Source organism: Caballeronia sordidicola (assembly GCF_002220365.1).
Lineage (GTDB): Bacteria > Pseudomonadota > Gammaproteobacteria > Burkholderiales > Burkholderiaceae > Caballeronia > Caballeronia sordidicola_C.
The window spans coordinates 1-57,671 of the sequence record NZ_MTHB01000023.1 but is presented as its reverse complement, the minus strand read 5'-3'; the positions used below and the strand labels follow the sequence as shown (position 1 = coordinate 57,671).

At 59.9% G+C, this 57,671-nt stretch carries 47 protein-coding genes (1 of these 47 running past the window's edge); 24 read left to right on the top strand and 23 right to left on the bottom strand.

The genetic code is table 11. The features are described from left to right. Positions 1-600, top strand: partial view of an ABC transporter ATP-binding protein gene (locus BSU04_RS02665; RefSeq protein ID WP_089159134.1) — the 3' portion only. 105 nt of this gene lie to the left of the window's left edge; 600 of the gene's 705 nt are visible here — the last part of the coding sequence; its start codon lies off the left edge, out of view; it ends in the stop codon at positions 598-600. A 39-nt stretch (positions 601-639) separates the two neighbouring features. On the opposite strand, the gene iolB is transcribed toward BSU04_RS02665, so the two are convergent. The 7 genes from iolB to BSU04_RS02630 all read right to left on the bottom strand — a co-directional run bounded on the left by iolB (position 640) and on the right by BSU04_RS02630 (position 9,571). Continuing rightward, complete coding sequence (iolB, locus tag BSU04_RS02660) at positions 640-1,449, bottom strand: 5-deoxy-glucuronate isomerase (protein ID WP_089159133.1); 810 nt, start codon at positions 1,447-1,449, stop codon at positions 640-642. Further along, positions 1,446-2,351 carry a myo-inosose-2 dehydratase gene (iolE, locus tag BSU04_RS02655; protein WP_089159132.1) on the bottom strand — a complete coding sequence of 302 codons (906 nt, stop codon included), beginning with the start codon at positions 2,349-2,351 and terminating at the stop codon, positions 1,446-1,448. Before iolE ends, iolB begins: the two co-directional genes overlap by 4 nt. Before the next feature lie 3 nt (positions 2,352-2,354). Further along, positions 2,355-4,217, bottom strand: a complete 1,863-nt coding sequence (iolD, locus tag BSU04_RS02650) for a 3D-(3,5/4)-trihydroxycyclohexane-1,2-dione acylhydrolase (decyclizing) (protein WP_256982041.1) — start codon at positions 4,215-4,217, stop codon at positions 2,355-2,357. Then, a complete protein-coding gene (locus tag BSU04_RS02645) occupies positions 4,214-6,208 on the bottom strand; it encodes a bifunctional 5-dehydro-2-deoxygluconokinase/5-dehydro-2-deoxyphosphogluconate aldolase (protein ID WP_089159130.1) in 1,995 nt (664 codons plus the stop codon). Before BSU04_RS02645 ends, iolD begins: the two co-directional genes overlap by 4 nt. A 52-nt stretch (positions 6,209-6,260) precedes the next feature. Beyond that, on the bottom strand, positions 6,261-7,079 hold the full coding sequence (locus tag BSU04_RS02640) for an ATP-binding cassette domain-containing protein (RefSeq protein WP_089159129.1): 819 nt from the start codon (positions 7,077-7,079) through the stop codon (positions 6,261-6,263). A gap of 57 nt (positions 7,080-7,136) precedes the next feature. Beyond that, positions 7,137-8,318, bottom strand: coding sequence for an ABC transporter permease (locus tag BSU04_RS02635; RefSeq protein ID WP_089159128.1), 1,182 nt, complete (start codon positions 8,316-8,318; stop codon positions 7,137-7,139). Between the two features lie 200 nt (positions 8,319-8,518). Further along, a complete protein-coding gene (locus BSU04_RS02630) occupies positions 8,519-9,571 on the bottom strand; it encodes a sugar ABC transporter substrate-binding protein (protein ID WP_089159127.1) in 1,053 nt (350 codons plus the stop codon). Positions 9,572-9,783: 212 nt separating this feature from the next. Between BSU04_RS02630 and BSU04_RS02625 the strand changes: the two genes are divergently transcribed. The 4 genes from BSU04_RS02625 to BSU04_RS02610 all read left to right on the top strand — a co-directional run bounded on the left by BSU04_RS02625 (position 9,784) and on the right by BSU04_RS02610 (position 12,978). Further along, positions 9,784-10,680: a MurR/RpiR family transcriptional regulator gene (locus tag BSU04_RS02625; RefSeq protein WP_089159126.1), complete on the top strand. Its 897-nt coding sequence runs from the start codon at positions 9,784-9,786 to the stop codon at positions 10,678-10,680. After that, positions 10,670-11,668 (top strand): inositol 2-dehydrogenase, encoded by a 999-nt coding sequence (iolG, locus tag BSU04_RS02620; protein ID WP_089159125.1) that lies wholly within the window; start codon positions 10,670-10,672, stop codon positions 11,666-11,668. The genes BSU04_RS02625 and iolG overlap by 11 nt, the downstream gene beginning before the upstream one ends. Next, positions 11,665-12,684 (top strand): Gfo/Idh/MocA family oxidoreductase, encoded by a 1,020-nt coding sequence (locus BSU04_RS02615; protein WP_089159124.1) that lies wholly within the window; start codon positions 11,665-11,667, stop codon positions 12,682-12,684. The genes iolG and BSU04_RS02615 overlap by 4 nt, the downstream gene beginning before the upstream one ends. A 66-nt stretch (positions 12,685-12,750) precedes the next feature. Then, a complete protein-coding gene (locus BSU04_RS02610; RefSeq protein WP_062084604.1) occupies positions 12,751-12,978 on the top strand; it encodes a sulfurtransferase TusA family protein in 228 nt (75 codons plus the stop codon). A gap of 125 nt (positions 12,979-13,103) precedes the next feature. Here BSU04_RS02610 and galU read toward each other — a convergent pair whose 3' ends face one another. Together galU and BSU04_RS02600 are read right to left on the bottom strand one after the other, a co-directional pair. Continuing rightward, the gene (gene galU / locus BSU04_RS02605; protein ID WP_089159123.1) at positions 13,104-13,985 is read right to left on the bottom strand and encodes a UTP--glucose-1-phosphate uridylyltransferase GalU; all 882 of its coding nucleotides are present in this window, start codon (positions 13,983-13,985) and stop codon (positions 13,104-13,106) included. 213 nt (positions 13,986-14,198) lie between these two features. Beyond that, on the bottom strand, positions 14,199-17,081 hold the full coding sequence (locus BSU04_RS02600) for a valine--tRNA ligase (RefSeq protein ID WP_089159122.1): 2,883 nt from the start codon (positions 17,079-17,081) through the stop codon (positions 14,199-14,201). 224 nt (positions 17,082-17,305) lie between these two features. Between BSU04_RS02600 and BSU04_RS02595 the strand changes: the two genes are divergently transcribed. The 5 genes from BSU04_RS02595 to BSU04_RS02575 all read left to right on the top strand — a co-directional run bounded on the left by BSU04_RS02595 (position 17,306) and on the right by BSU04_RS02575 (position 23,528). Continuing rightward, positions 17,306-19,666, top strand: coding sequence for a UvrD-helicase domain-containing protein (locus BSU04_RS02595; protein WP_089159121.1), 2,361 nt, complete (start codon positions 17,306-17,308; stop codon positions 19,664-19,666). Next, positions 19,663-20,454, top strand: coding sequence for a 5'-methylthioadenosine/adenosylhomocysteine nucleosidase (locus BSU04_RS02590; protein ID WP_089159120.1), 792 nt, complete (start codon positions 19,663-19,665; stop codon positions 20,452-20,454). The genes BSU04_RS02595 and BSU04_RS02590 overlap by 4 nt, the downstream gene beginning before the upstream one ends. A 258-nt stretch (positions 20,455-20,712) precedes the next feature. Further along, on the top strand, positions 20,713-20,928 hold the full coding sequence (locus BSU04_RS02585) for a hypothetical protein (protein WP_089159119.1): 216 nt from the start codon (positions 20,713-20,715) through the stop codon (positions 20,926-20,928). After that, complete coding sequence (locus BSU04_RS02580) at positions 20,925-21,440, top strand: hypothetical protein (RefSeq protein ID WP_256982039.1); 516 nt, start codon at positions 20,925-20,927, stop codon at positions 21,438-21,440. Before BSU04_RS02585 ends, BSU04_RS02580 begins: the two co-directional genes overlap by 4 nt. A gap of 192 nt (positions 21,441-21,632) precedes the next feature. Next, the gene (locus tag BSU04_RS02575) at positions 21,633-23,528 is read left to right on the top strand and encodes a propionate--CoA ligase (RefSeq protein WP_089159118.1); all 1,896 of its coding nucleotides are present in this window, start codon (positions 21,633-21,635) and stop codon (positions 23,526-23,528) included. Between the two features lie 11 nt (positions 23,529-23,539). Here BSU04_RS02575 and BSU04_RS02570 read toward each other — a convergent pair whose 3' ends face one another. The 3 genes from BSU04_RS02570 to BSU04_RS02560 all read right to left on the bottom strand — a co-directional run bounded on the left by BSU04_RS02570 (position 23,540) and on the right by BSU04_RS02560 (position 25,733). Further along, a complete protein-coding gene (locus BSU04_RS02570) occupies positions 23,540-24,064 on the bottom strand; it encodes a helix-turn-helix transcriptional regulator (protein ID WP_089159117.1) in 525 nt (174 codons plus the stop codon). Next, a complete protein-coding gene (locus tag BSU04_RS02565) occupies positions 24,043-24,348 on the bottom strand; it encodes a hypothetical protein (RefSeq protein ID WP_256982038.1) in 306 nt (101 codons plus the stop codon). Before BSU04_RS02565 ends, BSU04_RS02570 begins: the two co-directional genes overlap by 22 nt. 140 nt (positions 24,349-24,488) lie before the next feature. Beyond that, complete coding sequence (locus tag BSU04_RS02560; RefSeq protein WP_089159116.1) at positions 24,489-25,733, bottom strand: MFS transporter; 1,245 nt, start codon at positions 25,731-25,733, stop codon at positions 24,489-24,491. A gap of 320 nt (positions 25,734-26,053) precedes the next feature. On the opposite strand from BSU04_RS02560, the gene BSU04_RS02555 reads away from it, so the two are divergent. Then, a complete protein-coding gene (locus BSU04_RS02555) occupies positions 26,054-27,709 on the top strand; it encodes a methyl-accepting chemotaxis protein (RefSeq protein ID WP_089159115.1) in 1,656 nt (551 codons plus the stop codon). Positions 27,710-27,908: 199 nt separating this feature from the next. Beyond that, entirely contained in the window at positions 27,909-28,358 is a 450-nt protein-coding gene (locus BSU04_RS02550) for a hypothetical protein (RefSeq protein WP_089159114.1), read from the top strand. 94 nt (positions 28,359-28,452) lie between these two features. On the opposite strand, the gene BSU04_RS02545 is transcribed toward BSU04_RS02550, so the two are convergent. Together BSU04_RS02545 and BSU04_RS02540 are read right to left on the bottom strand one after the other, a co-directional pair. After that, a complete protein-coding gene (locus BSU04_RS02545; RefSeq protein ID WP_089159113.1) occupies positions 28,453-29,928 on the bottom strand; it encodes an HDOD domain-containing protein in 1,476 nt (491 codons plus the stop codon). 218 nt (positions 29,929-30,146) lie between these two features. Further along, positions 30,147-32,156, bottom strand: a complete 2,010-nt coding sequence (locus BSU04_RS02540) for a putative bifunctional diguanylate cyclase/phosphodiesterase (RefSeq protein WP_089159112.1) — start codon at positions 32,154-32,156, stop codon at positions 30,147-30,149. Positions 32,157-32,777: 621 nt separating this feature from the next. On the opposite strand from BSU04_RS02540, the gene BSU04_RS02535 reads away from it, so the two are divergent. The 3 genes from BSU04_RS02535 (at position 32,778) to BSU04_RS02525 (ending at position 35,270) form a co-directional block, all read left to right on the top strand. Next, the gene (locus tag BSU04_RS02535) at positions 32,778-34,127 is read left to right on the top strand and encodes an EAL and HDOD domain-containing protein (protein ID WP_089159111.1); all 1,350 of its coding nucleotides are present in this window, start codon (positions 32,778-32,780) and stop codon (positions 34,125-34,127) included. Between the two features lie 74 nt (positions 34,128-34,201). Next, positions 34,202-34,765 carry a peroxiredoxin gene (locus BSU04_RS02530; protein WP_089159110.1) on the top strand — a complete coding sequence of 188 codons (564 nt, stop codon included), beginning with the start codon at positions 34,202-34,204 and terminating at the stop codon, positions 34,763-34,765. A gap of 28 nt (positions 34,766-34,793) precedes the next feature. Further along, complete coding sequence (locus BSU04_RS02525) at positions 34,794-35,270, top strand: hypothetical protein (RefSeq protein ID WP_089159109.1); 477 nt, start codon at positions 34,794-34,796, stop codon at positions 35,268-35,270. A 500-nt stretch (positions 35,271-35,770) separates the two neighbouring features. Here the strand turns inward: BSU04_RS02525 and BSU04_RS02520 are convergent, their stop codons facing one another. After that, positions 35,771-36,235: a phospholipase gene (locus BSU04_RS02520; protein ID WP_089159108.1), complete on the bottom strand. Its 465-nt coding sequence runs from the start codon at positions 36,233-36,235 to the stop codon at positions 35,771-35,773. A 525-nt stretch (positions 36,236-36,760) separates the two neighbouring features. On the opposite strand from BSU04_RS02520, the gene BSU04_RS48700 reads away from it, so the two are divergent. Together BSU04_RS48700 and BSU04_RS02510 are read left to right on the top strand one after the other, a co-directional pair. Continuing rightward, positions 36,761-36,982, top strand: a complete 222-nt coding sequence (locus BSU04_RS48700) for a hypothetical protein (protein WP_089159107.1) — start codon at positions 36,761-36,763, stop codon at positions 36,980-36,982. Beyond that, positions 36,919-37,053, top strand: a complete 135-nt coding sequence (locus BSU04_RS02510) for a transposase (RefSeq protein WP_089159232.1) — start codon at positions 36,919-36,921, stop codon at positions 37,051-37,053. The genes BSU04_RS48700 and BSU04_RS02510 overlap by 64 nt, the downstream gene beginning before the upstream one ends. 192 nt (positions 37,054-37,245) lie before the next feature. Here BSU04_RS02510 and cydB read toward each other — a convergent pair whose 3' ends face one another. After that, positions 37,246-38,253: a cytochrome d ubiquinol oxidase subunit II gene (cydB, locus tag BSU04_RS02505; protein WP_179258179.1), complete on the bottom strand. Its 1,008-nt coding sequence runs from the start codon at positions 38,251-38,253 to the stop codon at positions 37,246-37,248. After that, a complete protein-coding gene (locus BSU04_RS02500; RefSeq protein WP_089159105.1) occupies positions 38,250-39,737 on the bottom strand; it encodes a cytochrome ubiquinol oxidase subunit I in 1,488 nt (495 codons plus the stop codon). The genes cydB and BSU04_RS02500 overlap by 4 nt, the downstream gene beginning before the upstream one ends. Positions 39,738-40,218: 481 nt before the next feature. Between BSU04_RS02500 and sugE the strand changes: the two genes are divergently transcribed. The 6 genes from sugE (at position 40,219) to BSU04_RS02470 (ending at position 48,182) form a co-directional block, all read left to right on the top strand. After that, the gene (sugE, locus tag BSU04_RS02495; RefSeq protein ID WP_089159104.1) at positions 40,219-40,539 is read left to right on the top strand and encodes a quaternary ammonium compound efflux SMR transporter SugE; all 321 of its coding nucleotides are present in this window, start codon (positions 40,219-40,221) and stop codon (positions 40,537-40,539) included. A 449-nt stretch (positions 40,540-40,988) separates the two neighbouring features. Next, positions 40,989-41,627 carry a DUF4126 domain-containing protein gene (locus tag BSU04_RS02490; RefSeq protein ID WP_089159103.1) on the top strand — a complete coding sequence of 213 codons (639 nt, stop codon included), beginning with the start codon at positions 40,989-40,991 and terminating at the stop codon, positions 41,625-41,627. Positions 41,628-41,725: 98 nt separating this feature from the next. Further along, positions 41,726-44,239 (top strand): ABC transporter permease, encoded by a 2,514-nt coding sequence (locus BSU04_RS02485; protein WP_089159231.1) that lies wholly within the window; start codon positions 41,726-41,728, stop codon positions 44,237-44,239. A 114-nt stretch (positions 44,240-44,353) separates the two neighbouring features. Then, positions 44,354-44,758, top strand: a complete 405-nt coding sequence (locus tag BSU04_RS02480) for a group II truncated hemoglobin (RefSeq protein WP_089159102.1) — start codon at positions 44,354-44,356, stop codon at positions 44,756-44,758. A gap of 832 nt (positions 44,759-45,590) precedes the next feature. After that, positions 45,591-47,240 carry a GMC family oxidoreductase gene (locus BSU04_RS02475; protein ID WP_089159101.1) on the top strand — a complete coding sequence of 550 codons (1,650 nt, stop codon included), beginning with the start codon at positions 45,591-45,593 and terminating at the stop codon, positions 47,238-47,240. 57 nt (positions 47,241-47,297) lie between these two features. Next, positions 47,298-48,182 (top strand): sugar phosphate isomerase/epimerase family protein, encoded by an 885-nt coding sequence (locus BSU04_RS02470; protein WP_218827220.1) that lies wholly within the window; start codon positions 47,298-47,300, stop codon positions 48,180-48,182. Between the two features lie 117 nt (positions 48,183-48,299). On the opposite strand, the gene BSU04_RS02465 is transcribed toward BSU04_RS02470, so the two are convergent. Then, complete coding sequence (locus tag BSU04_RS02465; RefSeq protein ID WP_089159100.1) at positions 48,300-49,166, bottom strand: sugar phosphate isomerase/epimerase family protein; 867 nt, start codon at positions 49,164-49,166, stop codon at positions 48,300-48,302. Positions 49,167-49,764: 598 nt separating this feature from the next. Here BSU04_RS02465 and BSU04_RS02460 point away from each other — a divergent pair. Continuing rightward, positions 49,765-50,040: a hypothetical protein gene (locus BSU04_RS02460; RefSeq protein ID WP_089159099.1), complete on the top strand. Its 276-nt coding sequence runs from the start codon at positions 49,765-49,767 to the stop codon at positions 50,038-50,040. Between the two features lie 4 nt (positions 50,041-50,044). On the opposite strand, the gene BSU04_RS02455 is transcribed toward BSU04_RS02460, so the two are convergent. From BSU04_RS02455 to BSU04_RS02435, 5 genes are all read right to left on the bottom strand, one after another. Then, complete coding sequence (locus BSU04_RS02455; RefSeq protein ID WP_256982035.1) at positions 50,045-50,830, bottom strand: XRE family transcriptional regulator; 786 nt, start codon at positions 50,828-50,830, stop codon at positions 50,045-50,047. Positions 50,831-51,022: 192 nt separating this feature from the next. Beyond that, positions 51,023-52,168 (bottom strand): Gfo/Idh/MocA family protein, encoded by a 1,146-nt coding sequence (locus BSU04_RS02450; RefSeq protein WP_089159097.1) that lies wholly within the window; start codon positions 52,166-52,168, stop codon positions 51,023-51,025. 383 nt (positions 52,169-52,551) lie between these two features. Next, positions 52,552-54,357: a thiamine pyrophosphate-binding protein gene (locus BSU04_RS02445; RefSeq protein ID WP_218827219.1), complete on the bottom strand. Its 1,806-nt coding sequence runs from the start codon at positions 54,355-54,357 to the stop codon at positions 52,552-52,554. Positions 54,358-54,503: 146 nt separating this feature from the next. Beyond that, positions 54,504-56,030 carry a GMC family oxidoreductase gene (locus BSU04_RS02440; RefSeq protein WP_089159096.1) on the bottom strand — a complete coding sequence of 509 codons (1,527 nt, stop codon included), beginning with the start codon at positions 56,028-56,030 and terminating at the stop codon, positions 54,504-54,506. 217 nt (positions 56,031-56,247) lie between these two features. After that, complete coding sequence (locus tag BSU04_RS02435) at positions 56,248-57,405, bottom strand: MFS transporter (RefSeq protein WP_144021104.1); 1,158 nt, start codon at positions 57,403-57,405, stop codon at positions 56,248-56,250. Positions 57,406-57,671 lie beyond the last annotated feature (266 nt).

Sequence of the window (57,671 nt, the reverse complement as noted above, 5' to 3'; positions counted from 1 at the left end):
GCGGGACGCAACGGTTCGGGACGTTCCACGCTCGCCAAAGCGCTGATGGGGCTGGTGCACGCGCAAGGGGTGGCGAACTTTCGCGGGGTATCGATGCTGGGGAAACGTCCTTATGCAATCGCGCGCACGGGCGTAGGTTACGTGCCCGAACAGCGCGATGTTTTCCCGACGCTAAGCGTGAGAGAAAACCTGCAACTCGGCATGAAGCGGGGTGGATCGCGGTTCACCATCAGCGATGCGGAGCAACTTTTCCCCGTGCTGCAAGAACGCGCGGCCGTCAAGGCGGGGAGGTTGTCGGGAGGCGAGCAGCAAATGTTGGCGCTTGCCCGCACGTTGATGGGCGATCCCTCGTTCGTGATCGTCGATGAACCGACGGAAGGACTCGCACCGCAGGTCGTGGTGCAAGTCTCCTCGTGCCTGAGAAACTTGCGGGAACGAGGCGTGGCGATTCTATTGATCGAACAACGCATGAGTATTGCGCGTGAGCTGGCCACGCGCGTCGCCGTGATGGGGCACGGCACGATCGTCTTCGACGACACGCCCGCCGCGCTTGCCGCGAACGAGCGCGTGATCAGCGAATGGCTTTCTGTGGGCGGTTAGGTGAGAAGGTAAGCTACAAGGCTAAGTCACAGAAACAACTCACGAAGCCTTGCTGTCCCTCTCCACGATCCATTCATGCTTCGGATCGTTTTTAAAGTGCCAGGTCCTTTTGTCACCCGCCATCACGTTCAGGTAGTAGTTGTCGTAGCCGTACGGCACCACGACAGGGTGATAACCGCGCGGCACCATGACGACGTCATGATCTTCAACGGCCATGGTTTCATCGAGATCGCGCTCATCGGTGTAGACGCGTTGAAAGGCAAATCCTTGCGGCGGATTCAGCCGATGATAATAAGTCTCTTCAAGCGAACTCTCCACCGGCACGTTGTCCCTGTCGTGCTTGTGCGGCGGATAGCTTGAAGCGTGACCGCCGGGCGTCCTTACCTCGACTACAAGCAAGCCTTCTGCAGGCTCGGTTTGCGGAAGAATATCGCAGACGTAGCGCGTATTCGCGCCTTTACCGCGGGTTGAACGTGTCATCTGCGATGGCTCGATCAATCGCGGCGGGTACTTGCCCGTAGCGGGCGCGCTCGCCACACCGACTTGCGCATCGCGATCTGCTCGTATAGTCGCCGCAAGCCTCGGCGGCAGATAAACCGCGTAGGGCGCGGTGTCCTCGAACACGCTGTCGCGCGAGCCGAGTTTCTCCCATTTATGTTCTCCGGCTTCTATGCTCACCGTCCCCGATAACACGACGATGCACACTTCACGCTGCGCCTCGTTCACATGCACGATGTCGCCGGTTTCCAGCCGATAGGCCGCGAAGCCCACGTGTTTCCATAAAGCAGTTTCGGGCGTGACGCGCGCGATGGTCTGGCCTTCGCGCGATGCCTTGACGAGCAGGCTCATGCTGCCTCCTGAAGGGTTTGATCGACCAGTGCGCGCAGTGTCTTGTAGCCTTTTTCAGCGTAAGCATAGCTGGTTGCGATAACGGGATCCTGCTCCGCCTCAACCACCAGCCAGCCTCGATAACCATGCTGCTTCAATCGGGTAATGATCGATGGGAAGTCCACCGTGCCGTCACCGGGAACGGTGAACGCGCCGTTGATCACCGCCTCCAGGAAGCTCCAGTTACGGTTGCGGGCAAGCTTGGTGATCTCCGGCCGCACATCCTTGCAATGCACATGGCAGACGCGCGCGATGTGCTTGTTGAGAACCGTCAATGGATCGCCGCCCGCGAACGTAATGTGACCGGCGTCGAAGAGCAGGCCGACGGCTTCATGGGTGAGGCTCATCAGGCGATCGACGTCTGCAGGCGTTTCCACATAAGCGCCCATGTGATGGTGATAGGCTACCCGAACGCCGCGGGACAGCGTGTATTCGGCAAAGGTGTTCAGGCGTGTTGCGTACTCGTTCCAGCGATCATCGGAGAAGAAGCGCGGTCGCTGATACAGCGGCCGCGGTGCCCCTTGGATAGAGTCCGAGACTTCGCCGTAGACCATGACCGTTGCGCCGTTTTTTGCAAGCAGGTCGAGATGCGGACCCACGGCCGCGATCTCGTCCTCGGCGCTGCGTTCGGCGAGCCGTCCGGAATACCAGCCGGAGACGAGCGCGAGGTCATATCCGGCAAGCAGCGTTTTTAACGCTTCCGGCTCGCGCGGGAATTTGTTGCCCAGTTCAAACCCTTCGTAGCCGATCTGCTTGCCTTCGGACAGGGCCACGCTCAGCGGTGTCTCACCGCCGAGCGAGGGCAGGTCGTCGTTCATCCACGACAGCGGATTGATGCCGATCCGTACATCGAACTTGCTCATCGCTTATTCCTTCGTGCGCTTCGAACGCGCGGTAATTTCATGTTCATAGTTTGCGCGCGCCGAGCGCACCGCTTCACGCGACGATACTTCAGGCACCGCGACTTCCCACCACCAGCCGCCTTCTTCTGTAGGCCGTGCGGGATCGGTGTCGATGCTGATCAGATACGAACGTGTGGATGCGCGTGCGCGTTGCATCGCGGCTTCGAGTTCATCAATATTAGCTACATGCTCAGCGCTCGCGCCGAGCGAGCGTGCATGCATCGCAAAGTCTATAGCGGGTGCGCCCTCCGGACCCTGGCGGCAATCGTCGATCAGGTTGTTGAATGGAGCGCCGCCGCATGCTTGCTGCAAGCGGTTGATACAGCCGTATCCGCGGTTATCGAGCAGCACCACGATCAGTTTGGCCCCGAGCATGACGGACGTCGCCAGCTCGCTGTTCATCATCAGATAGCTGCCATCGCCGACAATCACGATCACTTCGCTTGCCGGCCGCGCGAGCTTCGCACCGAGACCGCCCGCGATCTCGTAGCCCATGCACGAGTAGCCGTATTCGACGTGATAGCCGCCCGGTGTGCTCGTGCGCCATAGCTTTTGCAGGTCGGCGGGCAATGTTCCGGCTGCGCATACAACCACGTCATGCGCCGCCGATTGCGCGCTTGAGCGCTGGACCGAGCCAATCACATCGGCTTCGCGCGGCAACGTGTTGTCATCTTGAGGCGCGCTCGTTACCTGGTCGACGGTGGCACGCCAGCTATCGGCGAGTTCATGTGCGCGTGCGGTCCACGGTGGCGACGCGCGCCAGTCGCCGAGCGCTGCACTCAATGCGCCGAGGGCAAGACGTGCATCGGCTTCCACCGATAAAGCGCCTTGTTTCAAGGCATCGAATGCATTTGCATTAATGCCAATCAGCTTCGCCTGCGCGAACAGCGTATTCGATCCGGTTGTGAAATCCTGCAGCCGGGTACCGACGGCGAGTACGCAATCCGCGTCATGCGCGAGTTCGTTGGCCGCGTCCGATCCCGTTACGCCAATGCCGCCAAGATTCAGCGGATGATCCCACGCGAGCGCACTTTTTCCTGCTTGCGTTTCGGCTACGGGGATACCGTGACGCTCGGAGAAAGAACGCAATGCGTCGGTTGCGAGGCCGTAGAGAACGCCGCCGCCAGACACCAGCAGGGGCTTTTTAGCCGCGCGCAATGCAGCGGCGGCCTGTGCGATTTCTTCATCGATGGGAGAGGGTGTATGGAACGGAACCACACGCGGCTCGAAGAACGACGCGGGGTAGTCGTAGGCCATTGCCTGCACGTCCTGCGGCAGCGCGAGGGTCACCGGTCCGCACAATGCGGCGTCTGTGAGCACCCGCATTGCGCGCGGCAGCGCAGTCAGCAATTGCGCCGGATGCACAATGCGGTCGAAGTAACGCGAGACGGGTTTCAATGCATCGTTCGCGGAAATGCCGCCGTCGGTGAAATCTTCTACTTGCTGCAAGACCGGATCCGGAGCGCGTGACACGAACACATCGCCGGGTAGCAACAACACCGGCAACCGGTTCACATGCGCGAGCGCAGCGGCGGTCACCAGGTTGGTCGCGCCCGGGCCAATGGACGTGGTCACTGCCATCATGCGGCGTCGAAAGTGCGCTTTCGCATACGCAATAGCCGCGTGCGCCATCGCCTGCTCGTTATGCGCGCGATAGGTCGGCAGCGTCTCGCGATGCGCGTACAACGCTTCGCCAATGCCCGCCACGTTGCCATGCCCGAAGATCGCGAAGACACCACCGAACAACGGCTCACCATCCGGGGTTTGCTGCGCGGCGAGATAGCGGACCAGCGCTTGCGCGGTCGTTAATCGAAGCGTGCTGTTCATGCTGCCTGCTCCTGCGTAAGCGCTTGCGTGGCGTTCTTTGTCCGTGCTGCGCGCCATGCATCGATCAGCGTTTCGAATGTTCGACGAACCCGCGTGATGAGTTCGGCGTCGTCGATGGAACCCGCCAGCCAAGCGTGACTCGGCTCGTGAAAGATCGTCCTGCCGACGGTGAATCCACGACATGTCTTCGCCAACGCCGCCTGCTTAAAGCCTTCGGACAATTGATCGACAGCCGCCGATAAGCCCAGCAGCACTACACCCCGGCACGCCGGATCACGCTCGGCAATCAGCGCATCGACCGCTTGCCACTGCGCTGCGCTCATGGGTTCGAGCTTCCACCACTCGGGATAGATGCCAAGGTTGTAAAGGCGTTTCAGCGAGCGCAAAGCGGTATCTTCCTCGATCGGTGGACCGTTCTTCGGCACAATGATTTCGAGCAATAACTCGTGTCCGCTAGCCTGAACCGCGTCGTAGAGGGCGCGAATCTGCGCTTCCTGTTCCAGGCGAAGATCGTGCGGATGATCAGGATGATAGTGAACCAGGCATTTCGCGACATGCTCGCGCGGCCACTCGATCAGCGTCGTGCCGATCGACCGGCCATGATCGAAGATCAACGGCATCGAGCCGGGCAATTCCACCGGGCGGCCGATCCACCAGCCACGACCCGTTGCTGCGTTCAACGCATCCTGGCCGTAGCGGTCGTCGATCAGAACGCCGATGCGTCCCGTTAGGCCGCGCTCCTTTTCCGTCTGAGCCACGGCTTCCACGAACAAGGCCTTGAGGACTGCAATCCGAGCCTCATCCGCGCCGGTTTGCTGCGCGAGATCGAAGAACTGGTTGCGGTGATCGAAGGCAAAACCGAGCACTTCGTCCCACGTTTTACGAGCTGGCGTGACACGATGCAGACGCGCGAGCGTTGCATCGCGATCGGGCCTGCGCATGCGGGCAGGATCGGCACGCGCGGCATCGAGGAAATAGGTGAGTTCGGCGGGCGTCGGCATGGCGGGCGCGCAACCATGACGCGATACAACCAGCCCACCGCATGCATTCGCAGTGCGCGCACAGACTTCCAGCGATTCGTCTCTCAGCCACCCGGCGAGAAAGCCGGACGCAAAGGCATCGCCCGCGCCGAGCACATTCAGCACCTCCACTTCAACGCCGCGATAAACCGGCGCATCGTCGATGGAAACCGGCACGGCACCGTCGATAATCGAGCAGCCCATCGGTCCGCGCTTGACCACGAGCATCGCATCCGTCACGGCGCGAACGGCCGCGAGTGCGTCGATCATCGTGTCCTTGCCGCCTGCAATCCGGAACTCCTCTTCCGTGCCGATCACGAGATCCATCAACGGCAAGATGCTTTGCAGGTGAGCGGTCACCCCCTCGTTCGCGATGAACCGGGTCTCGCCATCGGCTTTGCCGGTCAGCCCCCAAAGTACTGGCCGGTAATCGATATCGAGCACCGTGCGGACCTGGTTGCGGCGCGCGTAATCGAGCGCACGGCGGCTCGTGCGGTTGACCTGATCGGTGGAGAAATGCGTGCCCGTAATCAGCAGTGCCTTCGATGAAGCGATGAACGCCTCGTCGAAGTCGTTTTCATCGACGGCCATGTCCGCGCAGTCATCGCGATAAAACACGAGCGGGAACGTATCGCGGTCTTCTATGCCCAGTAGGACCAGACCCGTCAGCCGAGCGTGATCGATCCGCACGTGGCTGGTATCGCAGCCTTCGCGTTCGAGCGTCTCGGTGAGAAAGCGGCCCATGTGGTCGTTGCCGACGCGCGAAAGCATCGCGGATTTGAGGCCGAGCCTCGCGCACCCGAACGCAATATTCGCCGACGAGCCGCCGAGATATTTCGCGAAGCTCGACACGTCCTCGAGCCGTGCGCCGACTTGTTGCGCGTAGAGATCGACCGCGAGCCGCCCGAGGCACACGATGTCGCGGGTTCGTCCGGTTGCGAAGCGCGATCCGGTTGGTGATTGCAATGCCATGTTCAATCCTGTTCTGTAGATGACGACGAATGCAGCGGTTGCGCGTGCTGGCTCAAGCTGGAGCGCCCTCGAGTTCGTTCATCATTTCCTGCATTTCGGCGCCGCCCGCCATCATGTCGAGTACTTCGTTCTTGGTGATCGTGTCTTTCGTGAACGTGCCCATCGACTTGCCGCGATTGAGCAGCGTGAACGAATCCCCGATGGGATACGCGTGGTGTACGTTGTGCGTAATGAAGATCACGGAGATGCCTTTCGCGCGCGCCGTGTGGATCAACTTCAGCACGTTGAAGCTCTGCTTCACGCCTAGCGCTGCAGTGGGTTCATCGAGGATCAGAACACGCGCGCCGAAGTGGATTGCCCGTGCAATGGCGAGACACTGCTTTTCACCGCCCGACATCGTGCCAATAGGCTGATGCGCGTCCCGCACGTTGATACCCATTTCGGAGAGCCGCGCGCGCGATGTTTCTGCCGCGAGGTCCAGGTCCATCACGTTGATAAAGCCGAAGCGCTTTTTCTGCGGCTCGCGTCCCATGAAGAAGTTACGTGCCACCGACAGCAGCGGTACGAGCGCGAGGTCCTGATAGACCGTTGCAATACCGAGATCGAGCGCCTCTTTCGGTGAGCCGAAGCGGACCGGTTTTCCATCGACGAGATACTCGCCGGAAGAGGGCGTATGGACGCCCGCCAGCGTCTTGATCAAGGTCGACTTGCCGGCGCCGTTGTCGCCAAGCAGGCAATGCACTTCGCCGCGTTTCAGGCGCAGCGTGACGCCGTTCAGCGCGATCACCTTGCCGAAAAACTTGCTGACGTTTTCCAGCGCGAGGATGGTGTCGTCGGGCGCGGGCGGTGCGCTCCGGATGGGATCGGACATGGTTTGTTCTCCTTGACCTTATTGAGCCTGTTTATCAAGCCCGTTCATTGAGCTTGTCTATTGAGCTTGAGACACGCGGCGGCGCACGTAGTGATTGAACAGTACGGCGATCAGCAGCATCATGCCGAGGAACACGCGGAACCAGTCAGAGGGCACGCTGGTGTAACCAATGCCGATCTGGACCACGCCGAAGATGAGCGCGCCGAAACATGCGCCGACCACCGAGCCGTAGCCGCCGGTCAGCAAGGTCCCGCCAATCACCGCGGCGATGATCGCCTCGAATTCCTTTTCGAGGCCCCGGTCTGCCGCGGCCGAACCGATGTCGCACACCTGCAGCACGGCAAACAGACACGCACAGAATGCGGTCAGCACAAAAAGCGAGATCTTCACGCGCCGCACCGGCACGCCGACATTCTTGGCCGCGACCGCGTCGCCGCCGGCCGCAAAAATCCAGTTGCCGAAACGGGTCTTCGCGAGGACGAACGCCCCAATGGCGGCGAGCACGACCCACCAGAGGATGACTTTCGGAATGCCCGGTACGAGCGGTTGGCCGTTGTCGAGCATCTTCAGGATTCCTATGTGCCCGAGCCACACGAATAGATCGCGGAGGGCGACACCATGGAAAAGAGTGTTGGCAAACCAGTCTTTCGCGGCAATGTCGCCTACGCCTGAAACGATCGTCCGGTCGGCGAACATGATCGACAGAGCGAGCGTCAGGCCGCGCAGGATAAACAGGAAGGCCAGCGTGACGATGAACGACGGCAGCCGCGTGCGCATGACGATATAGCCGTTCAGCGCGCCGAGCAGCATGCAGCCCGCGAAGGCGAAAATGATCGCGAGCCAGATCGGCCAGTGAAAATACACGGTGGGAATGGCGACCATCATCCCGGCGAAACCGATCATGGAGCCGATCGAGAGGTCGAACTCGCCCGCAATCATCAACAGGCAGGCGCCGACGGCGAGGATGCCCAGGTAAGCGGACACCTGCGACCAGTTCATGATGCCGTCGAGATTGAACATGCCCGAGCCGCCGGCGGCGATCCCGAACACGACGAAGACCAGTACGGCTCCGGAGATCGCTGCGAATTCCGGACGATTCAGGATGTGCCCGAAGCGGGATTCGCGGCGGATACGCTCGTCGGCGGAGGCCGCGGCGGTAACGGTAGATGAGGTGGATGTCGCGACGTCGTCAGACGGCTTGCGATGTCCAGAGAGAATAGGTTTTCCGGCTACGCCCATGATGTCTCCTTCGTCTTTCATTCGCGATGCGGCGTTGGTTCACGGGGCGAACATGCTGATGCGCGAGCGATACAGGTGAATGGTGCGGATGACGTGATGAAAAGCTGCAGTGCCTGCACATGCTTCGAAGATGGCGGCGCAGTGCTCAGGTCATGCTTGAGTTCATGCCTGGATTCAAGCTGGCCGCGCCGCCATCGGGTTTAGCGGTACTGTCCTGCGTACTTGAGGACCTTGTCGACGTTTTCCTTGGTGATAAAGCCCGGGCCTGAGCCGATATTGCGCGGCCCATAGGACGGAGCGAGCCCGTAGGTGGCAAGCCGCGCCTGGAACTTCGGATTCGCTTCGAGGGCCTGGCGAATCTTGACCGGATCGGTGGTGTGATCCTTCTTCACGATAGCCAGCACCGCGACCGGGATATAACCCTGCAAGTAGGGCTGCTGGTCGATGGCGAACTGGATCGTGCCATCCTGGATTGCCTTCGCGATGTCGGTGTCGAAGTCAAACGTCGCGAACCAGAGCTTGCCCGCCACGCCCATCTGCTTGAGCGCCTTGATGGTCGGGTCCGCCGACAGCGGGCCGAGGGCGAGCACGGCCTGGGTATCCGGGTGATTACGCAGATACGCGCTCACCTTGGATTGCACCGTGGTCGGATCCTGGCCTGCGTCCAGCGTGGACGACTTGAAATCGACGCCAAGCGCCTCGGCGAAACCGCGGCAACGTTCGAATGAAGCCGGATTGGTCGCGTAGTGGTTCACGCACAGGAACGACTTGATGCCAGCAGCTTTCGCCTTCTCGCCCGCCGCTTTACCGGCCGTATATTCAGGCTGGCCGACGTGCATGATCGCGCCGAGCTGCGCGCTTTGCTCCTCGGTGCCGGAGTTGATCGTGATGAGCGGAATGTGCTTCGCCGTGACCTTGGAGATTGAACCCTTCAGCACGTCGAAGTCGGCAATGGTGACGATCACGCCGTCATAGTTGCGTGCTGCTGCCTGTTCGATCAATCGCGCCATATCGGCAATATCGCCGTTCGGCGGATTGCGGTAATCCGTCTGGACATTGAAGTCTTCGTCCGCCTGTTTGATGGCGTTCTTGATCGTGTTCCACCACGAGTCCGAGTCCGGCGCGTGGCTGATCAAAACGAAATGGCCGTCGGGAGCAGCGTGCGCTGCCTGACTGCTCAGTGCTGCTGCGCCGCACAACGCAGCGGCAGCCGCGAGCGCGCGCAGGGCGCCTCGGCGATTGCAAAGTCTCATTGTCTCCACCTATCACGGTTGTTGTTCTGAATGAGCATCCGGCGTCTTGCGTTCAGCGCGTAACGCCCCTTGCTCAGGACCAAGATTAGGACAAGTTTCGTCGCTCTGCAATAGGAAGTTTAACTATTCGAACTTTGGAAAAATAATTCCATTTGTTCGATCAGGTATCTATAATCGGCTGCATCGAATACAGAACACACCACGAGCACGACATGCAGGAAGACACGCAAGACCCCCAGGAGACGACGGAGGTCCCCACAGTTGACGAACTGATGCAGCGGATCGCCGAGGCCTACGACGCATTGCCGCGCCAGCTTAAAAGCGTGGCGACTTACATTGAACAGCATCGCAGCAACGTGATGATGGATCGGACCGGCGACATCGCGAGCGCGTGCGGCGTGCATCCCTCGGCCGTCGTGCGCTTCGCGCAGCGCTTCGGCTTCTCGGGCTTCTCCGACCTCCAGGCAATCTTCAAGCAGGCCTACACGGGCCAGAACGGTTCCGCGCAGAGCTATCAGCAGCGGATCCGGAAACTGATCGATGAAAAGCCGGGCAAGTTGTCGGGCGGATCGGTGGCGCGCGAATTTATCGCGGCGAGCCGCAGCGGGCTGGAAGAGCTCGAAGCCGGTCTCGACGACGTCCAGTTCGAAGCCGCGGTGAAGATGCTGGAACAGGCCGAGAACATCTACGTGGTCGGCGTGCGGCGCTCGTTTCCGGTGGCGAGTTATATCGTCTACGCGCTGCAGCACACGGCCAAACGCGTGCACTTGGTATCCGGTTTCGGCGGCATGTATCGCGAGCAGATCCGCAGCGTGAAGAAGGGCGATGTGGTGGTCGCGATCAGCTTCGCGCCGTACGGCAAGGAGACGCAGTATTGCGTGCGCGCGGCGCAGCATCACGGCGCCAAGACGCTGGTGATCACCGATGGCCAGCTTTCGCCGCTCGCGCGTCACGCGAGCGCGCATTTGTTCGTGAAGGAAGGCAGCGCGTTCGCGTTCCGTTCGCTCACGAGCACGATCTGCTTGTGCCAGGCGCTGTTTATCGCGCTTGCGTACCGGCTTGAACTGAACGTAGAAGAATCAAGGGAGACAGGCGGCTATGACGATTGATGTGGCAGTGTTCGGAGCAGGACGGATTGGCAAGATCCACGCGGCGAACCTGGCGAAGCAGCCGGGCGTGCGCCTGAAGTACGTTGTGGATGTAAACAAAGAGGCCGCCGCGGCATTGGCTGCGCTCCACGGCGCGCAAGTCGCCGATGTGGAAGGCGCACTGGGCGATGCATCGATTGGCGCGACTGTCGTGTGTTCAAGCACGGACACGCACGCTGACCTGATCCTGAAATCGGCGGCGCAAAAGAAGCATGTGTTCTGCGAGAAGCCGGTTGATCTGACGCTCGAGCGCGCACGCGCTTGCGCCGATGCCGTCGCGAAAGCCGGCGTGGTCTGCATGATCGGCTTTCAGCGTCGCTTTGATCCGACCTTTGCGGCATTGAAGGCACGCGTGGAAGCGGGTGAGATTGGGGACCCGGAAATGCTGGTGATCACGAGCCGCGATCCGGGCGCGCCGCCGGTGGAATACATCAAGCATTCGGGCGGCATTTTCAAGGACATGCTGATCCATGACTTCGATATCTTCCGCTGGATGCTCGACGACGAAGCCGACACGCTGCACGCAACCGGAAGCTGTCTGACGGACCCGGCGATTGGGCAGGCGGGTGATGTCGATTCAACGGCGGTCACGATCCGCACCAAACGTGGCCGCTTGTGCCAGATCAATACGACGCGGCGTGCGGCGTACGGATACGACCAGCGTTTCGAACTGCTTGGCAGCCAAGGCATGCTGCAAGCCGGCAATGTTCGTCCCACTGAGGTCACGGCGTATTCCAAGACCGCTGTATCGAACGATGTGCCGGAAGCGTTTTTCCTTGAGCGTTATCGCGCGGCATACGCGCTGGAAATCGCCCATTTCTTCGATGCTGTCCAGGAAGGCAAGCCGGTCCGTACGACGGTCGCGGATGGCCTGAAGGCGTTGGAACTCGCCGAGGCGGCCACGCGATCCTGGCGTGAAGGAACGATCATCAAGCTGGGGGCGGCATGAAAGCGCCCGTGCGGATTGGGATTGTCGGTTTAGGGCGGCTCGGTCAGCGTCATGCACGCAATCTGGCGTGGCATGTTCCGGGCGCGACGCTCGCCGCAGCGTGCAGTCCGGTCGCGGCGGAACGCGAGTGGGCGGCGGCCAACCTGCCCGAACTCACGCTCTACGAAGACTACGGGTCGATGCTGAAAGACCCATCGCTCGATGCCGTCTGGCTTGTCACGCCGACTTCGCTGCACGCTGACCAGATCATCGCGGCGTTGCGCGCGGGCAAGCATGTGTTCTGCGAAAAACCGTTGTCGCTGGATCTGGCGCAGTGTGATCGCGTGATTGAAGAAAGCGCGCGGGTTCCGCATCTTCAGGTGATGATCGGTTTCGTGCGCCGTTTCGACGCAAGTTATCGCGATGCCTTCAACAAGATCAGCCAAGGTGCGATTGGCCGGCCATTCATGGTCCGTTCGCAAACCGTCGATAAAAACGATCCCGATGGTTTTTTCGTCCGTTTCGCGCCGACATCGGGCGGTTTGTTCCTCGATTGCAGTGTCCACGACATTGATCTCGCGCGCTGGATGTTGGGTAACCCGCGCGTTACACGTGTATTCGCCAGCGGCACGATCGCGATCCACGAAGGGCTGGCGGAATGCGGCGATATCGATAACGGTGTCGCCATCTGCGAATTCGAGGGCGGCCGGCTGGCGGTGTTCCAGGCATCGCGGACCAGCGCCCACGGTCACGATACCCAGACGGAAGTGATCGGGACGGGTGGGGCGCTGTCGGTGGGGCACAATCCGCGGGCGAATCGCGTCGAGATCTACGATGCCGGCGGCATCCGCAACGAATGCACCCCGACCTTCTTCGAGCGCTTCGAGCAAGCGTTCCTGAACGAAGCGGAGGTGTTCGTGGCGTCGCTGAGCGCAGGCCCCGCGACGGGCTTGACGCTCGACGACGCACGTGAGGCCACACGCATCGGGATTGCGATGCGGGAGTCTCTGGCCAAAGGCCAGGCGGTGAATCTTTAAGCACTGGGGTAAAATCGAATCCTCATTAGCGGGATCACTAAGCGGGTTCGAACAAGGCTTAATTCGATGGAAGTGCACAAGGAAGTCGATGCGCGCGGGCTCACGTGCCCGCTGCCCATCCTGCGGGCGAAGAAGGCGCTGGCCGATATGCAGAGCGGTCAGATATTGAAAGTGCTGGCGACCGATCCGGGTTCGCAACGTGATTTTGCGGCGTTTTCGAAGCAGACGGGCAATGAGCTGGTGGAATCGACGTCGCACGACAAGGTGTTCACTTTCCTCATGCGACGCCGCTGACTGACGAAAGGCCAATAAAGAAAGGCCAATAAAAAATGCTCATGGGTTTAAACCATGGGCATTTTTTTCTTACGGCCGCAAACCACCTGTTGGTGGTTCAGGGTTCACAGGTCAGGCGTTAGCGCTCACCCGATCAGATGCGGCGAACGCGTGTTCAAGTATTCCTGGAAATCAGCCGCCACTTCCGGATGGCGCAGCGCGAATTCCACGGTTGCTTTCAGATAGCCAAGCTTGCTGCCGCAATCGAAACGCGTGCCGTGATACTTGTACGCGAGCACTTGTTCGTCAGCGAGCAAAGACTGAATTGCGTCCGTCAGTTGCAGTTCGCCGCCCGCGCCCGGTTTCAACGCGCGGATGTGATCGAAGACGCGCGGTTTCAGCACATAGCGCCCGACCACGCCCAAGTTTGACGGCGCATCGGCGGGTTCCGGCTTTTCCACAATGCCCGACAGCTTGAAGATATTGTCTTCCCATTCTTTCCCGTCGATCACGCCATATGACTTGGAATCCTGAGCGGGGATCTCCTCCACGCCGATCACCGAACTGTGATAGTGATCGAACACTTCGATCATCTGCGTCATGACGGGCGGCGTGCCGTACAACAAGTCGTCCGCGAGAATCACGGCGAACGGGTTGTCGCCCACCAGCTTTTCGGCGCACAGCACCGCGTGGCCCAGACCGAGCGCTTCGGCCTGGCGCACGTAGAAACAATCGACGTGGCTTGGTTTGATGCTGCGCACGAGATCGAGCAGCTTTTGCTTGCCGCGCGCTTCCAGTTCGGCTTCGATCTCATACGACTTGTCGAAGTGATCCTCGATTGCGCGCTTGCTGCGGCCCGTCACGAAGATCATCTCCGTTATGCCGGCGGCCATGGCTTCTTCGACCGCGTACTGAATCAGCGGTTTGTCGACGACGGGCAGCATTTCTTTCGGGCTGGCCTTGGTCGCGGGGAGGAATCGGGTACCGAGACCCGCAACCGGGAATACCGCTTTCGTAACTTTTAGCATTTGATGACCCTGATCCTCTTATCGTGTTTAAACGTCAAGCCTGAAACGGTGGGCATGGAAGCAGATGCCATGATGCAGGTTGATGCGTTGATAAAAAAGTGCGGCGAGATTAATTCTTCAAGAATAAATACGCACTTTGCTATAAGGCGGAACAAGCAATCGGTTGTTTCCAGAGTTTAGCCGGCCATGCTTGGCCGGCTAAGGCCGAAGCCCCTACGCCGGAAGCCGCGACAACTGTGCTTTCAACTTGTCAGCAGTCGATTCGAATTCCGCCAGCCGCTTGCGCTCCTGCTCGACCACCGCAGCCGGCGCGCGTGCCACGAAACTCTCGTTTTCCAGCTTCACACGGGCCTTCGCGATTTCCTGCGTCAGTCGATCCACTTCCTTTGTGAGCCGTTCGCGTTCAGCGGCAACGTCGATTTCAACCTTCAACACCAGCTTGTTCGTTCCTACGATAGCAACTGGCGCGCCACTTGCCTCTGCGTCGAGCGCGGATTCGTCGGAAATGATCTTGACCTCCGACAAACGCGCCAGCGCCTGGACATAAGGCGCAAACGACTTGAGCCGCGCTTCGTCGCCGGTCGCCAGCAGCGGCACTTTGACCGCTGGCGACAGATTCATCTCGCCGCGCAGATTACGACATGAATCGATAATGGCCTTCAGTTCGGCTGCCCACTGTTCAGACGATTCATCAATTTTAGACGGCTGCGCGACCGGGTAGCGTTGAATCATGATAGACGCGCTCTGCCCGCCTTCTGCCGCTTGCGGATACTGGTCCGTCAGCGGTGCGACCTTCTGCCACAAGGCTTCCGTGATGAACGGGATCACCGGATGCGCCAGGCGCAGCACCGTTTCCAGCACGCGAAGGAGGGTGCGGCGGGTGGCGCGCTGCTGCTCCGGCGCGCCGGTCTGAATCTGTACCTTGGCCAACTCGAGGTACCAGTCGCAATACTCATCCCAGACGAATTTGTAGATTGCGCTCGCCACGTTGTCGAAGCGGTAATCGGCGAAACCCTTCTCCACCTCTGCTTCCACACGCTGCAAAAGCGACACGATCCAGAAGTCGGCCTGAGAGAAGTGAAGGTATCCACCCGGCCCGCAATCACCTGCCTCGCATTCCTCCGGCTTGCCGAAACCACAGTCGTGGCCTTCGGTATTCATCAGGACAAAGCGGGTCGCATTCCACAGTTTATTGCAAAAATTACGATATCCCTCGCACCTTGCCAGATCAAAATTCACATTACGACCGAGCGTTGCCATGGACGCCATCGTGAAACGCAGGGCGTCCGTGCCGAACGGCTGAATCCCATCCGGGAATTCCTTGCGGGTTTTTTTCTCGATTTTTTCGGCTTGCTTCGGGTTCATCAGGCCGGTAATTCGCTTCGCGACGAGCGTTTCCAGGTCGATGCCATCGACGATATCGATCGGGTCGAGCGTATTGCCCTTGCTCTTCGACATCTTCTGACCTTCCGCGTCGCGCACGAGACCGTGGACGTAGACGGTGTCGAAAGGGACCTTGCCGGTGAAATGCGTGGTCATCATCACCATCCGGGCGACCCAGAAGAAGATGATGTCGAAGCCCGTCACGAGCACCGAGGAGGGCAGGAAATGCTTGAGTTCGGGTGTTTCGTCCGGCCAGCCGAGCGAAGAAAATGGGACGAGCGCCGATGAAAACCACGTGTCGAGCACGTCGTCGTCGCGTTTGAGCGTGCCGGTATAGCCTTTTTCCGTGGCTTCGGCGCGGGCCTCTTCTTCGGTCTTCGCCACGAAGATTTCGCCATTGTCGCCGTACCAGGCCGGAATCTGGTGACCCCACCAGAGCTGGCGCGAGATACACCAGTCCTGGATGTTTTCGAGCCACTGGTAATACGTCGTCGACCAGTTTTCAGGGACGAACTTGATTTCGCCGTCGCGAACCACGTCGAGCGCCGTTTCAGCGATCGATTTGCCTGGATGGAACGTGCCTTGCGGCGCCGGCTTGCTCATGGCGACGAACCATTGGTCGGTGAGCATCGGTTCGATCACCACGCCGGTACGGTCGCCGCGCGGCACCATCAGCGCGTGCGGCTTGACCGATTCCAGCAGGCCGAGCGCGTCCAGGTCGGCCACGACCTGCTTGCGTGCGACAAAGCGATCCATCCCGCGATACTTTTCCGGCGCGTTGTCATTGATTTTTGCGTCGAGCGTGAGGATCTCGATCATCGGCAACTTGTGGCGCAGGCCGACCTGATAGTCGTTGAAGTCGTGCGCGGGCGTGACCTTGACCACGCCGGTGCCGAACGCGCGATCCACGTAGTCGTCCGCGATCACCGGGATTTCCCGGTTCGACAACGGCAGCATGACCGTCTTGCCGATCAGGTGCGCGTAGCGCTCGTCCTCCGGATGGACCATCACGGCGGTGTCGCCGAGCATGGTTTCCGGGCGCGTGGTGGCGACTGTCACGTGGCCGGAGCCGTCCGGCAGCGGATACTGGATGTGCCACAGGCTGCCTGCTTCTTCTTCGCTCGCGACTTCCAGGTCCGAGACGGCGGTGCCGAGTACCGGGTCCCAGTTGACGAGCCGTTTGCCGCGATAGATCAGGCCTTGCTTGTACAGCGTGACGAACACGTCCTGCACGACGGGCGACATCTTGTCGTCCATCGTGAAATATTCGCGCGACCAGTCAATGGACGCGCCCAGGCGGCGCACCTGACCCGTGATGGTCGAGCCGGATTGTTGCTTCCATTCCCAGACGCGTTTCAGGAATTCTTCGCGGCCGAGATCATGGCGCGATACGCCTTGCGCATCGAGTTGCCGCTCCACCACGATCTGCGTGGCGATCCCTGCGTGATCCGTTCCAGGCAGCCACAGCGTGTTTTCGCCGAGCATGCGGTGGTAGCGGGTGAGGCTGTCCATGATGGTCTGGTTGAACGCGTGACCCATGTGCAGCGTGCCGGTGACGTTCGGCGGCGGGAGTTGGATCGAGAAATCTTTTCGGCCTTCGATCAGGGTCGGCGCAGCGTAGCCGCGCTTTTCCCATTCCGGGCCCCAATGGGACTCGATGTTCTGGGGCTCGAAACTCTTCGCAAGCGTGTTGTCACTCGTGTTGTCACTCATGGGGTGGAATCTGCCGAAAAATGCGTAAAAGAAGCGGGGGTCGGGGAATTATAAGGCGTAGACAGGGTGGGGCCGGCGCGAAGGTTCTTCATTCGCACTCGGGGTTGTGCTTCGGGTTCGGGTGGGTGCCGGGAAGCCGGGCGAGCGAGGGCGTCCAAAACCCAACTGCCAACGGCCACCGCCCCTCCGATTTATAATACCCGTCCCACCGGAAAACTCCCCTCATGCCCGATCTGCTCGCCAATCTGAACCCTGAACAACTCGCCGCCGTCACGCTGCCGAACGAGCCGGCGCTTATTCTCGCGGGCGCGGGCAGCGGCAAGACGCGCGTACTGATCACGCGTATCGCCTGGCTGATCCAGCAGGGATTCGCGTCGCCCCCGACCATTCTTGCCGTCACCTTCACGAACAAGGCCGCCAAGGAAATGATGGCGCGCCTGACCGCGATGATGCCCATCGACACCCGCGGCATGTGGATCGGCACCTTCCACGGCCTGTGCAACCGCATGCTGCGCGCACATTTTCGCGACGCGGGCCTGCCGCAGACGTTCCAGATCCTCGATACATCGGACCAGTTATCGGCGATCAAACGACTGATGAAGGGCCTGAATATCGACGACGAGAAATATCCGGCTAAAAATCTCCAGTACTTCATCAACAACGCCAAGGAACAAGGCCTGCGCCCAAAAGACGTCGACGCGACCGATTCCTTCAACATGAAGTTCGTCGAACTGTACGCGGCCTACGAGCAGCAATGCCAACGCGAGGGCGTCGTCGATTTCCCGGAGCTGCTGCTGCGTTGCTACGAACTGCTTGCCCACAATCCGCCCCTGCGCGCGCACTATCAGGCGCGCTTTCGCAACATCCTGGTCGATGAGTTCCAGGACACGAACAAGCTGCAATACGCGTGGCTGAAGATGCTGGCCGGAGAGCACAACGCCATCTTCGCGGTCGGCGACGACGATCAGTCCATCTACGCGTTCCGTGGCGCGAACGTCGGCAACATGCACGACTTCGAGCGTGAGTACCACGTGCGCAACATGATCAAGCTGGAGCAGAACTATCGCTCGCACGGTCATATTCTCGATACCGCCAACTTCCTGATCGCCAAGAACTCGCGGCGCCTCGGCAAGAATCTTCGCACCGACGCCGGTCACGGCGAACCCGTGCGCGTGTACGAGGCCGCGACCGATACGCAGGAGGCGGCGTGGATCGTCGAGGAGATCAAGGCGATGATCCATGCCGGCTCGGCGCGCGGCGAAATCGCCATCCTGTATAGAAGCAACGCGCAGTCGCGGACCATTGAACACACGCTGGTGAACGCGGGCATTGCGTACCGTGTGTATGGCGGCTTGCGGTTCTTCGAGCGCCAGGAAGTGAAGCACGCGCTGGCGTATCTGCGCCTGATTGACAACCCGAACGACGACACCGCGTTCGCTCGCGTCGTGAATTTTCCGACACGCGGGATCGGCGCAAGGTCGATCGAGCAACTGGCCGATGCCGCGCGCCTCTACAACTGTTCGATGGCTGCCGCTGTTCCCTATGTGATGGGCAAGGCGGGTTCGAGCATCGGCGCGTTTGCGCAACTGATCGCCAAGATGCGGGCCGAAACGCAGCAGATGAGCCTGCCCGAAACCGTGGAATACGTGGTTCGCGCAAGCGGTCTCGCCACGCATTACGAGAACGAGCGCGAAGGTCAGGACCGGCTGGAGAACTTGCAGGAAGTGGTGAACGCCGCAGCGGCGTTCGTGCAGGAGGAGGGCTACGGGCTCGATACCCCCGCGCGCTCCATTCCGCTTCGTCCGGGCGCGACGAACGCGCCGGAAATCGGCTTGGCGACCGATGATCCGTCCGTCGACGTGCTCGACCCGGAGAGCCCCGCCGATCCTGCCCAAAATCCCGACACCATGACGCCGCTGGCCGGGTTCCTCTCGCACGCATCGCTCGAAGCCGGCGATAACCAGGCGCAAGCCGGTCAGGACGCCGTGCAACTGATGACGGTACACGCCGCCAAGGGCCTTGAATTCATGGCGGTTTTCATCACGGGCTTGGAGGAGGGCCTATTCCCGCACGAGAACAGCGCGCAGGAAAGTGACGGACTCGAAGAGGAACGCCGGCTGGCCTACGTAGCGATCACGCGGGCGAAGGAGCGGCTGTATCTGTCGTTTGCACAGAGCCGGATGTTGCATGGCCAGACGCGCTACAACATTCGTTCCCGTTTCTTCGATGAACTCCCGGAAGGCTCGCTCAAGTGGCTGACACCGAAGGTCGAGGCGGGCGCGCGCTGGGGCGGCCGGTCGGATAACGCCGGCTGGGGCCGCGACTGGTTCGCACGGCCCGACAAGGAACGCGCTGCATACGCCGATCCCGATGCCGGCAAGCCATTGCCGGCTTTTGCCAACAGCCAGCGCGCCGCCGATACCGGTTTCAAGGTCGGTCAAGCCGTGTTTCACAACAAGTTTGGCGAAGGCACGGTGATCGGGCTTGAAGGAGCGGGCGCCGATGCCCGTGCTCAAGTCCGCTTCAAGCGCCACGGCGAGAAGTGGCTCGCGCTGGCGGTGGCGAAACTGCAGGCGGTGGAATGACTGCGAGCGTGAGCCGTCTCGGCATCATGGCCGCGTTGCCGCAGGAACTGGGCGACCTGATCGAATCGATGCACGCGGGCGGTGACGTGCGTACGCAAATCATCGGCCGGCGCGAGTACCACGTCGGCATCGCACATGGGGTGCCGTGCGTGGTGACGCTCGCGCGCGTCGGAAAGGTGGCTGCGGCCGCGACCGCGAGCGCGTTGATCCACGTGTTCGGCGTGACTGATATCGTGTTCACCGGCGTGGCCGGCGGCGTCCGGAAAGACGTCCGCGTGGGCGACATCGTGATCGGCGAAATACTGATGCAGCACGATATCGACGCGTCGCCGTTATTTCCGCGCTTTGAAGTGCCGTTGCTGGGCATGGCGCGCTTTCCCGGCGATGCCACGCTGAATGCGGCGCTGGCAGACGCATGCGGAGCCTTTCTCGCCGATGACCACGCTGCGTTAGAGGCGCGGTTTGGCGTTCACCCGCCGCAGTTGCATCGTGGGCTGATCGTGAGCGGCGACCGGTTTGTTTCCAGTCACGACGAGGTGGATGCGCTGCGCGCAGCGTTGCCCGATGCGCTGGCCGTCGAGATGGAGGGCGCGGCGCTCGCGCAAGTGTGTTTCGAGCACGGTGTTGCATGCGCGGTTGTGCGCACGGTCTCGGATACTGCCGATTCCGACGCGCCTGAGTCCTTCCTTGAATTCCTGCACGCGCTGGGCGGGACCTATTCATCGGGGATCTTGCGGCGGTTTTTGTCCGCGTGGGATTCCAAGGACGACGTACTGCTTCCTTCCTGAACGCCGCTTTCGCGACGCTCTAGACTTTCGCCTATGGGCGCGGCGGCGCCTCCTCCCGTGCGCCGGAATGCACGCTAAAGCGCTGCATCCTCATACGCGAATATCGCCGCGGTGGGGCGGGTGAGTGCCATCTTTCTCCCGCTGCCGCCTCCAGTTCCGCTACATAACCTGCCTCTCCTCCTGACTCGCTCCTCAAAAATCGCTCTTGTAATTGCGAATGATTCGCAATTACAATGTTCGCGACGACAGGAGGTCCACATGACCGAAACGACGCCCGACTCCAGCCGGGCACAGCGCGCAATCTCCGCGAGCGCCGCACGGATGATCGAGACCACGCGCCGCGCATGGCTAGCCGAAGCAACGCAGCCCACCAGCGGTATCGCCACGCAGCCCCGGCAACCCCGGTTTTCACGTCGTCCGATAGTCACCAACCTTGCATTAGCCATGAATTTCTGGAGTACGAGACCGCTGTGATTGCTACCCCATCACCCTTGGCCACGTCCGTCAGTCCCGCCGCCGTGATAGACGCGTCCGACGCGTTCAATATTCCCGACCAGCGCATGCACGATGCCGGCCGCTTCCCGCTCGTGCGCTTGCGTCGACGCGCAGTGCAGCCGGGCTATGCGTTCGGCTGGGGCGCCGAGATGCAGCGGTTGTTATCGTTGAAGACGCCGTTTGTGATCGTGTCGGAACATGACGCCGATGAAACCGCCGACGACAAGCACCTCCGCAGCGCGTGGCTGCGTTCCCACCGTGAAACGCTCGCCCTTTTTTGCCGCGGGTTTATTGTGATCGAGCCGAGGATAGAAGCGCGGGCGTCGACGCGGGAAGCCGTGCGCGACGCAACGCAGGGCAGCGGCGTGCGAATGGTCGTGGTGTCCAGCATGCGGGTGGCCGGCGAACTCGCGCCGGTGCTGCTCAAGCATTCGGCAAGCGATCTGGAAAAATCCCGATCAACCGATAAACCACGCTTGCAGATGCCGTAGCAGCGCATCGCGGCCTTTGTTTGAACGATGACCGGCGACGTTGCAGAAGCGGTCTCCCGGCGGACGACTCAGGGCCGTCCCTCTCTAGCAGCGCACCACGGCCTGAACTATGCTCAGGAGCAATTCGCCCGCGCCTGGAGCTGATCCAGGCGTGGCGTTCCGCTACCGGACAGGGTTCAGACAGGGGTTCGAATGCCGACTTATCGTGAAGCTCATCGCCGTTCGATCGAAGATCCGGAATCTTTCTGGGGCGAACAGGCGCGGCGCATCCATTGGGAAACGCCGTTCGAGCAGGTGCTTGATCGCAGTAATCCACCGTTCGCGCGCTGGTTTGTCGGCGGCAAGACCAATCTCTGCTACAACGCCGTCGACCGGCATCTCGCCGCCCGCGCTCAGCAAAATGCGCTGGTGTATGTATCGACGGAAACGGGCATCGAGCGGCGCTACACCTACGCCGAGCTGCATGCCGAAGTGAACCGCATGGCCGCGGTCATGCGCTCGCTCGGCGTGAAACAGGGCGAGCGTGTCCTGATCTATTTGCCGATGATTCCGGAAGCCCTGTTTGCGATGCTGGCCTGCGCGCGGCTCGGCGCAGTTCATTCGGTCGTGTTCGGCGGCTTCGCAGCCCCGAGCCTGGCGGCGCGCATTGATGACGCCACGCCCGTGCTGATCGTCACCGCCGACGCCGGTGCGCGGGCGGGCAAGGTGATCGATTACACGCCACTCGTGGACGAAGCGCTGGCACGCGCCACGCATAAGGTGCCGAAGGTACTGTTGATCGACCGCCAGCTCGCGCCGCAAAGATTGCAGGCGCCGTATCTCGTTTCCTACGAGCCGTTGCGTGAACAGTTCTTCGACGCCCATGTCCCGTGTGTCTGGCTTGAATCGAACGAGCCCTCTTATGTGCTCTACACGTCTGGGACGACCGGCAAGCCAAAGGGCGTGCAACGTGACGTGGGCGGGTACGCGGTGGCGATGGCGGCATCGATGGAACATATCTTCCAGGGCAAGCCTGGCGACACCATGTGGACCGCGTCGGACGTGGGCTGGGTGGTCGGGCACAGCTACATCATCTATGCGCCGCTGATTGCCGGCCTGACAACGCTCATGTACGAAGGCACGCCGATCCGCCCTGATGGCGGCATCTGGTGGCGGATCATCGAGCAGCACAAGGTCAACCTGATGTTCACCGCGCCGACCGCGTTGCGCGTGCTCAAGAAGCAGGACCCGAAGCTGATGGAGCAGGCGGATTTATCGAGTCTGCGCACGTTGTTCCTGGCGGGCGAACCGCTGGACGAACCCACGGCACAGTGGATTCAGGGCGCGCTGAAAAAGCCGGTGATCGATAACTATTGGCAGACCGAAACTGGCTGGCCGATGATCGCGATTCCTCGCGGTATTGAAGCTTTGCCGCCGAAGCTCGGATCGCCGGGTGTACCGTCGATGGGCTTTGCATTGACTGTGCGAAACGAGGCGACGGGTGAAATCTGTGCGCCGGGTGAGAAGGGCGTGATCACGCTCGATTATCCGTTGCCGCCGGGTTGCATGCAGACGGTATGGGGCGACGATTCGCGCTTCATCAAGACGTACTGGGAAAGCGTGCCGGGGCAGCACCTGTATTCGACCTTCGACTGGGGCGTGACCGACGAAGAGGGTTACGTCACCATTCTGGGACGCACCGACGACGTGATCAACGTGGCAGGGCATCGGCTGGGTACGCGTGAGATAGAAGAGGCGTTAAGCACTCACGTGGCCGTGGCTGAGGTGGCGGTGGTGGGCGTGGCCGATTCGGTAAAAGGACAAGTTGCACTGGCCTTCGTCGTATTACGTGATGCTCGGGCATTGGAAGCCGAGGGCGTGCGCGAAGCGCTTGAAGCCGAACTTTGTCGGAGCGTGGATGCGCATTTGGGTGCGATCGCCCGTCCCGCCAGAGTCCACTTCGTGGCCATGCTGCCGAAGACTCGTTCGGGAAAGGTACTACGGCGTGCGATTGCTGCGTTGGCCGAAGGGCGCGACCCCGGCGATCTTCCAATGATCGAAGATGCAGGGGCGCTGGTGCAGGTGAAAGAGGCCTTGGCGCGGCAGTAACCGATCTTTTTTTACTTCACCAAAGTGCGCAACTCACGCTCCGCCCGGGGCGTAAGCCGCTGCGCCTCTTTCGTGAGATTGACTTGCATGGTTGTCTCCGCGATTTCGTGAACCGCCTGCTCAAGCTGGTAGGTGCCTTTGGCCTTGAGCCAGTCCATGACTTCCGCCAGATGCCATATTGCGGTGCTGCCCTCGTGCACCGGCGATGGAAAGGTATCCGCGTTCGCGAGCATTAACTTGCGCATGTTCTGCCGCGTTACGCCGATTGCGTCGGCGACGTCGGTCAGGCCGACAAAATCCGGTGACGCTTCAACGAGCGCGGCCGACGGAACAGCCGACTTGACATCCTTCAAGGCGCTCATCAATGCCGTTTGCGCGCTGTCTGCTTCCCGCGTAAATGCCAGTGCAATCCGGCCTGGCTGACCCACGCCGATCAACGCGTCGTCGCATCCTGCGGCACCGAGACGTCCGATCAACGCTTCGTGATCGCAGTCGCTTTCCGATAACCGGTACTTCAATGTGAACGTGTATTCCATGGCGTTGCCTTGCTTGAGACCGTTGATTGTCCGGAAACTTTGTCTGACTGAAACGTGCAGTTGTCGACCACGCGCTTGATGGCTCGCGCATGATTCACCGCATTCTTCGGCGTACTCCACACACTGGTAATACAGAATTCGCCGCAGCGGCACTCGGCTGCGTTGTAGGGGCAATAAATCCGTCCCCACGCATGGCTTCCTCCTTGTTCGACGCGCCAGCCATGCGTTTGCGCGTGCTGCAATGCTTCTTCAATTTCCTTCTTCTGATGCTGTGATCGAGTCATCGTAAGCCCCATATTGGAGGCGCCCCACAAGGTTGTCAAGTGACAACCTTGTGGGGCGCCTGGAACGTCGACACGAAAACTCGTTTTAGAGTTGTCTGTTCGTCGGTCGTATGTGTGTTCTGCTCACATGACCGTGATCATCACGCTTTAGCCGTCACCGTTTTTTCCTTCGCATCCCGGGTATTTGGCAGCAGGATCGTCAGGATTCCGATCAGCGGCAGGAACGAACAAACCTTATAGACATAATCGATGCTCGTCGCGTCAGCCAGATGGCCAAGCACTGCCGCGCCGATGCCGCCCATGCCGAAAGCAAAGCCGAAAAACAATCCCGCTACCATGCCGACCTTGCCGGGAATCAGCTCGGTTGCATAAACCAGAATGGCCGAGAACGCGGAAGCCAGAATCAGTCCGATCACCACTGACAACACGCCGGTCCAGAACAGGTTTGCAAACGGCAGCATCAGGGTGAACGGCGCAACGCCCAGGATGGACACCCAGATGACAACCTTACGGCCGATCCTGTCGCCTACGGGACCGCCCACGATCGTACCCACCGCCACTGCCGCGAGGAACCAGAACAAGTGCACCTGCGCGGTTTCCACCGGCAAATGAAACTTGCTGATCAGGTAAAACGTGAAGTAGCTGCTGATGCTCGCCAGATAGAAGTATTTAGAAAATACGAGCAGCATCAGGACCGTCATGGCGAGCATGACTTTATTGCGCGGCAATGCCGACACCGCGGCCGAGGCACGTGCCTTCTTCACCGCCGGGTGACGTTGGTACCAGCGGCCAATGTTTGCCAGCACGACGATGGCGAGGAGTGCCGCCGCCGAGAACCACGCAATGCTGCGTTGCCCATGCGGCATCACGACCAATGCGGCCAGAAGAGGCCCGAGGGAACTGCCCGCATTGCCGCCGACCTGGAACACCGACTGCGCAAGCCCGTGGCGCCCGCCCGATGCCATGCGCGCCACTCGCGAAGACTCGGGATGGAAAATTGACGATCCGCACCCGACGAGGGCCGCGGCTACCAGCAATACCGGAAAGCTTCCGGCCATCGACATCAGCAGCAAGCCGCACAGCGTAAAACCCATGCCGACCGGCAGCGAATACGGTTTCGGATGTTTGTCGGTATATAAGCCGACCAGCGGCTGCAGCAGCGACGCCGTGATCTGGTAAGTCAGCGTAATCAAGCCGATCTGCCCGAACGACAACGAAAACTCGCTTTTGAACATCGGGTAGATGGCAAGGATCAGCGACTGAATCATGTCGTTGAGCAAATGCGCAAAACTGATCGCGCCGAGCACGGAGAAGGCTGTGCGCGAAACGGCAGGGCTCAAGGCGGGTGCGGCGCCGAGCGCGCCTTTATCGATACTTGTCTGCATGATGATGGCTGGAAGTTGTCTCTCGTCGTATTTCGTGGTCGGTCAGAAGCGCGTCAGAAATGCAAGGATGCGCCGTCTGGCAATAATTTTAATGTGTCCTCTACGCATTGTCCGGCCAAAGTTTGTCGCGAAACGGACAGCAGTTTGCCCCCGCCTGGCGCGCGCACGCCCGCTTTTGGTGAGACAGACATAAGTTTGCGACGGGCGGGGGAAACTCGTCTAAAGAAGCGCCGTTTTTCGCCGTAGACCATTGATGTAGCCGTGCGCCCCGCCCAAGAAGCAGGCCGTGCGATGCCAATCAAAACTGGGGAATTCAATAGATGAAACCTTTTTCGCTGCGGGGTAATCCTGGCGCTCAATTTATTCCCGACGGCGGCGCCAAGGCCGCCGCCCGGGCGATGGCCAAGATCGCCGGCACGAGCCGCCATTCGTTGTCTGTCAAGGCGTCGCTGCGTCTCGCGTTCGCGTTGCTGCTGGTTGGCTCGTTGGTGATTGGCGTCATCGCGCTGACGCAGATCAGCCGTCTCAACGGTTCGACGGAATCAATTTATCGCGAGGGGTATGTCGCCAGCCGGAACGTTGAAGAACTGCGCAGCGCCGTGCTGCGCGCGAGCCGCTCGCAAAAGATGCTGCTCACCGCGACCACCGCGAAGGAGCGCGACGAACTCGGCGCGGACGTCGAACATGCGCTCGCCGATATCGGCCGCGAGCAACGTAACCTGCAAAGCTACGCGGACCCCACGGGCGACCAGAAGCGCCTGGCGACGGCCGTTGGCGCATGGAGCACCGACCTGCGCGCCTTCGTCAAACTGGTGAAGGAACAACCGCTCGACCTGTCGCAGATGAACTGGCAGGTCGGAATCATGGACGTCTCGCTGCTGGTGGCAACAGCCAAGCTGGAAAAGCTCGTGAATACGCTCATTGAACAGCGTGGCGCGGCAGCCAAGGCGACTATCGACTCGGCGGCGTCCATCTATCACGAATCGTTTGTGATGGTCGCCCTGTTGACGCTCGTGCTGATCGTGCTGGCGTTCGCGGTAAGCGAATGGGTCGTGCGGCGGCTCGCGAAGCAGCTCGGTGGCGAACCAGTCTATGCAATGGAAATTGCGAGGAGGATCGCGGCGGGCGACCTGTCGAACCTCATCTCGATCGCCAAACGCGACAACACCAGCATGCTGCACGCGCTTTCCGGCATGCAGAAGGATTTATCGACGACGGTCGGCGAAATCGCGGCCAGCGCCGAGGCGATCGCCTCGGCGTCCGGCGAAATCTCGCAGGGCAACGTGGACTTGTCGCAGCGTACGGAGCAACAGGCCGTCGCGCTGGAAAAGACGGCGTCGAGCATGGAGGAGTTGACGTCCACCGTACGCCAGAACGCCGAGAACGCGAAGCAGGCGAGTTCGCTGGCTCACAACGCATCCGAGATTGCTGAGAAGGGCGGCGTGGTGGTCGGGCGCGTGGTGGCGACGATGGAGCAGATCAATGCAAGCGCGAAGAGTATTGGCGACATCATCGGGGTGATCGAAGGCATCGCGTTCCAGACGAACATCCTCGCGCTCAATGCAGCGGTTGAAGCGGCACGGGCCGGCGAAGAGGGGCGTGGCTTCGCGGTCGTCGCCGGGGAAGTGCGGAACCTCGCGCAACGGTCGTCGGCGGCGGCGAAGGAAATCAAGGGCTTGATCCACGCATCGGTGGCGCGTGTTTCCGATGGCTCGACCTTCGCTCACGAAGCCGGCGCGACCATGGAAGAGGTCGTAAAGGCGGTCAAGCGGGTGACGGACATCATGGGTGAGATTTCCGCGGCGTCGGCGGAGCAGAGCAGCGGCATCGAGGAAATCAATCTCGCCGTGACGCAAATGGACGCGGGCACGCAGCAGAACGCGGCGCTGGTCGAGCAAGCGGCGGCCGCGGCGCAGTCGCTGGACGATCAGGCGCATGCGTTGAAACAACTGGTTGGCAAGTTTCAGCTGGCGTGACGTAACGCGGTATGCATGCCAATCGACGAATGCAGGCTTGCTGAACCGCAAGCCTTTGTTCTAGAATTCGCGACGGGCGCGGCAGGGCGCCCGGTCTCGCGAAAGTGAAAACACCTGTCACGCGTTATCTCTTCATCTGGATAAACCGCAACGTTAAACCTTTAGCCGCAGCGAGAACGGCGCAACAAGGAGAAACGTCATGTGGTCAACATCCTGTCCCAGCTTTGCCAATTCCGATCTCACCAATACCGAATTTCTTCGACGCCACGCGCGCCGGCTGCTTCGTCGCGCTCACGCGGACAATACGAGCACGGCGATGCCCGTCGTGCGCCGCCTGCTCGCAGCGGGCGTAACCCGCGCCGAGACGCTCGCGCAGCTGCACAAAACGCGCACTGAGGTTCAGCTCAAGCACATATTGAACATGCTGGCGGTGGAGTTGGGTCATGTCGGCTGGGACGCTTGCAAGCCGGTGCTTGATACGCGAGAACCGGCCGTTATCGATCGATACCGATTCGATGCGGGCGCTTTCGGCGACTACGAGAAGGTGTGGTTTGCAGGTGCTGGCGCCGCGCGTGAATGGCAGCGCGAGCATGGCGGGTACATCGTGGAGTACGGCGATCAGGCGGTGGCCATACTCTGGCGTGAGTGAGAACGAGCGTCGGGACCCGCAACTCGCGGTCCCGTAGCCGGTTCGTGACCTTGGGGTCACGAACCGGCTACGCACCCGTTGAAGCACGAAAACGCTAAAGCAACTCCACTTCCTTCCAGTCCGCATTAGAAAAAAAACGACTCAGTTCCCGCATGAGTTCATTCAGCGCGGCCATTTCCGGCTGCGTGATCTTGCGTACGTTCTGCGCTTGCGTCCAGTCGCCATAAAGCATGGCGACGGTCGACCCGTTCGCCTTCACGGGTAGCAGGACGAACGCGTGGGCGTCGCCGAATGATGGTTTGAACCAGCGCGGCAAGCGGGCTTCGATCCGTGGATCGCGAGCATTCTCGATAAAGATCCCGACCGGGTTCGAGATCGCCAGGTGGAACACATCAGGCTCGAACGCGGCGGGAAACGTCAGCGACGGCAACAGGCTCTCCACACCCGCCCCAAGTCCGAGCCGCGCGTGGAACTCGTTGTTGGATTGGCGCACGAACACCACCGTGCGTGAAAACGCGAGCCCGGCGAGCACCGCTTCCGACGCCAGCGCAAGCACGGCGCTCAGCGCGTTCTTTGACGGCAGCGAGCGCAAGTCCTCAAGCCCCGCAGCAATCCGCGCTTCCGCCGATAACCCCGCGCGCGCGATGGCATCGGCGTCCGCGCGCAGTTCCACGATCTCCCGCATCACGCCGTCGTTCGAGTCCTCGTTCGCGAGCGCGAGACTCATCGCGGCGAGCGTGGAAGCGTCGGTCAGCAACACGCGGCTGTAGCGGTTCGCGATGTCCACCAGCGACGACTCACGATGCGTCTCGTCGACATGCTGCGCGGTGAGGGCATCGGCAACTTCGGTGGAGTAGTTGGTGACGGCCTGCAGCCAGCGCACATGGCGCGGCGTTGTTTCATCGATCGGGGCGAGCGGGTCGCGGGTCAGCATGCCGGTGCGGATGGTCTCCGGCAGGCGCCAGCGGTCCGCGGCTTCCATGCCGATTTCCTCGAAGGTGACGCCGAGCAACATGCTGCATGCGAGGCTGTCGCTGATCTGCTCGGCCGTGGCCTTGCGGCGCAACTGATCCCACTCGGTCTCGAGATAGAACGCCACCAGCAGCTTGCCAATCTGACGCATCAGCGTGCAGACGACCGCCTCTTCCGACGCGCGGAACTCACTGTGCTCGGTCACTTGCCGCGCAACGGTGCCTGAGAGCAGCGTGCGATTCAGTTCGAGCTTGGCGTCAATGCGCCGTGGCGCACTTTGATGAAAGTGATCGACCAGTTTCAGCCCGACCACAAGATGGCCGACCGCGTCCATGCCGAGCACCATCAGCGCGCGCGTCACGGTGGTGATGTTGCCGCCGAACGAGATGTACATCGCGGAGTTGGCGAGGCGCAACACCTTCTGCGTGAGGCCGAAGTCGGACAGAACGACCTGGACCAGGGCGGTAAAGTCCAGGTCGTCGTCGCTCATTGCGGACACAGTAGTGCGGAGAGCCTGGGAGAGCATCGGAAAGTCTCCGCGCTCGCTCATGCGCCCCCACAGCTTGTCCAGTAATTCGGCTTTGGAATTGCTTGCCATGCGATTGTGTGAATGCCTTACACGTTCCGGACCGGGTGCCCGGAACGGCTTGAATCGTCAACCTGGGTCGAAGTGTAATGCGCGGAAAAAAGCCCGCACAAATTCTGCATAAACCCTATAACGGCGCGCTCACACGGAAGCTTTACAGCAGACCATCAATGAAACGCTGCAATAGCGCCCGTCCTTGGCCTGCGCCGACACAAAAACGTGACGGTATCTTATAAAGGCGCCTGGAGAAAGAGCGTTTTATCCTGAAAGCAACGCATCAGGTCGCCGGCGGGAAGGGCTTTGCTGATCAGCCATCCCTGGATCTGGTCACAGCCCATCTCGATCAACAGTTCGCGCTGCGCCTGTGTTTCCACGCCTTCCGCCACGAGTTCGAGCCCCAGCGATTTTGCCAGGCCCACGACCGCGGCCACAATTGCCTGGTTGTTGCGCGAGGTCAGCAGGTTTTCGATGAAGCTGCGATCGATCTTCAGCTTCGACAGCGGGAAGCGCTGCAGGTAGGACAGGCTGGAATAGCCGGTGCCGAAGTCGTCGACGGCGAACGCAATGCCAAGCGCCGCCAGCGTTTCGAGCAGGCGGGTAGCTTCTTCCGGATCATGCATCAGCAGGCTTTCCGTGATTTCGAACACGAGCCGGCTCGGATCGAGGCCGGTCAGTTGCAGCGCCTCTTTCACATTTTGCGTGAAACGCTTGTCGCGGAATTGCTGCGGCGAGACGTTTACCGAGACGTAGTCCAGCACGAAGCCTTCGCTGTCCCACTGCACCAATTGCATGCACGCGGCCTTGAGCACCCAGTTGCCAAGATAGTTGATCAAGCCGATCGATTCCGCGAGCGGAATGAAAGCTGTCGGGGGAACGAGGCCGTGCACCGGATGCTGCCAGCGGATCAGCGCTTCGACGCCGACCACGCCGCCGCCGCGGCTTTGCGTGATTGGCTGGAAGTGCAGCGAAAACTCGCCGTTGCGCACGCCTTCGTAAAGATCGGCTTCCAGGTTCAGGCGCTCGGCGTTGCGGGGGTCGTCGTCGGGAACGTGGAACACGACAATATTGCCGCCCGAGGTCTTCGCCTGCGCCAGTGCGTGGTCGGCCATGCGCAGCAGGCTGCTGCTATCTTGCTCGATTTCGTCGGGAAAGATGGCGGCGCCTATGCTCGCCGACAAATGCGTATGTTGTCCGCGGTACCGGTAAGGCTGTGCGATCGCGCTCAACACCCGCCGCGCGACATCCTCGGCCGCCGTGGCCGCTTCAGCCGAGGTGCCGGCCGAGAACAGCACGGCGAATTCGTCGCTTGCCACGCGCGTCACACGCTCGCCGGCGCGTGCTGCATGCTGGATGCGGCGAGCCGTCTCGCGCAGCATGTCGTCGCCAGCGTCGTAGCCGAGTGCGCGATTGATGCGCTGGAAGTCGTCGATATCCACCAGCAGCAACGCCGCATGCGTGTGCGTGTGAATGGCCTCGGCCTGGGCGGCATCGAGCGCGCTTTTCAGCGCTGTCAGGTTCTCGAGTCCGGTCAGTGAATCATGATTCAGCGCGTGCCGTAGGGCAGCTTCGCGGTCGCGCCACTGCGAAACCTCAAAAGCGGCGAGCGCGAAGCCGGGCAGATCCGGCGTGTGCGTTGCGACGATCCGCAGTTCGACGAGGATCGGCGTGGTCAAGGATTTCAGCAGATGCAGCGTCGCGGTCTCCAACTTGCCGCTTTGTTGCGCGCGCGCGACAAGCGCGTCGAGTTCATCGATTTCATGCGAAGGCACCAGTTCGTGCAACGTGAGCGAGCTCAGGTAGTCGCGGTGATAACCCAGGAACTCGATGCTCCCCGCCGATACATAGCAAAACCGCAGCGACGCATCCACTTGCGCCACGAAATCGACCGCGGCGAGGGTGGCTTCCGTGGCGACGCTTGGCGCGCGCTCAGGCTCATTCACCGCAGCCGGATGCAACAGGTGAAGCGGCGCGGGCGAAGCCGAAGCTGGGACGGGCCGTCCCGTTTTGGTCCCCCGAGCACTGTGCGATATCGATCCTGGGTGGGTGAGCGGCAGAGAGTCGTGACTACCCGTAGCCAGCACGGGCGCAGGCGTTGCTTCCACTGTAGCGAACCTGACGATGCAGTTGGGCAACGTGGTCGCGATCAACGTCCTGACAGTCGCGCGCACGGCGACGCTGGTTTGGCCGGCTAGGGCGATCCATGCATTCAAGCGCTGGGCGGTGATCCGTTTTACTGGCATGTTTCGGTTTATAGCCTGTCTGATTGCGCGCCGGGCCGGTAGGGGCGCGGCGCTCGCTGTCCGGCCAAGCGCGCTGCATCGCGCATCGGCTGTCGATGTTCCGTCGATGCGGGCGTGAGCCAGCGCAATATCCGGTAACCGCGACTCGGACGCGTTCTTTGCAAGTTAACGGTTATGCCCCGAAATTCTTTAGAGGAATAGCGTAGCGCCCGAGAGCCACGGCCCCGGCGGGTTTCACGCAATTTGTCGACATCACGATTTGGGGTAGAGTGCGGCTTGATAGTTACAAATCGTGAACCGGTCAGTTGGTCCGTCGAAAGTGGTGTTGCGCTATCGTCTGGCCGCTATCTGAGCACTGGTTTGTAAGTTAAACCCTTGTGCTAGCCCTTAAGCCAACCTCTCAGGCCAATCGTTTGAGCTAACCGCTGTCTGGTTGCCATTCAGTCAACCCCGTTCCATTGCTGCACGCCATGATCGCGTCCCCAAGCCGATTGCCGGAGCCGGCCCTGAAGCCAGGCGTATTGAACGCGCCGAGCGCACGCATTGTGTCGTGCGAGGTCTGGGTGACGGCCGCCCATTGCATTGAGCCCGCGGTTTCGCATCAACTCAGCAGGTCCATTCATGCCGCCGGTTGATCGGAACTTGACCCGGCGCGCTGCGCACAACGCCGCGGACAGTCCCGCGGCGGCGCCCAAGGGCGAGGCAAAGCTTGCCGCGCCCGTTCTTCGCGAGCCGGAAAGTGTCTATCTCGGCCGCCAGCCGATCATCGATCGCAACGGTGCGCTGCATGCATACGAACTGCTTTTTCGCGACAGTCCGGATAACCGTGCGCGCATTTTCGACGACGTGCAGGCCACTGCCCACGTTGTCGCGCGAACGGTCGGCGAGATCGGTTTGTCGGCGGTGCTTGGCGATCACCGCGGCTTCGTGAACATGAACCGCGACCTGCTGTTCGACGACATTGTCCACATCATGCCGCCCGAGCGTTTCGTGCTCGAGATTCTGGAAACCGTCACCTTCGACGCCAAGCTTTTCAAGCGCTGCGCCCAGTTGCGCGCGGCTGGCTTCCAGTTCGCACTAGACGACGTCGTGTCGCTCACGGAACCCCTGCACGAAGCGTTGCCTTACGTGGATTACGTGAAGGTCGACTTCCTTGCCAGCCGGCGCGCCGATCTGCCTGGACTCGCGGCAACGCTCAAGCAACATGGCAAGACGCTGATCGCGGAAAAGATCGAAACGCACCAGGACTTTGAAGAAGCCCGCAAGCTCGGCTTCGACCTCTTCCAGGGTTACTTCTTCGCCCGTCCGCAAGTGCTTGTCACGCGCCGCTCGAATCCGTCGCGCACGGCATTGTTACGTCTTCTGGGCGTGCTGTCTGGCGAGCCTGATTTCAGTGAACTCGAGGCCGAGTTAAAGCTCAATCCAAACGTGGTCGTGCAGTTGCTGCGGCTGGCCAATTCAAGCGCGTTCAAATTGAGCCGGCCGGTGTCGTCGTTGCGCGAGGCCATTGCCGCGACCGGTACCCGGCAGATTTCGCGCTGGACCCAGCTGCTGCTCTATGCGGACGGCCGCCACTTGCCGTGGCGTTCGGACCCGCTGGTGCAATTGGTCGGGACACGCGCGCGTTTCATGGAACTGACGGCGCGCGCCATGCGGCCATCGAGTGAGGAATTCGCCGATGCCGCCTTCATGACCGGCATCTTTTCGCTCGTGCATGTGGTGGTGGATTTGCCGCCGGTCGAGATCATGGATTTGCTGAAGTTATCGAAAGAAATGTGCGCTGCGATCGTCGATGGCCAAGGTCCACTCGGTGCGCTGTTGCGACTCTCGCAGGCGGCGGAAAGAGGCGATGCGCCGGAGCTGGATTCGAGCATCGGTTCAAGCGTGGATTTCAAGGTGTTGACCCCGGCTGTGCTTGCCGAGCTGCAGTTCGAGGCGGCCACGTGGTTCGGTGCGCATCGGGTGGAGTAGGGATCGTGTTTGCTGCGTTAATGAGTTGTTCCGTTTGTCCAGATGTGCGCGTATCACGCAAATAGAGGAGTCTCATGAAGCGAAAGTTTGCTGGGAGAATGCTGGGAGTGTCGCTGGGCGCAGCGCTTGCCGTGTATGCGCTGGTGGCTTATGCAACGCTAAAGCCCGGCGATCACGCGCCGGTGTTCACCGCGCAGGCGTCGCTTGGCGGCAATGTCTATGAGTACTCGCTCGCCGACGAGTTGAAGAAGGGGCCCGTGGTCCTGTACTTCTATCCGGCTGCGTTCACGAAGGGTTGCACGATCGAGGCGCATGAGTTTGCTGATGCCGTCGATGAATACAAAGCCCTGGGCGCCACGGTGATTGGTGTGTCGCACGACAACATTGACACCTTGAAGAAGTTTTCGGTGAGCGAGTGCCGGAGTAAATTCCCGGTCGCCGCCGACGGCGATGCGAAGATCATCAAGCAATACGATGCCACCATGCCGCTGGTCAGTTCCATGGCTAATCGCGTGTCATACGTGATCGCGCCGGACGGTACCGTGATCTATGAATATACGAGCCTGTCGCCGGACAAGCATGTGGCAAACACGCTGCAGGCGCTGAAAGACTGGAACGAGAAGCACAAGACCCAATAACATAACCAGCCCTGTAAGGTTTTGATCGATGCCGATTATTGTTGCGCTCGTTGTCCTGGTTGCCGTGATCTACGGTGCGGTCTGGTCGTTTCACGTGTTATCGGCGGCGTACGGTGTGAGTGTTGCGATTGGCGCTGCGATGTTCGCGGTGCTGGTGGTGGTGAGCATTGCGGTGTATTTCTGGCTGCGGTGGAAGGAGGTCGCCCCGAATGTCCACGATGGCGACTGGACGCACGAACTCAAGCGGGATTGGGGCGGCGTGCGGCTCGCGGCGGCCAAGCGATTGTGCGAGGTGAGGGTAGGCGGCCAGGTCGGCATGTATATTTTTGCGGACCTGCATGGAGCGCGGATGGAGGCTGCGGGGGCGGCCACGCCGGGCGCCTGGCAAGTCGCGCTGAACGTGAAGGATACGACGCAGCCGCGCTGGAACCTGCCGATGCAGGACCGGCGCGAGGCGCACAAGTGGTGCAGGATTTTGGAGAAGGCCGCCGCCCAGACTTTGTGACGGGCTGCGCGTTCACCATGCTGGTGCCGCAGGTCTAGTTCTGCCAACTCCGGGACGCTTTCGATTGAATAATCGATATCGGAGCGGACGACGCGCGTCACCTCCTCCCGTATTTCTTCAAGTCTGCCATTAAATGACGCGAACTTCGCTGGAGCGCTTCGAGCGATTGACTGCTACCGTGCAAAATGCGAACGGCGCGACCTCTGGCGGCCGCGATAACACCCGCGATAACACCCGCGATAACACCCGCGGTAACACCCGCGATAACACCCGCGGTAACACCATTAACGGGCGTCATTGGCGGTCCCGTGGACATTGCTAGCGCTAATAACGGACATCGGCAGATATCCTACACGTTGGGTGCCGTGCCGATGACCTGTGAACCACGCCCGGTTACTCGTTAACCAACATTGATAGGTGGGTCATTGCAGAAGCGCAGGACGGTGCAGTAGAGCGACCAGCACCGTCCGTTCAACTGTCAAACTTTGGCCGTACCGTCGTTAGCGGAAGCCGCCTGCTAATCGTACACCGGCCACGTATGCCGTAGAGAGAACCGAGCAAGATTGAAGTTCCGGAGTCGACTTGGTCTCTGTTGCGCAGATTGCAGAAAGGTCATAGGAAAAGACGCCGTCAAGTGCTAACCGAGCTTGATCGGTGAAGCGGTTCTGCTTCTTATAGTTCCTATAGGCGAAGTCGTGCCGAAGGCAAGCGTTCACAAAGCTGTAATTAAACGGTTGGTCCGCCGAGTACGAACATGCATCGCTAGACCAGTCAAGTGCAGGAGCAAGAAGATTGGCCGCCCTCGCAGCCATAAAATCGGGGAGCGTTGTGTGCAGTATCAATTGATCTGTTTTGGCATTGAGGTCCGCGGCCGAGATAAGATCTGCCGAGGCGATTGTGCTCGCACCTCCGATTGCTGTAGCTATCAGTACGACTAATGAAAATCTCAAATTTTTAGAAAACATTTTTACTCCAATACGAGTTCAGGGGGGCTGAACGAATAACGGGTATTCAGCGCTACGTCGTCAAGCCGATTTGCGTCATCGATCGACTGTCCGGTACTTCCAACAAAGGGATTTCTGCGGGTCCTTATGCCGCAAATAGAGATCAACTGACTAGTTGATATTTTATTTCGTGATACTTACTTGTTTTCGCCCTGTAAATATCACGGGGCTACGATACGTAAATAGATTGAATATTTCCAGAAATAAAGTTTATTTGTTTTGGGATTTGTCTTATAGGAGAGACGTCAAAAGCGAAGTGCAACACCTATCTCATATAGGGTGTCGCAATGCCCGAAGAAACGTCATACCAGCGACTCCACCTGAAGAGCGCCTAGAGATCGCCTAGAGATCGCCGCCTGCGGCGACGAGACGTGAGTATCCGGGTCATGGCCCGGATACTCACGTCTCGTCATTCCGCAAGGCATCGCGCATCTCGCCGAGCGCGTATCAGAGATCATCGAAGACCCATCCAACGAATTGCCCGGATTGCTCCGGCAGCAGTTGCTGCACCTGATGGATCATCTCAAGGCGCTCTACCGGCAGGTGAACGAGATTGAGGCCGAGATCAAGACCTGGCAACGCCGGAATGATCTGTCCTTCAAGGCGGAGAAGATACCGGGTATGCGGCCGTCACCGCTACGGCGCTGGTCGCAATCATCAGCTATGCGAAGCACTTTCAGAATGGTCGACAACTGGCGGCACGGTTAGGCCTGGTTCCCAACCAATACTCCAGTGGAGGAAAGTCGAATCTGTTTGGTATCACCAAGTCAGCGCGGTGATCCTTATTTGCGAACGTTGCTGGTTCATTGCACCCCGCTCGGTGATCTTTTCATCATGAAGCAAGGGCGTACAGCAAGGCTGGGTGCATGAGTTGATAAAGTGGCGCAATCACAACGTAACCGCTGTCGCTATGGCCAATAAAATTGCACGAATTGTCTGGACACTGCGGGCTGGAAGCGAGCGGAATCGACCTACATGTGATATCCCATGTCGCCGCGCACCTTGCCGCGAAATACCCAATACGACCACACCACATAAAGCACGATAACGGGCAGCAGGAACATCGTCCCGATCAACAAGAACTGCTGCGAAAGCGGCGTCGTGGACGCATCCCACAACGTCACCGACGGCGGCGCGATGAAAGGCCAAAGGCTGATCACAAGACCGGTGAAGGCCAGGAAGAACAACCCGATCGAGCACATGAACGGCACCACTTCGCGGCGTTTCTCCAGCGCCGACCATAACGTCCAGATCAGCAGCACCGTCAGCACCGGTACCGGCGCGAACACGAAGCTATTCGGGAAGCTGAACCAGCGTGCCGATATGCGCGCGTCCTTCAGCGGTGTCCAGATACTGATCAGCAAGATAAACGCGACTACGCCGAACAGCACTTTCTTCGCCATGCCACGTGCCCATTCCTGCAACTCGCCTTCCGTTTTAAGTACAAGCCAGGTCGTGCCCTGCAGCGCGTAGCCGAAGATCAGCCCGACACCTGTCAGGAGCGGAAAAGGCGCAAACCAGTCCCAGCTCGTGCCGGCAAACACGCGTCCGTGAATGGGAAAGCCCTGCATGAACATGCCGAGTACAACGCCTTGCGAGAACGTTGCGATCAGCGAGCCGTAACCGAACGCGCCGTCCCAGATCCACTTGCGCGCGCCAACCACTTCGCGAAATTCAAACGCCACGCCGCGAAAGATCAAGCCGAGCAGCATCAGCAGGATCGGAAAATAAACCGCCGGCACGATGATCGCGAACGCAAGCGGAAAGACCGCGAGCAAGCCGCCGCCGCCAAGGATCAGCCAGGTTTCGTTGAAGTCCCAGACCGGGGCGACGGAGTTGATCATCAACTGGCGTTCAACGGGGTCCCGGCGCAGCAGGAACACCATGCCCACGCCGAGATCGAAACCGTCGAGCAGCACGTACATGAATACCGCGAGCGCCAGGATGGCGGCCCACATCGGTACGAGGTCGAGCATCATGATCTCCTGGAAGGGGGAACGACGTCGTCCGGGCCGACGGGTTTGACCGCACTTGCGCGGCCCGATGCGTTAGCCGATGCGCCAGGCGATGCATTGGCCGATGCCGCCGATAACGGCCGCGCCGCGCGCGTTTCGGGTTGCAGGAGGGCGTGGTCGGTATCGACGTGTTCGTCGGCCGGGCCGATCCGCACGAGGCGTCGCAGCAGGATGAATCCCGAGCCGAAGATGACGATATAGGCGAGCACATAGAGCAACCACGAAAGCCCGACATCGCCGGCTGTCAGCGACGGCGTGACCGAGTCGCGGGTGCGCATCAGTCCATACACGGTCCAGGGCTGGCGGCCGGCTTCGGTCGTCGTCCATCCCGCCAGCACGGCGATAAACCCGAGCGGCATGCCGTACGTGGCGCAACGCAGCCAGCGCACACTGGTCTCGAGCTTGCCGCGGGCGAACAGTACGATGCCCGAGAGCACCAGCGCGAACATCAGCAACGCGATACCGACCATGATCCGGAACGCGAAGAACACCACCGCCACGTTCGGCCTGTCCTCACGCGGGAAGTCCTTCAGGCCACGCACAGTGCCATTCGGATCGTGCGTGAGGTAGATACTGCCGAGCACGGGAATAGAAATTTCGAAATCGTTGCGCTCGTTGGCCTGGTCGGGAATCGCGAAAATAGCGGCGGGCACGCGCGACCCGGTGTTCCACAGACCTTCCATCGCGGCAACCTTGGCAGGCTGATGTTCAAGTGTGTTCAGTCCATGTGCATCGCCGATAACCATCTGCACCGGCACCATGATCACGAGAAAGATCAGCGCCATCTTGGTCATCACGCGGCTTTCCTCGAGCGCGCGACCCTGCCGCAAATAAAGCGCGCCGACGCCGAGAATCACGAACGCGGCCGTGACCAGGAAGGCGCTGACCGTATGGCCGAGGCGGTAAGGGAAGGAGGGCGTAAAGATGGCATCGAAGAAACTTGTTACTTCGAAGCGGCCGTCGGGAAGGATCTTGTAGCCCGCCGGTGTCTGCATCCAGCTATTCACCGCGAGAATCCAGAACGACGAAATGACCGTTCCGGATGCGACGAAAACCGCTGCCAATACATGGGCCCATTGCGGTACCAGCTTGCGCCCAAAGAGCAGGACGCCGAGAAACGCGGCCTCGAGAAAGAACGCGGTCAGCACCTCGTAGCCCATTAGCGGGCCGATCACGCTGGCGGTGGCATCGGTGAACCGGCTCCAGTTGGTGCCGAACTGGAACGGCATCACGATCCCCGACACCACGCCCATGCCGAATGAAACCGCGAATATCTTCAGCCAGAACGCGGAAAGCCGCCTGTACACGTCCCGTTTGCTTATCCACCAGAGCAATTCAAGGGTTGCGATAAAACACGATAACCCGACAGTGAACGCCGGCAACAGGATGTGAAACGCAATCACCCAGGCAAACTGGAAGCGGGATAGCAAAACGGCATCGAACTCCATGAACACTCCGCGCGAGAAGTTTCAAATGGGTTGATTCAGCGGCGCGCCAGCCACGTCATGACGCCAGATACAGCATTGTGGCGCGCCTGTCGCGGCGGTGTTTCACGCATCGACCGCTGCGTACTGCTTTAGATTAAAGCAGGTTTGGGTGAAAGGACGTTTTTATTTCTCGGCGCCATTCGAGGAAGGATTCACTGCTCGAACGGATTGGCGCAGCGCATAAAGGTGATGTCAGCGAGGCGGCCGCGGGTTATTTCAGCTTTTGATATTTCTTATATGGCAGCACGCAAAGCGGTGTAACAGGGCTGACCCGAGGGCTGACCCGAGTGCTGAAACCGGCTCGAATGCCGCTGGATGCCGTGGCCCGCGAGCGACTGTTTTGCACAACCGCTATAATTACACTTCTATTACATGCCGCAAGGACGACCCTGCGCGCGTCAGTCATATCGGGGACGGCCCCGTTTTTCGACGGGAGTTTCTTGTGTCTTGGTTTCTATTGCTGATCGCCGGCCTGCTTGAAGTGGCATGGGCCGCGGGTCTTAAAACCTCCGAAGGTTTCACACGGCTCTGGCCGTCGGTGTTCACGCTGGTCACAGCGGTTGGCAGCTTCGCGTTGCTGGCGCTGGCGATGCGCCAGTTGCCGCTGGGTACGGCTTACGCCGTGTGGACGGGTATCGGCGCGATCGGGGCGTTTGTGTTCGGGATTGTCATGCTGGGCGAAGCGCTGACGGTTGCGCGAGTCGCGAGTGCTGCACTGATCGTGGTTGGACTGATCGGATTGAAATTGTCGTCTGGGCATTGAATCCGATGGTCTAGCGCACTGCGGCGGCTTTTTGTCGCGGTCCGTCGCGGAGCATTAAAGGGATCGCAAAAATGACCGTTAAATAGTACAAGACGGAGTTCAACGCTGCCTGTGATGTGGTTTCCCGATTAAGGGCTGAATCAGGAGCGTTGGATGCTGAACACGTCGTTATATGTCGCAATGCATCAACACGCTGCGCGTGGCTATAATGACTTTCAGTTGTCTTGAAAAATTCACCGGATTCGGCAGCCTGAGCTTGGCCGCATGATTTGGCCGCATGAATCCGGACAGCGCCAGAATAAGGTGGGCCGGGTCAATACCGGGCCGTATCCATTTATCCCCAGCCCGTCGCCGGGCAGCTTGAGCGGCGGGTCAGGCATTCGTAGCCAGATGCGCCGGAATCTGCCCGGCGCTCGGGCGCGGGGCGAGCAGCGCGCAAGGAGACGGTCATGCTTGAAGCACTTTCGCTGGCAGCGGGTCTTTCGTGGGCCAGCGGGCTGCGACTGTACCTGACGGTGTTCGTCGCGGGGCTGTTCGAGCGCATGGGACTGGTTCACCTACCCGACACCCTCGCGGTGCTGGGTTCTCCGTGGGTGATCGGCGTGGCGGCAGCGCTCGCCGTGGTCGAGTTTTTCGCCGATAAAATCCCCGCCTTCGACTCCCTCTGGGATGCCATCCACACCTTTATTCGCATTCCGGCCGGCGCGGTGCTGGCCGTCGGCGCGTTCGGCCACGCCGATCCGGCACTTCTGACCGTGGCCGCGCTCGCCGGCGGTACGCTCGCGGGTGCCGCGCATTTGGCGAAAGCCGGCACGCGGGCACTCATCAATTTATCGCCGGAACCGGTGTCGAACTGGGTGGCATCGGCGACCGAGGATTTCGGCGCGTTGCTCGGTATCACCCTCGCGTTGTTCGTGCCGTTGCTGTGCCTCGTCCTGATCATCGCGTTCCTGTTGTGTGCCGGCTGGGCATTGCCGCGGCTCGTGAGAGGCGTGCGCGGTGGCTTTGGGCGGATGGCCAAGCACATGGTGCCCGTCAGCGCACGTGTGAATCCGGGCGTCGGCCGGTTCAGGAGCAAGCACGATTGAGTACGAGTAGCCTGGGCGGCGAGTTGAAGCAGGATTCGAAGCAGGATTCAAAGCAGCAAGGACTGAGCTTCACGCAGATCGCGCGCCAGTCGTTGCGAATGACCGCGCGCGACTGGCGCGCGGGCGAGTTGACCATGCTCATCCTGGCGCTTGTGCTGGCGGTTGCCGCGCTCGCGAGCGTCGGGTTTCTCGGCGACCGGATGCGCCAGGGGCTGGAACGGGATGCGCGGCAGATGATTGCTGCGGATTTTGTCGTGCGCGCCGATCATCCGGTCGATCCCGCATTCGCCGCAGAAGCGGCTCAACTCAAGCTTGAGACCGCGACCACCGCGATCTTTCCCAGCATGATCAGCGCGGGTGTTCCGGGAAATGCGTCCGTCGCGTCCGCCCCGCCTGTCGCCCGCCTTGCTGCGTTGAAGGCCGTTTCGCCTGGGTATCCGCTGCGCGGTGCGGTGAGTATTGCGACTGCGGTCGATCAGCCGGGCACTGCCACCACCTCTATTCCCGCACCCGGTACCGTCTGGGTCGACCCAGCATTGCTCGATGCGCTGAAAGTGCCCGTCGGCGCAACCGTGCGCGTCGGTACGCGCGCGTTCAAGGTAGCGGCGGTCATCACACGCGAACTCGACCGCGGTTTCTCGTTCGTCAGCTTTTCGCCGCGCCTGATGATGCGTGCCGATGAACTCGCGTCCACCGGCCTCGTCACGTTCGGCAGTCGCGTGACCTATCGGTTGCTGGTGGCGGGACCGGAGGCGCAGGTCAAGCAGTTCGCCACGTTCGCTCGCGCAAAAGTGGATGACGGCAAGCTGCGCGGCGTCGCGCTCGAATCGCTGCAGGACGGCCAGCCGCAAGTGCGTCAGACCATCGACCGAGCCAGTCATTTCCTCACGCTCGTCTCGCTGCTCACCGCGCTGCTCGCGGCGGTTGCCATCGCGATGGCCTCGCACCGCTTCGCGCGCCGCCATCTGGATGGCTGCGCCGCGATGCGCTGTCTCGGCGTGAGCCAGGGGACGTTGCGGTTTTTGTTCATCGGCGAATTTTTGATGGTCGGGCTGCTTGGCAGCGCGGTGGGTGTCGTGCTTGGCTTTGGCGGGCATCTGGTATTGCTTGACTGGCTGGGAACGCTCGTCGATGTCGAATTGCCGCCGCCCAGCGTCTGGCCCGCGCTGCAGGGGATTGCGACCGGACTGGTGCTGTTGCTTGGTTTCGCCGTGCCGCCGTTGCTGCCGCTGACACGCGTGCCCCCGATCCACGTCATTCGCCGGGAACTCGGCGACGCCGGCCGGGTAGCGTGGATCGCCTACGGCGTGGGCGTGCTGCTGTTCGCCGGTTTGCTCGTGCTCGCGGCGGGCGAATGGAAACTGGGCGGGATCGTAGCGGGCGGATTCGCGGGCGGTCTGGTGGTGTTTGGCGGCATTGCACGCGTGGCGCTGTGGGCGGCCGCGCGACTTGTGCGCAGCGAACGCGTGGGCGCGGGCGTGGGTTGGCGATACGCGCTGGCGTCGCTTGAGCGCCGCAGTGGCGCGAGCGCGCTGCAGATCACGGCGCTTGGCATCGGCCTGATGTGCCTGCTGCTCATTGCGATGACGCGCAGCGACCTGATCGCCGGCTGGCGGCAATCGACGCCGCCGGACGCGCCAAACGAATTTCTCATCGATGTCCAGCCCGACCAGCGCGCCGGCGTGACCGATTACCTCTCGCAACATGGCCAGGCAGACGCGGTGTTATCGCCCATGGTGCGGGGCCGCCTGATCGCCGTGAACGGCAAGGCGGTGAGTCCTGACAACTACAAAAAGGCCGACGCAAAGCGTCTGGTGGACCGCGAGTTCAACCTTTCGTACACAACCGAATTACCCAGCGATAACCGCGTGGTCGGCGGCGACTGGTACGGCACGGACGGTAAGGCGCAGGTATCGATAGAAGAGGGGCTTGCGAAGATCATCGACGTGAAGCTCGGCGATACGTTGCGTTTCGACGTAGCCAGCATGCAGGTCGAAGGGCCGGTCACGAGTCTGCGCAAGGTCGACTGGAATTCGTTCAAGGTGAACTTCTTCGTGCTGATGCCGCCGCCGTCCATCAGTGATTTGCCGGCCACGTTCATCACGAGTTTCCATTTGCCACCGGGACAGCAGGGTTTGATCGACGGCTTGATCAACAAGTATCCGAGCGTGACCGCCATTGATATCGCACCGATTCTCGCGCAGATCCAGCGCGTGCTGGAGCAGGTGATCGGCGCTGTGCAGTTCCTGTTCGTCTTCACATTAGCGGCGGGCGTGCTCGTGCTGTACGCGGCGCTGGCCGGTACGCGCGACGAGCGTGTGCACGAGTCCGCGTTGCTGCGCGCGCTCGGGGCGTCGCATAAGCAGGTGCGCTCGGTGCAGACCGCGGAGTTCGTGGCAGTGGGCGCATTGAGCGGGCTGATGGCGGCGCTCGGCGCGCAGGGAATTGGATGGGTGCTGGCGACGCACGTATTCGAATTTCACATCGATTTCAACCCGTGGCTCGTGCCGGCGGGCATCGTGGCGGGTGTCGTGTGTTCAGGCGTGGGCGGCTGGATGAGCCTTCGCCGCGTATTGTCTCGGCCTGCACTGCAATCGTTGCGGGATGCGTGATCGAGACCCGGCGATCGAGACCCGGCTCAAGCATAGCCGGGCGCGATCGGCTGCCCGCGACACGAACCCCGCAGCGCTCATTGCGCCATGTCCCGATAACCCTGAAGAAAACGCATGACTGAAGCAAATATTGAGCAAGCGCCGCAACCGACGGCATTTGAACTCGTTGGTGGCGAGGAGCGCGTGCGTGCACTCGTCGACCGGTTTTACGACCTGATGGATCTCGAACCGGAATTCGCGCCTTTACGCGCATTGCATCCCCCCACACTCGAGAATTCCCGCGATAAATTTTTCTGGTTCCTGTGCGGGTGGATGGGCGGACCGGACCATTACATCAGCCGCTTTGGGCATCCGCGCTTGCGTGCTCGCCATATGAACTTCGCGATTGCATCGCCGGAACGGGATCAATGGTTGCGTTGCATGGCGTGGGCCATGGAAGACGTTGGCCTCGACGCGCCCTTGCGCGAACGCCTTCTGACCTCCTTCTTCGATACCGCCGACTGGATGCGCAATCGCTGATTTCTCTGCATGCTGCGGCGATTGTATCGGCGCGTATCGGGTCAATGAGGCCGGTTTTGCGTTTGCCTGAACTGCGGCCAGCTTTACCTCCGCAAGCGCACGGATGAGGCCATCGTGCTGACCGGTGACGCGTCGAACTTAGCCAATGCCCTCTCGCACTGTGTTTTGCGGGTCAGTCAACTACCGATATGTTTGCACCTTTTCTGATATTGGTGAAAAGCACGCAAGCAATACCGACTGTTGTCACAATCGCAGTTGCGCCGAGCGCGGCAAAACCAATCCAAGTGGCTGGCAGAGCAGAATCCAATATGACGCACACGTCGATTGGACTCATATGTGGGTGCAAACTAAAGGGCATAAGTCTCTTATCCTCTGGTTGCCTTCAAGGCCTATGCAGGTAGCGTGTGGGAGGCATTGACGGTCAGAAGGCGAGAGTGCGACGTGCTGTCAACGTTCGACGTCAACGCGTTTCCGACGTGTTAAAAGCCTGGAAGCTTAAGCGTCGGCATTCAAAATTTTTTGGTCAACTTCGCACTTCCTTCATTTCCTGAAGCTGAGTGACGCGCTGTTGTTGAGAAATAGACGTTGAGTTAAAAACTGACGCACCTATGCGTCACTGTGCGTCGATAAGTGCGAGAGGTGCGAAATTGAACCCGGACATTTGATTGGGAATACTTATTAGACTATGCCGTAATCCGTCTGCGGCCGGTTGAATCAAGTCCTGATGAATCAAGTCCTGATTCTATTGAGTGTCCTTCCTAGATGGCCGTACCCCGTTGCCGCGATAAAAATCTTGTCGGGAACAGTCGCATCACAATCATTCAGATACAACATGAATAAGCTTCGGTCAGCGAGTGCAACTTATGTGGTCGTAGGTGGGGGAACTTCAGGCTGCGTCGTTGCGTCTCGCCTCTCCGAAGACCCGTCCGCGACGGTCATCCTTCTTGAGGAAGGTCCAAGGGATTCAAGCCCCTACATTCGCTTCCCCGGCACCTACTACAAGACCGCGCAAGGCGGGCTTCTAAAGCGATATCGTTGGGAGCCCGAAATTGGCTACGAGCGTGACGAGAACGACACCATGGCTCAAGCAAGTGTCCTCGGCGGCGGCAGCTCTGTCAATGGCATGGTCTATGTGCGAGGGAAACCGCAGGACTACGACAGTTGGGAAGCTGCCGGTGCCCATGGATGGGCATTCCGGGACGTGCTTCCCTATTTTCTGCGCGCAGAAAGCAATGCCGATTTCGCAAACGAATACCACGGCACGCGCGGCTCTGTCGGTATCAGCTTCCCTGCGAGCGTTCATCCGCTAACGCGAAAATGGCTGCAAGCTTGCCAGCAGTCCGGCCTTCAGTATGTTCATGACTTTAACGGTGGCGCCCAAGACGGCTGTGGCTTATACCAGGTCGCCGTCAAGGATGGGTTGCGCTCGAGTTCCGCAAGTGCGTATCTGCGACCGGCGGAGAAGCGCGGAAATCTCACGGTGCTGGTCGGAGCGAAAGTGCTTCGAATCCTGGTACAGAAGGACCGGGCTGTGGGCGTCGAATACACGGTTGACGGTGAGAAAGAGCAAGTCCTCGCGGACAGTGAAGTCATCGTATCGTCGGGGACCATCAATTCGCCCAAACTCTTGATGCTCTCAGGCATTGGTCATGCCGCACTGTTGGAGCGACATGGCATCGAAGTGCATGCCGACCTTCCCGGCGTAGGCAAGAATCTTCAGGACCACCTTGAGATGTCGTTGGTCTATCAAATGAAAGCGGGCGCGGACAGCTACGACAAGTTCAAAAAGCTGCACTGGAAAGCGTGGGCCGCATTGCAGTATGCCGTCGCACGCAGTGGTCCCATCGCGTCCAACCTCATCGAAGGCGGGGCGTTCTGTCGAGGGACGCAAACGGACCTGCCGCCTGACCTGCAGTATTTCTTTATAGTGGGCGCCGGTGTTGAGGAGGGCACGCTAAGTGTGCCGGGCGGAACGGGATGCACGCTGAACTTTGAGCATGTACAACCGCGTTCGCGAGGAGAGGTGTCGTTGCGCAGTGCGAACGCGGATGACCCGCCCCGGATTGTGCCCAATTACATGGTAGAGCAATACGATGTTGAGCGGCTGGCCGAAGGGTTTCTCATTGGTCAGGAAATCATGAGCCAACCTGCAATACAACCGTACATCGACCGCGAGCACTATCCGGGCCGGCAGTTCGCGAGCCGCACGGAACTGGGCGAATACCTTCGAAAGAACGCACGGGCGGCGCTTCACCCTGTCGGGACGTGTCGAATGGGCAGTGACCCACTCTGTGTAGTTGACCCCGAGTTGCGGGTTCGAGGGATTGCGAACCTTAGAGTCGCCGATGCGTCGGTGATGCCCCGCATTCCGTCGGGCAATACAAACGCCGCTTGCACGATGATTGGCGAGAGGGCGTCGGACATCATCCGCGGTAGAAGTCTTGCTAGTCCAAAGTCGGCGCTGACCGAGCGCCAAGGCTAGTCGCAATGGCTCGAATGGGTGTGCTTCCTCAAGCCACCGTATCTATGGGAGTCAAAGGTGTTCCTTGATAAGAACCGCATCACGTTCAATACCACCGTCGCGAAGCATTCGACGTTGGTGATGGAACTTGATATCGCACGACGCGCCGGTTACACGGCGGTAGAAATAACGCAGGACAAGGTACGGAAATATCTCGATGCGGGTTATTCGGTCGATGACCTGCGCCGTGAGCTCGACGGCCTTATGGTCCACGGAATCGGTGCGCTTGTCGACATCGAACGGCAGGGCACCGCTGAGAAGGAACTCTCTCGGGAGGCGGATAAGCTCTTCATGTTGGCGTCCGCCATTGGGGCTAAGGGCGTCCAGATTGTCACAGGGCCGTTGGACGTTCAGGCGGTCATTGATTTCAAGGCGAACGGGTATTCGAAGCGTTACACGGGCCTCCTTCAGCATTCTCACGATGATCAGGTGAGGTTGACCGTGAAGAGCCTCGCCGCAATTGCTGGCCGCGCTCGTGACTATGGCTTGACCGTGTATCTTGAGGCGCTTTCATGGACTCCGCTCAGTTCGCTGGAGCAGCAAGTAGATATCGTACGGCGAGCCGGTTGCGATAACTTGAAGCTTGTTATTGACTTCTGGCATTGCTACACGTCGGGAGCAACGCCACAACATCTGTCGAAGGTTGACCGGGATTACATCTATGGCGTGCATGTGTGCGATTCCTTACCCCATTTGGATGGCGTACCGCTGGAGCCAATCTTGCGGGATGTGCGAACAGGAAGCGGGGTGTTGAACCTGCGAGATTGGACAGACGCCGTGAAGGCGACGGGTTTTGACGGCTGGTGGTGCAGCGAGACATTCTGCAAGAAGCAGCAGCAAGGCAACAGCTATGCAGTGGCAAAGGAATTGAAGCGGCAACTTGAAACGCTGGTCTTCAGTTGATCTATCGGAAGAAGCATCGGAAGAAGCCCGTGGCAGCATTACACAGGCTTCATTCATTTACCCTATGCGCTTGGTCACGACGAATCTGTGAAAACGATATCGCACCGCGCGCGTATATCAAGCCGGATTGAACTGGGCAATGGTCGTATCGAAGGCGTGCTTGGCGCGTACGTCGACGGGTGCTTTGCGAAGGAAGTCCGAGAGAATTTCCACCCCCCAATACTTTTGGTGAAATCCGGCTGCTTTCACGGCATCGATGAAGGATGGGCAGTTGAATTCGCCCTCACCACATGCTTTGCGGTGATACACCGAGTCGTGCATCAACGTGCCGATTGCGCTTGTCTTAGCGTCGTTGAGCTCAACGCCCTTGATAAAGTTGGCAGGGACTGCGGCAACATCTTCATAGGTAGTGCCGCTACGGACTACGTGCCAGATATCAATGATCAGGCCAGCATTTTCCCGGTTACTGTCTTGTACGATAGGAAGTGCGTCTGCGAGACTTGCAACCTTGCAAAAAGGCATGAATTCAAGTCCAACCGTTGCGTTTATCGTGCCGAAGTCGTCGCAGAGCTTCCCGAACTCGTCGGCCATCTGACTGTAATTCGTGGGAGAGAGGTCAAGGTGGCTGACTCCAACCTTTAGATTGCACATTCCCAATTCGCCACCGAACTCCAGGAATTCTCGACGTGCGCGGTCAGATGCTTTGCGACGGTCGTCGGTCGTGTACCAGTCCATCAGGATTTCGAGTTCGAAGAATTCGAGGCCGTTGTCTTTCAGAATGCGTCGAACTCCGGGCGCACCGTATTTCTGTACGCTATAGCGACAATCGTCGAGGCTTAACCCAATGCCCTTCCAGCCAGCGTTGGAAGCGGCTTCAGCGCGCACAGCGAGGCTATCCGGGCTAATCCATTCTGCATCGTCGGGGTTTGTGTTGCCCGCAATTGTCCAGAATGCTGCGAGCAATTTTGTGTCTTTGCGGGTCATTTCATTCAAACCTTGAAGGTAGTTTCATTCTATCAACCGCCGAGCCCCAGGCTTTCTAGACGGGTTCCGTTATGTCACGGAAGCGGGCGAAGCGCTTGCGCTTAAGCCGGGCTATGGCGAGTGTCCTTGCATTTGCGAGGACTCAATCATCGAGCTTCCCAATATGGAGGCCAAAGCGGCTAAGGGTGACCGCTTCAACACCCAACGGAATGTTGCGCGTCAGATAGGCGGTCAGGGTAAGCACCGTTGCAGCAATCAAAAGCCGTCTCACGTTTCGTATGCTGATCGTACCGTTTTGGCTTCGCGGCCGCTGCGGATGTGGTTTTGATGTTCGTCCCTTGCTTCCCCCAGTATTTGACTTCAAAATTCCTGCCGCAACTTCGCAAGCGGTCGCGCAGTGACGCAAACTGGCGCAGGACAACTGCTTCGACGGGTGAGCTGTCATTGACCGGGTAAGCCACGGGTAAGCCAGGTATAAGCCACAGAAGAGCCGCGTCAATCCGCGCAAGTCTGCGAGGTATTGCGAAGTTGATTGGCGAGTGTCAGCGGAGGAGACTCTTTCTCACCTTGCCACAGTCCTGCACTCAGGAGAAGAGAAATGGATCCCTTGCCTCTTGCCGGTAACTTGTCGCTCTATGCGTTGTTCAGGCAGGCTATGCCGGAGACGATGCTTGGCGCATTCGTCGCGATTGTTGCTATCGGGCTGTTTCTTTCGCTGGTGGCTATTTGGCTCTGGTTCTGGCGGCCGGACGAGTATCCGGCGAGTGCCATGGAAAAATTTCGGGATACTACGGATCTTACAATCGCCGAATCTAACAGCTCTGTGGTCGACACACGAGTAACCGAAGCAACTAGCCATCCCGCTGGCCGGTGAGTGCTCAGCCTTCGCCGCCCCATAGGATTGTCGAATTGTCACCCGCCATGTATTCCCGAACTTCCAATGGGAGCGACGAATCACTAGGCAAAAGAACCGTCGCGTTTTGCAAATGCTTCTTTTTGATTTTGCCTTTGTCGCAGAAACCAAAAGCGAGTCTCGTCGAAAACGGCTGCCGGTACGAGGATGAGGCTACCCCGGAAACCAGGCCGTACAAGTAGCGGATAGGTCGACGGTGCTGGGGCGTCAATATCGAGAAGGTGAGCTCGTTTTGCTGCTGACCTTCGAAGTCGACCATGAAAATCCGGTCCCCAATCAGGAAGCAGAAACCGTAGTACGTGAACGAATAGCCCGTTTTTCCGCTCCCGTCCAGCAGCGGGAATCGTTCTACCGTGACGTGCTGGATTGTCGACTCGGCCTCGTAGATGCACGTGACTGACCGAAGAATGCGCCCTTTATAGATGGACGAGTTGTGGTAACGATAGTAAACGCCTAGATAATCGCGCAGAGGTTCGACTGACGATTTTGCAAATGGCAGAAAAGTGGCGAACTGTGACGACGAGCGAAGTCCCATCGGCAATTCGCTTTCGAAACCTTCGTAGAATTGTTTGAAGTCGGCTGGCTGACGGTAAAGGTCAGGGACCTCCATCATGAAGTGCCGCGATATCTTTTGAAGCACCTTGTGCGAGGGTGCATGCTGACCGGCAAGGTATTTGTTGAACTGTTGCCGGTTGATGTCGAGGCTACGGCATAGACCGGCAACTGAGCTGCATGACTCGACGAGTAGCACTAGGTTCTTCTGGAGATTGGTGCGGTCTTGCGGTCGGTCCATAAGCTTGGCGGCAATCTAGAGTGGAGGGGGCACCATCAGGGTGGCGTGCGGCGTTCACACCCCAACATATCCAATCGTAGAGTGCACCGCAAGGTGCTCGTCAAAACGGGGCCGCGAACATGGGCGGCGGGGTGAAATCTGGCCGGCCGGCTAGCGAATAGTCACTTTCGAACCGCTGCCTGCATGGCTGCGAAGCGCTGCCTCCACGAAGCGCATGCCTTCAACGCCGTCGTTGACGTCTGTCAGCCAAGCGCTGGCAGCCGGAATAGGGCTATTTTCAAGCTTGGCTGCAATTTGAAGGGCCGCGTCCCGGTAAAGCTGTGCAAATGCCTCGAAAAATCCCTCGGGATGACCCGCGGGAAAGCGGGCCGCATGGTCCGCAGCGGGGCTATGGGCGCGTCCCTTTGTCAGTCGCACGGTATTTCCATTGAGCGGCGTGTGCCAGAGGAAGTCAGGATGCTCCTGGTCGAATGCGATGGAGCCCTTCGTCCCATATACGCGCAGGCGCAAAGCGTTTCCCTCGCCAGCGGCAATCTGGCTGGCAATCAGGTTGCCGCGCGCGCCGGATTCATAGAAGAGCGTGGCTTGCACATGGTCGTCAACCCGGCGACCCGGCACCATGGAGACAACGTCAGCTGACAATTTGTCAGGAAGCATGCCGGTCACGAAGCTTGCCAAATGATACGCGTGGGTTCCAATATCGCCGAGGCAACCCCCTGCGCCCGTGCGAGTCGGGTCCGTACGCCACTCGGCTTGTCGGTTGCCCTGCAGCTCAACCGGCTCTGTAAGCCAATCTTGAACATACTCCACAGCGATGAATCGGACATCGCCCAGTTCTCCCGCCGCTGCGAGTTCCTTCGCGTGGCGCGTCATCGGATATCCCGAGTAGGTGTATGTGACGGCGAGAAGCTTGTCTTGACGTTGAGCCAGGTCGCGCATTTCGATGGCTTCGGCCAACGACAGCGCGAGTGGCTTATCACAAATCACGTGGATTCCTGCCTCGAGGAACGCCTTCGCGACGGGAGCGTGCAGATGATTCGGGGTAACAATAGCAACCGCGTCGATACCGTCAGGACGCTGAGCTTCCGCTGCCGCCATGTCACGGTAATCCGTATAAATGCGCGACGGGTCGAGCAAGAGCGCGCGACCGCTCTCCAGGGCTCTTTTTTCGTCTGATGACAAAGCGCCGGCGACGAACTCGTAACAATCATCGAGCCGTGCTGCGAGCCGATGCACCCAACCAATGTAGCCACCCTGGCCACCGCCCACCATCCCAAGTCGTAGTCGACGATTCATTTCATCCCTCAACAATAAGAATTCAAGGAGCTAGCAAAGCAACGGCACACGCTGCGTGGGACAGATGTCCCCTTTAGACGGTAGTTGGCCTATCTTGCTAGAACGACATGCACGCGATGAACTGTCGGCCGCGCCGGCGCCATCGATATAGCTTCCAATTTAAAACTGGCAGGCAAGGGCGGAAACGACATGATTTGCCGCGCGAAAGAACCGTGAGGTGAAGCACCCGCAAGCTACCCGGGATTCTCAAGTCGCTTGGCGGACATCGACATTAAGAACAGGAGGCTTCAGCTCCTCGAATCGGAACTGTGCGTCCGTGAGTGAGAGGTGCGAAAACGGCGTGTCCATTCCGCACCCTCTCTTATCCGCGGGCTGACGAGCTATCAGAAGCCGCGACCTTCTACGTATTTATCGCGGAGTTCGCCGAGGTAGGCTGGAACCGTGATGTCCCACCAGCCGGTCGGATGCATGTTGCTATAAGGCCGCTCAATCGCACAAATCGCTTCGACCACATACGGCTTGCCCGACTGAATCGCGCGCTGCAAGGCGGCGCCGATTTGACGCGGATCCTCCACACGTTCGCCTTCGGCGCCAAGTGATTTCGCAAAGTTGGTGATGTGGGCCGACCACGGTGCGCCATCCGGCGTCTTGAAGCCGGTGATGATTTCACGGTCTTCGCCGAACATGTTGAGCTGCAGGTTACGGATAGCGCCCCAGCCGCCATTGTTGATGATGAGGAACACCGCCGGGATGCCCATCATGACAGCCGTCGCCAGCTCTTGACCCGTTTGCAGGAAAGCACCGTCGCCGCACACCGCGACTACTGGCTGGTTCGGTGCACCCAGCTTTGCACCAATCGCTGCAGGCAGCGCGAAGCCGATGCCCGAGAATCCACCCGGCGTGATGTGTTGCTTCGCACCGTACACCGGGAACTCGTTGAACACCTGGTTTTGCGGGTTGCTTGAATCCGTGACGACGATCGTGTTGCGCGGCAGCACTTTGCGGGCTTCAAACAGAACCTGCGAGATGGTCATTGGCGAGTGGTTACATTCGCGCAACGGACGCAGGTGCTCCAGCCATTCCGCCTTGAGTCCCTGAAGGCGTTTGAATTGTGGCGCGTTCTGGTAGTCGCGCGGCTTGGCGAGGTCGCGCATTTCATCGAGCAGCGCGGACAGAATGGCCTTCGCGTCACCGACGATGCCAACTTCGGCTGGGTAGTTTTTGCCAATTTCAAAGCCGTCGATGTCAACCTGGATAAGCTTCGTCTTCGGAATGTCGAAGGTAACGCCTGGGCGGTACGACGACGTGATGCGGTCACTGAAGCGGCAGCCAATGGACAGGATGACGTCGGCTTCACGTGTCATCGCGTTGCCGGGAATGGAGCCAAGGTCGCCGCAAGGCCACGCGTACAGCGGATGGTCTTCCGAGATGGAGCCTTTGCCCATGAACGAGGTCGTGACCGCTGCGCCAACGTGTTCAGCGATAGCAACGAGAAGTTCGGTCGCTTCGGCTGCAATCACGCCGCCGCCTGCGAGGATGACGGGACGCTCGGCGGACAGCAGCAGCTTCGCGGCCTTGCTGACGTCAACCGGGTCGCCATGCAGGCGCCCGTGCGAGCGGTGGGTCTGCGGCGCCGGCAGTTCAACGAAAGCCGATTCAGCCTGCAGGTCTTGCGGCAGATTGATGAGCGCGGGACCACGACGGCCTTCGAGCATGACGTTGAATGCTTGCGTCATCACGCCAGGGATTTGCGCGACATGGCTCGGCTGCCACCAGCGCTTGACGACCGGTTCAGCCATGCGCGGGAAGTTATCGCCATGCGGGCGGTCGATTTCCTGCAGCACGCCTTTGCCGGTCATGTAGGTGTGAACGCCACCGGTAATCAGCAACTGCGGAAACGAGTCAGCGAACGCGGTTGCAACGCCCGTGAGCGTGTTCGTGGCACCCGGTCCAATCGACGAACACACTGCCGCAATTTGGCCGGTCGCACGATAGTAGCCGTCGGCCATGTGCGAGGCGCCTTGCTCGTGCATGGCCGGGACGAGGGTGATCTCCTTCTGACGGTCCACGAACGCATCGAGCAGGGCCGTATTGCCGTGCCCCGGGATGCCGAACGTGTAAGGCACCTTTTCGCGGATGAGATACTCGACGACGATTTGACCGCCGGTCATTTCTTTCTTTTCAGCCATTTAATCGCTCCTTTGCATGGCAATTTGATACAGATGCGCGCGTTTCCGCAACACAGTTTACGTTTTATGTTTTTCGGCGAAATCTCGGTTGAATCTCGGCTAACCAAGCCTGGCTAGCCTGCGTACCCGACACCTCTTGAGGCGCGTCATGCGGCGTGTTGTGAGATCGTTCGAAAGTCTTCTTTGAGCATGTGGTCGGCTGCGCGCAGAGCCTGCGCTACGATGGTCAGCGCGGGGTTTACCGCGGCAGACGACGGCATGAATGAAGCGTCAATGACGAAAAGGTTTTCGTGTTGATGGCTGCGGCAGTGTGCGTTGATGGCGCTAGTAGCGGGGTCGACGCCAAATTTGACGGTGCCACACTGGTGCGATGTCGAGTGACGAATCAGTGGCTTCACCAGAACAATGGGATACCCTGCTTTCTTCAAAAGCGACGTCAGTTTCTCAACGAGGCGATGGTGGGGCTTCAGATTGTTTCGCTTGATCGCGAGCTGGACCTTTCCGTCACGAAGAACGATACGGTTCTCCGGATCGGGTAAGTCTTCTGAGAAGGCAATCCAGTCCATGCTGTGCCGAGCCATTGTCGACCCAACCGCTTTAGGCAGGAATGGCACGTTTGCGGAGAGCATGCCGCCTTGAAGTTTGCCGAGCATCTGGGCGTGCCCGAGAGGGAAGCGGTATTCGCCGTCACCAAAGTAAAACTGATTAAGCGCGAGCGTCTTCTGGAAGACCGTATCGTTTGTCTCGAACGACAAACCCATCAATGCGGTCTGGTTGTGTGCCATGTAGTTGCGGCCAACTACACCGGAGCCATTTGCGACGCCCTTGGGCGCGGTATCGCAGGCGGAGCGCAGCAGCAGCGCTGTGCTGTTGATTGCCCCGCACGATACGACGACAACCCCTGCGCGCAGAACCTCAACGTGTCCGTCGCGCATGACCTCCACCGCCTCGACACGTTTGCCATCGGCGCCAAGTACAAGCCGTTGGACATAACAATTCGTGAGGATGTTTACGCGACCCGTCGCGAGAGCGGGTTGAATCAGGGCTGTTTCCGCGTCGTACTTGGCACCCAGCTTGCACGGAAATCCATCGCACGTCTTGCAGCGGATACATTGACCCTTCGGGCCATAGTCGATGGCTTCCGGAAGTGCAGACGTGCTCGCTCCATGACGACGCATTGTGTCGGCCATCCGCTGAACGAGCGGCTCGGATGTGAGCTTTGGTGAGGGATAGGGTTTGCTGCGCCACGGTGCGCTGGGGTCGCCGTTGTCATCCCCATGAACGTCAAAGAGGGATTCGGCTTCGCAGTAGTACGGTTCCATGTCGGCGTAGCTGATAGGCCACGCCGGTGAAATACCTTCCTCGTGTTCGAGCAAGCCAAAGTCTTTTTCGCGGAAGCGAATCATGCTGCCGCCATAGAATTTGGTGCAGCCGCCAACGTTGTAGTAAATGTTGGGGCGGAACTCATTGCCTTGCCCGTCCAGCCAAGTGTCGTGGGCGGTGTATTTCTTCTCGTGGAATACGGACGCGACGCTCCAATTGTCTGCTTCGCGCGGAACCCAGTCGCCCCGCTCGAGCACCAGAACGTTCACCCCGTTTTCGGCGAGGCGGCGCGCAACAGTGCCGCCGCCGACTCCGCTGCCGATTACGATGACGTCGTGATTTTTTTGCATGATGACTTCGCGTATGTAGGGTCTGGCAGTTAGAACTGCTTCACTCCGTCGCGGATTGAGCAGATGTCGCCAGTATTTGCGTCCATTAAATTACGCTCAATTTCGCAACCACATTGAAACTGACGCAATCTGACGCAGTAGCGTGTAATGGTTTCGCCTTGGAGCGCGTTTTGCCCGCAGAAGCGCGTCGCGACGCTCAAGCCCGTGCGTCAGTGCGCTAGTGCTTGGGGACAATGTTTGCGGCGAGGCAAACCAGTACAAGCAGGACTGCGAGAAGTCCGAACGCCGCAGGCAAACCGACGCCGTGGGCGATAAAGCCGATGGCTGCAGGTCCAGTCAACGTACCCGCGTATCCGAGCGTCGCTGTCGCCGCGATGGCATGTTGCGACGACATGGATTTGTTGGCACCTGCAGCGGAGTAGAGAATCGGAACGATATTGGCGCAGCCAATGCCCATAAGCGCGAAGCCGGCAATGGTGAGGGTCGCATCAGGCGCGAAAACCGCCAGAGCAACGCCCGAGGCGCCGAGGGCGCTTCCTATGCGTACCACGCGTCGCGCGCCCAGCGTGGCAGCGATCCGGTCACCCGTGAGTCTCATCGCCGTCATGGTGCCGGCGAAGACCGCGTATCCCATTCCGGACTGCACTGCCGGCATCGCCTTGGAGCCGGACAGCAGGAGGGCACTCCAATCGAGCATCGCGCCTTCGACCAAAAGCAGCATGAGGCACATGCTTCCGAGCAGCAGCACACTCCCGCGCGGGAGGACAAGTGAGGAGCCCCGTGCTTGGGTCTTGTCGCTCAGGAAATGCCGCCCGAACAGGGCGAGCGCAATGACGAGTGCAGATGCGGCTGCCATCGCCGTAGCGGCTGGCGTAACGCCCGTTGACAGAGCGGTGGCAGCACTCCCGGAGCCTGCAAGGCCACCAATACTGTAGAGCGCGTGAAAGCCGGACATCATGCGCCGTCCTGAACGCTGTTCGACAGCGGTGGCGTGAACGTTCATTGCAACGTCCATTGTTCCAATTGCGCCGCCAAATACTGCCAGTACCATCCCGGTGAGGTAGAGATCGTCCACGGAGCCCAACAAACTGAGCGTTGTCGCGGCTACTACCATTGATGAATTGATGACGCGCCGACAGCCGAACTTGGAGACGAGGCCTCCACAGCTGAGCATCGCGAGGATTGAGCCGACACCCAGGCAAAGAAGAAGGCAACCCAAAGTTGCCTCGTTGATTGCAAGCCGATTTTTGACGAAGGGTACCAGTGGTGCCCAAGCCGCGACTGCGAAACCTGCCGCGAAGAATGCGCCTCTGGTTGCATGTTGTTGCCAAGATGTTACAGGAGTACCTGAATTGGCGAGACTGCAGGATGTCATCGACTCGCGTTCCTGTGTAGAGAGATTCGTGCGATTGATTCGGGAAACAATTAGTCGACGCGGCCGGCCGCAGAAATCTACGAATGCTTCTCGAAGACGACGTCAATCGCTATAAACTGTGTACTACTAGCTAAGTGAACATCAATCTAGGTGAAGATGAAAACGCCGCATGCGAGGACACCGCATGCGGCGATAAAAGCGCGAGTTAGAAGCGCGAGTTAGAAGCGCGAGTTAGAAGCGCGAGTTAGAAGCGCGAGTTAGAAGCG

Coding starts and splice junctions, on each gene's coding strand:
- iolB (WP_089159133.1), bottom strand. CDS start 1,449: ATGAGCCTGCTCGTCAAGGCATCGCGCGAAGGCCAGACCATCGCGCGC.
- iolE (WP_089159132.1), bottom strand. CDS start 2,351: ATGAGCAAGTTCGATGTACGGATCGGCATCAATCCGCTGTCGTGGATG.
- iolD (WP_256982041.1), bottom strand. CDS start 4,217: ATGAACAGCACGCTTCGATTAACGACCGCGCAAGCGCTGGTCCGCTAT.
- BSU04_RS02645 (WP_089159130.1), bottom strand. CDS start 6,208: ATGGCATTGCAATCACCAACCGGATCGCGCTTCGCAACCGGACGAACC.
- BSU04_RS02640 (WP_089159129.1), bottom strand. CDS start 7,079: ATGTCCGATCCCATCCGGAGCGCACCGCCCGCGCCCGACGACACCATC.
- BSU04_RS02635 (WP_089159128.1), bottom strand. CDS start 8,318: ATGGGCGTAGCCGGAAAACCTATTCTCTCTGGACATCGCAAGCCGTCT.
- BSU04_RS02630 (WP_089159127.1), bottom strand. CDS start 9,571: ATGAGACTTTGCAATCGCCGAGGCGCCCTGCGCGCGCTCGCGGCTGCC.
- BSU04_RS02625 (WP_089159126.1), top strand. CDS start 9,784: ATGCAGGAAGACACGCAAGACCCCCAGGAGACGACGGAGGTCCCCACA.
- iolG (WP_089159125.1), top strand. CDS start 10,670: ATGACGATTGATGTGGCAGTGTTCGGAGCAGGACGGATTGGCAAGATC.
- BSU04_RS02615 (WP_089159124.1), top strand. CDS start 11,665: ATGAAAGCGCCCGTGCGGATTGGGATTGTCGGTTTAGGGCGGCTCGGT.
- BSU04_RS02610 (WP_062084604.1), top strand. CDS start 12,751: ATGGAAGTGCACAAGGAAGTCGATGCGCGCGGGCTCACGTGCCCGCTG.
- galU (WP_089159123.1), bottom strand. CDS start 13,985: ATGCTAAAAGTTACGAAAGCGGTATTCCCGGTTGCGGGTCTCGGTACC.
- BSU04_RS02600 (WP_089159122.1), bottom strand. CDS start 17,081: ATGAGTGACAACACGAGTGACAACACGCTTGCGAAGAGTTTCGAGCCC.
- BSU04_RS02595 (WP_089159121.1), top strand. CDS start 17,306: ATGCCCGATCTGCTCGCCAATCTGAACCCTGAACAACTCGCCGCCGTC.
- BSU04_RS02590 (WP_089159120.1), top strand. CDS start 19,663: ATGACTGCGAGCGTGAGCCGTCTCGGCATCATGGCCGCGTTGCCGCAG.
- BSU04_RS02585 (WP_089159119.1), top strand. CDS start 20,713: ATGACCGAAACGACGCCCGACTCCAGCCGGGCACAGCGCGCAATCTCC.
- BSU04_RS02575 (WP_089159118.1), top strand. CDS start 21,633: ATGCCGACTTATCGTGAAGCTCATCGCCGTTCGATCGAAGATCCGGAA.
- BSU04_RS02570 (WP_089159117.1), bottom strand. CDS start 24,064: ATGGAATACACGTTCACATTGAAGTACCGGTTATCGGAAAGCGACTGC.
- BSU04_RS02565 (WP_256982038.1), bottom strand. CDS start 24,348: ATGACTCGATCACAGCATCAGAAGAAGGAAATTGAAGAAGCATTGCAG.
- BSU04_RS02560 (WP_089159116.1), bottom strand. CDS start 25,733: ATGCAGACAAGTATCGATAAAGGCGCGCTCGGCGCCGCACCCGCCTTG.
- BSU04_RS02555 (WP_089159115.1), top strand. CDS start 26,054: ATGAAACCTTTTTCGCTGCGGGGTAATCCTGGCGCTCAATTTATTCCC.
- BSU04_RS02550 (WP_089159114.1), top strand. CDS start 27,909: ATGTGGTCAACATCCTGTCCCAGCTTTGCCAATTCCGATCTCACCAAT.
- BSU04_RS02545 (WP_089159113.1), bottom strand. CDS start 29,928: ATGGCAAGCAATTCCAAAGCCGAATTACTGGACAAGCTGTGGGGGCGC.
- BSU04_RS02540 (WP_089159112.1), bottom strand. CDS start 32,156: ATGCCAGTAAAACGGATCACCGCCCAGCGCTTGAATGCATGGATCGCC.
- BSU04_RS02535 (WP_089159111.1), top strand. CDS start 32,778: ATGCCGCCGGTTGATCGGAACTTGACCCGGCGCGCTGCGCACAACGCC.
- BSU04_RS02530 (WP_089159110.1), top strand. CDS start 34,202: ATGAAGCGAAAGTTTGCTGGGAGAATGCTGGGAGTGTCGCTGGGCGCA.
- BSU04_RS02525 (WP_089159109.1), top strand. CDS start 34,794: ATGCCGATTATTGTTGCGCTCGTTGTCCTGGTTGCCGTGATCTACGGT.
- BSU04_RS02520 (WP_089159108.1), bottom strand. CDS start 36,235: ATGTTTTCTAAAAATTTGAGATTTTCATTAGTCGTACTGATAGCTACA.
- cydB (WP_179258179.1), bottom strand. CDS start 38,253: ATGATGCTCGACCTCGTACCGATGTGGGCCGCCATCCTGGCGCTCGCG.
- BSU04_RS02500 (WP_089159105.1), bottom strand. CDS start 39,737: ATGGAGTTCGATGCCGTTTTGCTATCCCGCTTCCAGTTTGCCTGGGTG.
- BSU04_RS02490 (WP_089159103.1), top strand. CDS start 40,989: ATGCTTGAAGCACTTTCGCTGGCAGCGGGTCTTTCGTGGGCCAGCGGG.
- BSU04_RS02485 (WP_089159231.1), top strand. CDS start 41,726: ATGACCGCGCGCGACTGGCGCGCGGGCGAGTTGACCATGCTCATCCTG.
- BSU04_RS02480 (WP_089159102.1), top strand. CDS start 44,354: ATGACTGAAGCAAATATTGAGCAAGCGCCGCAACCGACGGCATTTGAA.
- BSU04_RS02475 (WP_089159101.1), top strand. CDS start 45,591: ATGAATAAGCTTCGGTCAGCGAGTGCAACTTATGTGGTCGTAGGTGGG.
- BSU04_RS02465 (WP_089159100.1), bottom strand. CDS start 49,166: ATGACCCGCAAAGACACAAAATTGCTCGCAGCATTCTGGACAATTGCG.
- BSU04_RS02460 (WP_089159099.1), top strand. CDS start 49,765: ATGGATCCCTTGCCTCTTGCCGGTAACTTGTCGCTCTATGCGTTGTTC.
- BSU04_RS02450 (WP_089159097.1), bottom strand. CDS start 52,168: ATGAATCGTCGACTACGACTTGGGATGGTGGGCGGTGGCCAGGGTGGC.
- BSU04_RS02445 (WP_218827219.1), bottom strand. CDS start 54,357: ATGGCTGAAAAGAAAGAAATGACCGGCGGTCAAATCGTCGTCGAGTAT.
- BSU04_RS02440 (WP_089159096.1), bottom strand. CDS start 56,030: ATGCAAAAAAATCACGACGTCATCGTAATCGGCAGCGGAGTCGGCGGC.
- BSU04_RS02435 (WP_144021104.1), bottom strand. CDS start 57,405: ATGACATCCTGCAGTCTCGCCAATTCAGGTACTCCTGTAACATCTTGG.